45 protein-coding genes and 1 pseudogene are annotated in these 48,545 nt (G+C 33.6%); 35 read left to right on the plus strand and 11 right to left on the minus strand.

What is annotated here, in order from left to right; translation table 11 throughout:
• Positions 1 to 158: 158 nt before the first annotated feature.
• The 4 genes from rocF to glmM all read left to right on the plus strand — a co-directional run bounded on the left by rocF (position 159) and on the right by glmM (position 4,323).
• Positions 159 to 1,067, plus strand: a complete 909-nt coding sequence (rocF, locus tag HMPREF3264_RS05610; protein WP_070872366.1) for an arginase — start codon at positions 159 to 161, stop codon at positions 1,065 to 1,067.
• 131 nt (positions 1,068 to 1,198) lie between these two features.
• Positions 1,199 to 2,005, plus strand: coding sequence for a diadenylate cyclase CdaA (gene cdaA, locus HMPREF3264_RS05615; protein WP_002445639.1), 807 nt, complete (start codon positions 1,199 to 1,201; stop codon positions 2,003 to 2,005).
• A 1-nt stretch (position 2,006) separates the two neighbouring features.
• Complete coding sequence (locus tag HMPREF3264_RS05620) at positions 2,007 to 2,939, plus strand: CdaR family protein (protein WP_070829981.1); 933 nt, start codon at positions 2,007 to 2,009, stop codon at positions 2,937 to 2,939.
• Positions 2,940 to 2,967: 28 nt separating this feature from the next.
• Positions 2,968 to 4,323: a phosphoglucosamine mutase gene (glmM, locus tag HMPREF3264_RS05625; protein WP_002445637.1), complete on the plus strand. Its 1,356-nt coding sequence runs from the start codon at positions 2,968 to 2,970 to the stop codon at positions 4,321 to 4,323.
• 125 nt (positions 4,324 to 4,448) lie between these two features.
• On the opposite strand, the gene HMPREF3264_RS05630 is transcribed toward glmM, so the two are convergent.
• Genes HMPREF3264_RS05630 through HMPREF3264_RS05645 form a run of 4 tightly spaced genes read right to left on the minus strand, consistent with a single transcriptional unit; the run spans position 4,449 to position 9,619 of the window.
• Positions 4,449 to 5,552 carry a mannitol-1-phosphate 5-dehydrogenase gene (locus HMPREF3264_RS05630; protein ID WP_002445636.1) on the minus strand — a complete coding sequence of 368 codons (1,104 nt, stop codon included), beginning with the start codon at positions 5,550 to 5,552 and terminating at the stop codon, positions 4,449 to 4,451.
• Positions 5,552 to 5,986 (minus strand): PTS mannitol transporter subunit IIA, encoded by a 435-nt coding sequence (locus HMPREF3264_RS05635; RefSeq protein WP_002445634.1) that lies wholly within the window; start codon positions 5,984 to 5,986, stop codon positions 5,552 to 5,554. The genes HMPREF3264_RS05630 and HMPREF3264_RS05635 overlap by 1 nt, the downstream gene beginning before the upstream one ends.
• Positions 5,987 to 5,998: 12 nt before the next feature.
• Positions 5,999 to 8,026, minus strand: coding sequence for a BglG family transcription antiterminator (locus tag HMPREF3264_RS05640; protein ID WP_070872368.1), 2,028 nt, complete (start codon positions 8,024 to 8,026; stop codon positions 5,999 to 6,001).
• Positions 8,027 to 8,056: 30 nt separating this feature from the next.
• Positions 8,057 to 9,619, minus strand: a complete 1,563-nt coding sequence (locus HMPREF3264_RS05645) for a PTS mannitol transporter subunit IIBC (protein WP_070872371.1) — start codon at positions 9,617 to 9,619, stop codon at positions 8,057 to 8,059.
• 667 nt (positions 9,620 to 10,286) lie between these two features.
• Between HMPREF3264_RS05645 and glmS the strand changes: the two genes are divergently transcribed.
• Together glmS and HMPREF3264_RS05655 are read left to right on the plus strand one after the other, a co-directional pair.
• Positions 10,287 to 12,092, plus strand: coding sequence for a glutamine--fructose-6-phosphate transaminase (isomerizing) (gene glmS / locus HMPREF3264_RS05650; protein WP_070872374.1), 1,806 nt, complete (start codon positions 10,287 to 10,289; stop codon positions 12,090 to 12,092).
• Between the two features lie 249 nt (positions 12,093 to 12,341).
• Positions 12,342 to 13,199, plus strand: a complete 858-nt coding sequence (locus HMPREF3264_RS05655) for an HAD family hydrolase (RefSeq protein ID WP_070872376.1) — start codon at positions 12,342 to 12,344, stop codon at positions 13,197 to 13,199.
• An 86-nt stretch (positions 13,200 to 13,285) separates the two neighbouring features.
• Here HMPREF3264_RS05655 and HMPREF3264_RS05660 read toward each other — a convergent pair whose 3' ends face one another.
• Complete coding sequence (locus HMPREF3264_RS05660; RefSeq protein ID WP_070872378.1) at positions 13,286 to 14,485, minus strand: YtxH domain-containing protein; 1,200 nt, start codon at positions 14,483 to 14,485, stop codon at positions 13,286 to 13,288.
• Positions 14,486 to 14,617: 132 nt separating this feature from the next.
• Between HMPREF3264_RS05660 and HMPREF3264_RS05665 the strand changes: the two genes are divergently transcribed.
• Positions 14,618 to 15,349 (plus strand): metallophosphoesterase family protein, encoded by a 732-nt coding sequence (locus tag HMPREF3264_RS05665; RefSeq protein WP_070872380.1) that lies wholly within the window; start codon positions 14,618 to 14,620, stop codon positions 15,347 to 15,349.
• Positions 15,350 to 15,456: 107 nt separating this feature from the next.
• Here HMPREF3264_RS05665 and czrB read toward each other — a convergent pair whose 3' ends face one another.
• Positions 15,457 to 16,437 carry a CDF family zinc efflux transporter CzrB gene (gene czrB / locus HMPREF3264_RS05670; RefSeq protein WP_070872382.1) on the minus strand — a complete coding sequence of 327 codons (981 nt, stop codon included), beginning with the start codon at positions 16,435 to 16,437 and terminating at the stop codon, positions 15,457 to 15,459.
• Entirely contained in the window at positions 16,438 to 16,764 is a 327-nt protein-coding gene (locus HMPREF3264_RS05675; protein WP_070872450.1) for an ArsR/SmtB family transcription factor, read from the minus strand. It abuts the gene before it with no gap.
• A 144-nt stretch (positions 16,765 to 16,908) separates the two neighbouring features.
• Here HMPREF3264_RS05675 and HMPREF3264_RS05680 point away from each other — a divergent pair, with 144 nt between their 5' ends.
• The 6 genes from HMPREF3264_RS05680 to HMPREF3264_RS05705 all read left to right on the plus strand — a co-directional run bounded on the left by HMPREF3264_RS05680 (position 16,909) and on the right by HMPREF3264_RS05705 (position 22,410).
• Positions 16,909 to 17,562 (plus strand): SDR family oxidoreductase, encoded by a 654-nt coding sequence (locus tag HMPREF3264_RS05680; protein ID WP_070872384.1) that lies wholly within the window; start codon positions 16,909 to 16,911, stop codon positions 17,560 to 17,562.
• A 474-nt stretch (positions 17,563 to 18,036) separates the two neighbouring features.
• The gene (locus HMPREF3264_RS05685) at positions 18,037 to 18,975 is read left to right on the plus strand and encodes a type I phosphomannose isomerase catalytic subunit (protein ID WP_070872386.1); all 939 of its coding nucleotides are present in this window, start codon (positions 18,037 to 18,039) and stop codon (positions 18,973 to 18,975) included.
• Between the two features lie 55 nt (positions 18,976 to 19,030).
• Positions 19,031 to 19,261 (plus strand): hypothetical protein, encoded by a 231-nt coding sequence (locus tag HMPREF3264_RS05690; RefSeq protein WP_002445619.1) that lies wholly within the window; start codon positions 19,031 to 19,033, stop codon positions 19,259 to 19,261.
• 194 nt (positions 19,262 to 19,455) lie between these two features.
• Positions 19,456 to 20,829, plus strand: coding sequence for an EVE domain-containing protein (locus HMPREF3264_RS05695; protein WP_002445618.1), 1,374 nt, complete (start codon positions 19,456 to 19,458; stop codon positions 20,827 to 20,829).
• A gap of 476 nt (positions 20,830 to 21,305) precedes the next feature.
• Entirely contained in the window at positions 21,306 to 21,716 is a 411-nt protein-coding gene (locus tag HMPREF3264_RS05700) for a thiol-disulfide oxidoreductase DCC family protein (protein ID WP_002445617.1), read from the plus strand.
• Positions 21,717 to 21,963: 247 nt separating this feature from the next.
• On the plus strand, positions 21,964 to 22,410 hold the full coding sequence (locus HMPREF3264_RS05705; protein ID WP_002445616.1) for a Dps family protein: 447 nt from the start codon (positions 21,964 to 21,966) through the stop codon (positions 22,408 to 22,410).
• Between the two features lie 101 nt (positions 22,411 to 22,511).
• Here HMPREF3264_RS05705 and deoD read toward each other — a convergent pair.
• Positions 22,512 to 23,221 (minus strand): annotated as a pseudogene (gene deoD / locus HMPREF3264_RS05710) (purine-nucleoside phosphorylase).
• A gap of 213 nt (positions 23,222 to 23,434) precedes the next feature.
• Here deoD and deoC point away from each other — a divergent pair.
• Genes deoC through HMPREF3264_RS05730 form a run of 4 tightly spaced genes read left to right on the plus strand, consistent with a single transcriptional unit; the run spans position 23,435 to position 26,975 of the window.
• Positions 23,435 to 24,097 (plus strand): deoxyribose-phosphate aldolase, encoded by a 663-nt coding sequence (gene deoC / locus HMPREF3264_RS05715; protein WP_037541869.1) that lies wholly within the window; start codon positions 23,435 to 23,437, stop codon positions 24,095 to 24,097.
• 26 nt (positions 24,098 to 24,123) lie between these two features.
• The gene (locus HMPREF3264_RS05720) at positions 24,124 to 25,425 is read left to right on the plus strand and encodes a pyrimidine-nucleoside phosphorylase (protein WP_070872388.1); all 1,302 of its coding nucleotides are present in this window, start codon (positions 24,124 to 24,126) and stop codon (positions 25,423 to 25,425) included.
• Between the two features lie 12 nt (positions 25,426 to 25,437).
• Positions 25,438 to 26,628, plus strand: a complete 1,191-nt coding sequence (deoB, locus tag HMPREF3264_RS05725) for a phosphopentomutase (RefSeq protein WP_002445609.1) — start codon at positions 25,438 to 25,440, stop codon at positions 26,626 to 26,628.
• Positions 26,625 to 26,975: a DoxX family protein gene (locus HMPREF3264_RS05730; RefSeq protein WP_002445608.1), complete on the plus strand. Its 351-nt coding sequence runs from the start codon at positions 26,625 to 26,627 to the stop codon at positions 26,973 to 26,975. The genes deoB and HMPREF3264_RS05730 overlap by 4 nt, the downstream gene beginning before the upstream one ends.
• Before the next feature lie 219 nt (positions 26,976 to 27,194).
• On the opposite strand, the gene HMPREF3264_RS05735 is transcribed toward HMPREF3264_RS05730, so the two are convergent.
• On the minus strand, positions 27,195 to 27,665 hold the full coding sequence (locus tag HMPREF3264_RS05735; protein WP_037541867.1) for an S-ribosylhomocysteine lyase: 471 nt from the start codon (positions 27,663 to 27,665) through the stop codon (positions 27,195 to 27,197).
• 350 nt (positions 27,666 to 28,015) lie between these two features.
• On the opposite strand from HMPREF3264_RS05735, the gene HMPREF3264_RS05740 reads away from it, so the two are divergent.
• The 3 genes from HMPREF3264_RS05740 to HMPREF3264_RS05750 all read left to right on the plus strand — a co-directional run bounded on the left by HMPREF3264_RS05740 (position 28,016) and on the right by HMPREF3264_RS05750 (position 31,228).
• Positions 28,016 to 29,200: a M20 family metallopeptidase gene (locus HMPREF3264_RS05740; RefSeq protein WP_037541866.1), complete on the plus strand. Its 1,185-nt coding sequence runs from the start codon at positions 28,016 to 28,018 to the stop codon at positions 29,198 to 29,200.
• Positions 29,200 to 30,390 carry an L-aspartate--L-methionine ligase LdmS gene (locus tag HMPREF3264_RS05745; RefSeq protein WP_070872452.1) on the plus strand — a complete coding sequence of 397 codons (1,191 nt, stop codon included), beginning with the start codon at positions 29,200 to 29,202 and terminating at the stop codon, positions 30,388 to 30,390. Before HMPREF3264_RS05740 ends, HMPREF3264_RS05745 begins: the two co-directional genes overlap by 1 nt.
• Positions 30,391 to 30,562: 172 nt before the next feature.
• Complete coding sequence (locus tag HMPREF3264_RS05750) at positions 30,563 to 31,228, plus strand: DUF2750 domain-containing protein (protein WP_002445604.1); 666 nt, start codon at positions 30,563 to 30,565, stop codon at positions 31,226 to 31,228.
• 90 nt (positions 31,229 to 31,318) lie between these two features.
• Here HMPREF3264_RS05750 and coaW read toward each other — a convergent pair whose 3' ends face one another.
• Positions 31,319 to 32,116 carry a type II pantothenate kinase gene (coaW, locus tag HMPREF3264_RS05755; RefSeq protein WP_070872391.1) on the minus strand — a complete coding sequence of 266 codons (798 nt, stop codon included), beginning with the start codon at positions 32,114 to 32,116 and terminating at the stop codon, positions 31,319 to 31,321.
• Positions 32,117 to 32,377: 261 nt separating this feature from the next.
• Here coaW and HMPREF3264_RS05760 point away from each other — a divergent pair, with 261 nt between their 5' ends.
• From HMPREF3264_RS05760 to HMPREF3264_RS05770, 3 genes are all read left to right on the plus strand, one after another.
• Complete coding sequence (locus HMPREF3264_RS05760; RefSeq protein ID WP_002445602.1) at positions 32,378 to 33,238, plus strand: GNAT family N-acetyltransferase; 861 nt, start codon at positions 32,378 to 32,380, stop codon at positions 33,236 to 33,238.
• Between the two features lie 110 nt (positions 33,239 to 33,348).
• Positions 33,349 to 33,885, plus strand: coding sequence for a DNA-directed RNA polymerase subunit delta (gene rpoE, locus HMPREF3264_RS05765; protein ID WP_037541864.1), 537 nt, complete (start codon positions 33,349 to 33,351; stop codon positions 33,883 to 33,885).
• Positions 33,886 to 34,341: 456 nt separating this feature from the next.
• Positions 34,342 to 35,949 (plus strand): CTP synthase, encoded by a 1,608-nt coding sequence (locus HMPREF3264_RS05770; RefSeq protein WP_037541863.1) that lies wholly within the window; start codon positions 34,342 to 34,344, stop codon positions 35,947 to 35,949.
• A 90-nt stretch (positions 35,950 to 36,039) separates the two neighbouring features.
• On the opposite strand, the gene HMPREF3264_RS05775 is transcribed toward HMPREF3264_RS05770, so the two are convergent.
• Positions 36,040 to 36,561 (minus strand): DUF2529 family protein, encoded by a 522-nt coding sequence (locus HMPREF3264_RS05775; protein ID WP_070872393.1) that lies wholly within the window; start codon positions 36,559 to 36,561, stop codon positions 36,040 to 36,042.
• 220 nt (positions 36,562 to 36,781) lie between these two features.
• On the opposite strand from HMPREF3264_RS05775, the gene fdaB reads away from it, so the two are divergent.
• The 12 genes from fdaB (at position 36,782) to HMPREF3264_RS05835 (ending at position 48,521) form a co-directional block, all read left to right on the plus strand.
• Positions 36,782 to 37,642: a class IIb fructose-bisphosphate aldolase FdaB gene (gene fdaB, locus HMPREF3264_RS05780; protein WP_037541862.1), complete on the plus strand. Its 861-nt coding sequence runs from the start codon at positions 36,782 to 36,784 to the stop codon at positions 37,640 to 37,642.
• A 559-nt stretch (positions 37,643 to 38,201) separates the two neighbouring features.
• Positions 38,202 to 39,461 carry a UDP-N-acetylglucosamine 1-carboxyvinyltransferase gene (locus tag HMPREF3264_RS05785; RefSeq protein ID WP_070872395.1) on the plus strand — a complete coding sequence of 420 codons (1,260 nt, stop codon included), beginning with the start codon at positions 38,202 to 38,204 and terminating at the stop codon, positions 39,459 to 39,461.
• Between the two features lie 89 nt (positions 39,462 to 39,550).
• Entirely contained in the window at positions 39,551 to 39,883 is a 333-nt protein-coding gene (locus HMPREF3264_RS05790) for a winged helix-turn-helix transcriptional regulator (protein WP_002445593.1), read from the plus strand.
• A gap of 203 nt (positions 39,884 to 40,086) precedes the next feature.
• On the plus strand, positions 40,087 to 41,514 hold the full coding sequence (locus HMPREF3264_RS05795; RefSeq protein WP_002445591.1) for an aldehyde dehydrogenase family protein: 1,428 nt from the start codon (positions 40,087 to 40,089) through the stop codon (positions 41,512 to 41,514).
• A 308-nt stretch (positions 41,515 to 41,822) separates the two neighbouring features.
• Positions 41,823 to 43,139 carry a transcription termination factor Rho gene (gene rho / locus HMPREF3264_RS05800; RefSeq protein WP_002445589.1) on the plus strand — a complete coding sequence of 439 codons (1,317 nt, stop codon included), beginning with the start codon at positions 41,823 to 41,825 and terminating at the stop codon, positions 43,137 to 43,139.
• 117 nt (positions 43,140 to 43,256) lie between these two features.
• Positions 43,257 to 43,514 carry a type B 50S ribosomal protein L31 gene (locus tag HMPREF3264_RS05805; protein WP_002435494.1) on the plus strand — a complete coding sequence of 86 codons (258 nt, stop codon included), beginning with the start codon at positions 43,257 to 43,259 and terminating at the stop codon, positions 43,512 to 43,514.
• Between the two features lie 227 nt (positions 43,515 to 43,741).
• The gene (locus HMPREF3264_RS05810) at positions 43,742 to 44,341 is read left to right on the plus strand and encodes a thymidine kinase (protein ID WP_002445587.1); all 600 of its coding nucleotides are present in this window, start codon (positions 43,742 to 43,744) and stop codon (positions 44,339 to 44,341) included.
• Complete coding sequence (prfA, locus tag HMPREF3264_RS05815) at positions 44,341 to 45,417, plus strand: peptide chain release factor 1 (RefSeq protein ID WP_070872397.1); 1,077 nt, start codon at positions 44,341 to 44,343, stop codon at positions 45,415 to 45,417. The genes HMPREF3264_RS05810 and prfA overlap by 1 nt, the downstream gene beginning before the upstream one ends.
• Positions 45,404 to 46,240: a peptide chain release factor N(5)-glutamine methyltransferase gene (gene prmC, locus HMPREF3264_RS05820; RefSeq protein WP_070872399.1), complete on the plus strand. Its 837-nt coding sequence runs from the start codon at positions 45,404 to 45,406 to the stop codon at positions 46,238 to 46,240. Before prfA ends, prmC begins: the two co-directional genes overlap by 14 nt.
• Positions 46,241 to 46,433: 193 nt before the next feature.
• Positions 46,434 to 47,477 carry an L-threonylcarbamoyladenylate synthase gene (locus tag HMPREF3264_RS05825; RefSeq protein WP_070872402.1) on the plus strand — a complete coding sequence of 348 codons (1,044 nt, stop codon included), beginning with the start codon at positions 46,434 to 46,436 and terminating at the stop codon, positions 47,475 to 47,477.
• A complete protein-coding gene (locus HMPREF3264_RS05830; RefSeq protein ID WP_002445583.1) occupies positions 47,474 to 47,893 on the plus strand; it encodes a low molecular weight protein arginine phosphatase in 420 nt (139 codons plus the stop codon). Before HMPREF3264_RS05825 ends, HMPREF3264_RS05830 begins: the two co-directional genes overlap by 4 nt.
• Positions 47,894 to 47,996: 103 nt before the next feature.
• Complete coding sequence (locus tag HMPREF3264_RS05835; protein WP_070872404.1) at positions 47,997 to 48,521, plus strand: TIGR01440 family protein; 525 nt, start codon at positions 47,997 to 47,999, stop codon at positions 48,519 to 48,521.
• Positions 48,522 to 48,545 lie beyond the last annotated feature (24 nt).

A 48,545-nucleotide genomic window follows, 5' to 3' on the forward strand; every position in this document is an offset into this window, starting at 1 on the left:
GGTCAGAGGTTCGAATCCTCTATGGCTCACTCTTTAAAGCACCTTCATTATTGGAGGTGCTTTTTTATTGTTAAATTTACAACTTCATGTCGTTAAATCTTGAAAATTGCAAGCGTATACATTAATCTGAATCTATGTCAATGAAAGGAGAATATATCATGAATCAACGTATTGAAATAATTGGAGCACCTTCTACATTTGGTCAGAAAAAATTAGGTGTCAATTTAGGACCAGATGCAATTCGTTATGCTGGATTATTAGCGCGTCTTAAAAGAATGGGACATGATGTTATAGATAAAGGAAATATTGAAGTTCCAAATTTAGATGTTGAAAAGTTTCATTCTAATCAGGAAGGTTTAAGAAATTACAACGAAATCATAACTGTTTCTGAAAATCTTAGCAAAGCTGTATCTGAAACAGTTAAAAACGGAAACTTTCCACTAACATTAGGTGGAGATCATTCAATTGCTGTTGGTTCTATTTCAGGTATCAGTCAATACTACAATAATCTAGGTGTCATTTGGTATGACGCACATGGTGATTTAAATGTACCTGAAGAATCTCCTTCTGGTAATGTACATGGAATGCCTTTACGTATTTTAGCTGGTGATGGTCCAGAGGAATTAGTTCATTTAAATGGATTCACTCCTAAAGTCAAACCTGAAAATATCGTATTAATTGGTATGAGAGATTTAGACAAAGGTGAGAAGGAATACATAAAAGATAAAAATATTAAAACATTCACTATGGCTGACATAGATCGTTTCGGAATACAAGAAGTCATTGAAAGATCTCTGGAATACTTAAAATCAAGAAATATTGATGGGTTGCATTTTTCTCTAGATGTTGATGCGCTAGATCCTTCTGAAACACCAGGAACGGGTACTAGAGTATTAGGAGGCTTGAGTTATAGAGAAAGTCACTTTGCCTTAGAATTATTAAGTGAATCAAAACTGGTGACGTCAATGGATTTAGTTGAAGTTAATCCACTTATCGATCATTTAAATAGTACTGCTGAACAAGCGGTAGCATTATTAGGAACATTCTTTGGCGAAACATTATTATAGAAAGTAGATTAAAGCTTACATGATTTATAATTATGTAAGTTTTTTTCTATTTTAGTTATTGTTCATATGACACTATAAACAATGATTGGTATAATATTTAATATGGAAAAATATTACCCGGAGGAGATGTTATGGATTTTTCCAACTTTTTTCAAAATCTAAGTACATTAAAAATTATTACAAGTGTACTTGATTTACTGATCGTTTGGTACGTACTTTATCTTCTCATTACTGTATTTAAGGGAACTAAAGCGATTCAATTACTTAAAGGTATCGTAGTAATTGTTATCGGCCAACAAGTCAGTAAAATGCTTAATTTAACAGCAACCTCCAAATTGTTCGATATCGTTATTCAATGGGGAGTACTCGCATTAATAGTTATTTTCCAACCTGAAATTAGACGAGCATTGGAGCAATTAGGTAGAGGTAGCTTCTTAAAACGTTATACCAATACTTATAGTCGAGATGAAGAAAAATTAATTCAGGCTGTTTCTAAAGCCGTTCAATATATGGCCAAAAGGCGTATAGGTGCACTTATCGTTTTCGAAAAGGAAACAGGGCTTCAAGACTACATAGAAACTGGTATTCCTATGAATTCAGATATTTCTCAAGAATTATTGACTAATGTTTTTATTCCGAATACACCTTTACACGATGGTGCAATGATTATTCAAGGAACTAAAATTGCAGTCGCAGCAAGTTATTTACCTTTATCAGATAGTGTTAAAATTTCAAAAAGTTTGGGAACAAGACACAGAGCAGCAGTAGGGATTTCAGAAGTTTCTGATGCTTTTACAGTTGTTGTTTCAGAAGAAACAGGTGATGTATCGGTAACTTTTGATGGTAAATTACGTAGAGATATATCTAATGAAGTGTTTGAAGAATTACTTGCTGAACACTGGTTCGGTGCACACTTTCAAAAGAAAGGTGTGAATTAGTATGTTAGAAAGTAAGTGGGGATTAAGATTTGTAGCCTTAATTCTAGCCGTATTTTTCTTTTTATCAGTAAATAATGTATTTGGAAATGTATTTAATACTGATGACATATCCCAGAAATCTACTAAAACGATTCAAGATGTACCTGTAGATGTTATTTACAATAATAAAGATTTGCATGTTACAAAAGCACCTGATAGTGTAGATGTTAATTTATCGGGTCCTCAATCAAAGTTAATAAAAATTGAAAACCCTGAGGACCTCAAAGTTACAGTTGATTTATCAGATAAAAAAGCAGGAAGCTATCATAAAAAGTATCAGGTTAAAGGTATAGGTAATGATGTTAGTTATAGTGTGAAACCTAAAACAGCAAACGTTAACTTAGAGAAAAAAGTAACGAAAGAAATGCATGTACAACCTGATGTTAGCCAAAGTGATATCGATGATAATTATAAAGTCAGTAAGCAAAAGATTTCTCCTGAAACTGTCAAAGTTACTGGAGGGGAACAACAACTTAAGAAAATTGCTTATTTAAAAGCTACTTTTAAAAATTCTAGTAAAATCACTAAAGATACAAATGATGTAGCAGAAGTTAATGCTTTTGATAAGGAATTGAATAAGCTTAATGTTTCAATTAATCCAAATGAGGTTAATTTAAAAGTCTCAGTCGCTCCTTTTAGTAAAAAGGTAAAAGTACATACTAAAACGACTGGGAAGTTAGATAATGATAAAGAATTAGACAATGTTAAATTGAATGATAAAGAAGTTCAAATTTATGGTAGTAGAGATGATTTACAAAGCATCAATGAAATAACTGCTGAAGTTGATTTGGATGGCATTTCAGACTCAACTGAGAAAACAGTGAAATTTGATTTACCTAAGAATGTTACGAAAGTAGATCCTAAAGAAACGAAAGCTTATATTAATGTCAAATAATTGATAGATACAAAAGGAGAGTTTAAGAATGGGAAAATATTTTGGTACTGATGGCGTTCGAGGAATTGCCAACCAAGAGCTTACTCCAGAGTTAGCATTTAAGTTGGGAAGATATGGTGGCTATGTTTTAGCACATAATAAAGGAGAGAAACATCCTAAAGTCCTTGTAGGTAGAGATACACGTGTTTCTGGTGAAATGCTTGAATCTGCTTTAATTGCGGGCCTTATCTCAATAGGAGCTGAAGTCATGCGTTTAGGTATTATTTCTACACCTGGTGTGGCTTATCTCACTAAAGAAATGGAAGCAGCTTTAGGTGTGATGATTTCTGCTTCTCATAATCCTGTAGCTGATAATGGTATTAAATTCTTTGGTTCAGATGGTTTCAAATTATCTGATGATCAAGAAAACGAAATTGAAACTCTACTTGACCAAGATAATCCTGAATTACCTCGTCCTGTAGGTGAAGATATAGTACATTATTCTGATTATTTTGAAGGTGCTCAAAAATATCTAAGTTACTTAAAATCAACAGTTGATGTTAACTTTGAAGGGCTAAAAATTGCATTAGACGGTGCTAATGGATCAACGTCATCACTTGCACCATTTTTATTTGGCGATTTAGAAGCTGATACAGAAACAATTGGCTGTAGCCCAGATGGATATAATATTAATGAGCAATGTGGTTCTACGCATCCTGAGAAATTAGCTGAAAAGGTACTAGAAACAGAAAGTGACTTTGGTTTAGCATTTGATGGCGATGGCGATAGAATCATTGCTGTTGATGAAAAGGGTCAAATCGTCGATGGAGATCAAATTATGTTCATCATTGGTCAAGAGATGCATAAAAATCATGAATTAAATAACGATATGATTGTTTCAACAGTTATGAGTAATCTTGGTTTTTATAAAGCCTTGGAAAATGAAGGCATTCAATCCAATAAAACAAAAGTTGGAGATCGCTATGTTGTAGAAGAAATGAGAAGAGGTAACTACAATCTTGGCGGTGAACAGTCTGGTCATATTGTTTTAATGGATTATAATACAACTGGTGATGGTTTATTAACCGGTGTACAATTAGCTTCTGTTATTAAAATGAGCGGAAAATCACTAAGTGAATTAGCAGCTCAAATGAAGAAATATCCACAATCTCTCATTAATGTTAGAGTAACGGATAAATATCGCGTTGAAGAAAATATCCATGTTCAAGAAGTTATGACAAAAGTTGAAACAGCAATGAATGGTGAAGGAAGAATTTTAGTTCGACCTTCCGGTACAGAACCATTAGTAAGAGTCATGGTGGAGGCAGCTACAGATGAAGATGCCCAACGCTATGCTCAAGAAATCGCTGATGTCGTTAAAGAAAAAATGGGTTTAGATGAATAAAAGTTACCGATAAACTTTAAATCAAACATTACAAAACACCTCCGAAAGGTATTTCGATACATCTTTCGGAGGTGTTTATTGTGGATGAAGTAGAGTATAAATTGTATATTTTTAAACTCAAATTTTTATAAAGCTTCTAAAGCTTTAACAATTTCATCAGCAAGTTGATCATCAACTTTGGCGTAAGCTTTTAAGAATGCTTTAGCACCGTGTTCTTTAATATAAGTATTCTTCTCAACTGTCTCTTGATCAGCTTTATCATCATAAGCGAGAAGTAGTGCTGCTGTATTAACTAAGCCATCGCGTTCTAATCCTTTTTCATATAGGTATGTTAAAGGTTTAATAATACGATCTTTAGGGCCAATTTTACGTATCGTTCCTCGACCTACACGTGTCACTTCATCTGATAAATTTGGATTTTTAAAACGTTCGATAATTTTTTCTACATACTGTGCTTGTTCACTTTCAGAGAAATCAAATTGGTCTGTGATATATTGACTTGTTTCACTTAAAACTTGACGCAATCCAGCATTAATTTGATCATCTTCAACAGCATCTAAAACCGTAGCTTTATCACCATAATAGCCTGCATATGCTAAATATGCGTGTCCAGTATTAACAGTTAATAATTTTCTTTCAATGTAAGGTGTTAAGTCATCTACGTATTTGATGTGGTTTAATTCTTCTCCATACCATGCATCTTTTTCGATGACCCATTCGAAGAAAGGTTCTACCATAACATCTAATATATTGTCGTTCTTTTGTAATGGTACGATTCTGTCTACAGCTGAATTGGCGAAGTGAATGTTATCACTTAATGGGCCTGTAATGTCTAAAATCGCTTTTTTCAAAGTATCTGTCGCCATAATTGCATTTTCACAAGCTACAATGTTCACGTGATTTTTCTTTTCTTTTAAATAAGGTGCAAATGATTTAGCGATAATAGGTAAAATGTTGACGCCGACAGCTGTTGTAATTAAATCTGCTTCAAGAATCGCTTCTTTAAGTTCATCAGAAGGTTGGGCTGAATTAATTGCATCGACATTATTAACACGTGTCGTTGTTTTGGATTCATCAGCTAGGATAACATCATATTGATGCTCTTTATCTAAAGCATTAATGATTTCCTCGTTTACATCTGCGAAAGTCACTTTTACATTATTATCCGCTAAAATATATCCGATAAATCCCCGGCCGATATTTCCGGCTCCAAAATGGACTGCTTTCATTATGCGTCAGCCTCCTCGAAAACTTGTTTAATTTCTTCTGCTGATTTCGCGTTCACAATTCTATCGACATTTTCCTCTTCACTAAAAGTGATAGCAATTTTGGATAGTAAATCTAAATGTTCACCATCTTTACCTGCAATACCAACAACCACTTTAACTTCTTCGCCGTTCCAATCTACGCCTTCAGGAATTTGTAATAAGCTTAATCCTGAACGAATTACGTTACCTTTTGCTTCTTCTGTACCATGAGGGATTGCTAAGCCATTACCCATAAACGTAGATACTACATCTTCACGGTCTTTCATAGCTTGAATATAGTTCTGTGTCACTGCACCGCTGTCTACAAGTGCTTGTCCTGCTTTTTCAATTGCATCGTTTTGACTTGATGCAGATACATTTAAAAAGATATTTTCGTTACTAAATAATTCACTCATTTTTATACACTCCTATAATAATTGACTTTTAATATGATTTAATAAATTTCTTTTTAGTATAGTTTTAAATTCCTGTGGTTTTTGCATATATTCATCAATATCCTCTAAATGTGAACTTAGCTCCTCAGATAGGGCGCTAACAAATCGAGCTATTTTTTGATTATCAGGAATAAACATACTAATCATATAGTGAATTGAGCTTTCATCATTTTGATTGTGTTGAAATTGAATTGGCTTTTCCAAAATAGTAATGAGTATCATAGGTTTCTTAAACATATCATCTCTTAAATGTGGAATTGCCACTGGATACGGATTAAGTATCCAATTAGGATGCTGTTCATATTTCAATTGCAACAAATCAGCGAATGATTGATTCCGCTCAATAACATTTTCATTGAGTAAATAGTCTTCTAAATATTGTTTCCAATTATCTACTAATTTATAATCTATTTTCACTGAATCTAACACTTCTAAACCTACACGCATGTCTTCAATAATAGTATCGGGATTAACGAAGGAATGTGTGTCAGTATCTTCAGAAGTATGCGTTTCATTCGATTTTGTACTTAAAAAGGAAGAAACATAAGCGACTTCATGCTCAGGTAATAATGGGTTTACAACGAGAAACGGTACGTCGATATCTAAATTAACAGTTGAAATAATTCCATCGTAAGCAGTTAAATCTAAAAGATTTAAATCACTCACAGAAGCTTGAGTAATTCTTTCAATTTCATTAAAAGCTTGTTCTAAACGGGTTGATAACAAACGACTTGTGCCTATACCACTACTACATACGACCAAGATGTTTAAGAAGCGATTGCCTTGATTCTTAATCGAACCACCAAAGTGAAGTACAATAAAGGCGATTTCGCTTTCAGGGAAGATTAAGTCTGGCCAAACCATGTGCAAGGCTTTATGAATATTTTCAAAAAGTCGAGGATATTTAAATTTAATCATTTCAGTTAAAGGATTATACGTTTCGATGTTTGATTTTAAACGATTAATTGCAGGATTAATATGCAGACTCAATCCCTCAACTAAATTGTCTTCATCATCAAAATGTTGTCCTGAAATGTGTTCTACCGTTTTTACAAATTGAAGAATCTTAGAATCATTACTTTCATCCTCTGAAGAGGCGTCTTTCGATACCTTTCGCTTTGCCCCACGCAAGTGAATCGTAATGAATGTGATTTCAGCTTGATTGAATGTGATATCATACATCTCTTCAAGTCGTTGAGCGATTTCTGTTGCAACTTTATGTTCAAGTGTATGTTTCACTGTTTCATAAATATCTTCATTAAGAGAAACATATTCGCCATTTTTCATGCGAGTGATACTTAAGACAATATGCACTGTTAGTGTTAAATAACTAGATTCAGTTAATGAATAGGGGAGTTCACCCAAATAATCCATGAGTATACGTTCGATCTTAAATATTCTGTCTAAATCTACTAAAGATTGTTGAGAATGATTTAATGACTGATATACGAAATGATTTTCAATCACTGAGTAGACGCTTGTACTATTCAAGTTATTTACCATGAGTTGGCTTAAGAACTCTCTTTTCTTCGATTCTGGACCGTTAAGATAAACACCTTCGCCACGCTTTCTAGATAGAGAAAGTTGATAAGAAGATAATTCAATTTCTAAATCATCCAATAATTTGGTTAACGTTTGAATAGAAACGCCTATTTCATGTGCCAAACTAAATTGTTTGATTGCGTGTTTGGACTGAATTAATGCATATAAGATGATAACTTTCTGCTCTTCAACTGATAAATCTAAAGTTTGTTGCTTTTTAACTTCTTCTTTTAAACCTTTAATATTAGCTTCTGTTCCTGCTAAGCGAATACCTTTTTTATTTGCACGTTCTAATTCAATAGAAAATGAATTGAGATATTTCTCGACATGTTTTAATTCTCTGTGAATTGTACGAGAGGACACCGCTAGTTGTTGAGCGATGTCGTATATAGTGACATATTGACCGTGATACTTGATTAATATATCAATAATATCTTTTTCACGTGTACTCAATAACATGGCGGTGTCCTCCATTTTCTTATATTTAAATTAGTCTTCTTTTTTCAAATTATTTAAAAGTTCTTCATATCTAGGTGAATTTAAGAAATTATCTACTGAAATATGAATGGCGTTAGGTACTTGTTTGATGGCACGGTCTGTCAATGTCTTTTGAGTAATAACAAGTTGTGCATCGTTAGGTAATTGGTTAATAGCTGTATTAGTTACATTTACATCTGTAATGCCAGCTTTCTTAAATTTATTACGTAACATACTTGCACCCATTGCACTTGAACCCATACCCGCATCGCATGCGAATATAACATGATTCACACCACTGTAGTCATGGGCATCTACATCCTCAGTATTATAGTTATCTAATAACTGTTCTGAGTCGTCTTCGCTTTCACTTGAGCTTGCTTGACTAGCTGTAGCGGCTGTTGCTCCTGTAGCACCAGCAGTTTGTTTAGATGTTTCAGTGCTTTCTTTGTCTGAAGCGGTTAATTTAGAAGACACATTCGATTTTTTACCTTTAGTAGCTTCCATTTGAGCAGTTGCAGCTTCTAAATCTTGTTTAGGTTCTTTCGTAAATTTCATGATTAATGCTGCGACTATAAATGATACGAGCGTTGCAAGAAATACACCAAGTAACATGTGTAGGAATTCGCCTTTAGGTGCGTTTAAACAATACACAATAAATGATCCTGGTGACGCTGGACTTCTAAAACCGAATCCAGTAGCTTGGTATGTTGCAACACCAGTCATGCCACCTAAGATAACGGCTAAGAATAGTAAAGGACGCATTAATACATATGGGAAGTAAATTTCATGAATCCCACCTAAGAAGTGGATAATACCTGCACCATATGACGTTGCTTTTGCAGTTCCTTTTCCGAAAATCATATACGCTAATAAAATACCTAAACCTGGTCCAGGGTTTGATTCAATCGTGAATAAAATAGATTGACCTGCGTGCGCTGCTTGGTCAGAACCAAGTGGTGTAAATACACCGTGGTTAATAGCGTTATTTAAGAATAATATTTTAGCGGGTTCAACAATAATACTTACGATTGGTAACATATGAAGGTGAACTAAGAATTCAACTGCAACTGATAGAATATGCATGATGAATTTCATAATTGGCGCTAAAATTTCAAAGCCAAGTATTGTCATGATGAAACCTAAAATACCAGCTGAGAAGTTATTAAATAACATTTCAAAACCTTGTGGCGTTCTAGGTTGAACAAACTGGTCGACTTTTTTCATTAACCAACCTACGAGAGGTCCCATAATCATAGCACCAAGTAACATTGGCGTATCTGGTAATGCTACAATGACCCCCATCGTCGCTGTAGCTGCAATAATACCACCACGTAAACCGTGGATTAAACGTCCACCACTAAATGCAATAAGTAGTGGAATTAAATACGTAATCATTGGCCCTGCTAATTGAGCTAAGTCTTTATTAGGGAACCAACCATTTTTTATAAAGATTGCGGCGATAAAGCCCCATGCAATAAATGCACCAATATTTGGCATAATCATACTACTTAAGAATGATCCAAATGCTTGAACTTTTCGTCCTAATCCTTTTTTCTCTTGAGTTTGTGACATCTCTACACCTCTTTTTAATTAGTATGTGTCTAAATTTAGTTTAAAGCCTTGGGTTACATTCACTCAATATAAACAAAATTTAAGTTTGTCATGTCATTTGTGACATATTAAATCTAACTATTGAAGATATTTAAAAGATGAATTAGTTTTTGTTTTAATTTCATTTCAATGGTTAAAAGAATAACTTTTTTAAATTGTTTCGAGAAACATTGTGAAATCATTTGCAAAATAAAACAACGACAGTGTACAATAATGATTAATGGAAAGGAGGAAAGAAAGGTAATAAATAATTATAGCGCCTGTGCAAAATGACTAAGTGATCATCGACGATTAAAAGTTAATTAGGAGAACTTTTATAGAGGATGATTTAGCTTTTGTAGACGAGGAGGATAGTGATCGAATAGATCGGCGGATGCTATCCCGGATGTGGCTCATTCGTTAGCTTATTAAGTAAAACACCAGGGTAACTTGGTGGACAAAGTTAATAAGATCGCCAAATATAATAAATACTTAGGGGAGCGTAGAGTAGCGTGTTTAAATTTGAATATCACACGCTTATTTCTTGATGTATTCAACACGACATCGTATATGATAGAAGATTATCAATCTAAATTAAGATAATGAATCATATTGCTCACGTTATCCCTCATTTTGGAGGAAATAAATTATGTGTGGAATTGTTGGTTACATTGGTTACGATAATGCCAAGGAATTACTATTAAAAGGTTTAGAAAAATTAGAATATCGTGGTTACGATTCAGCTGGTATTGCTGTAGTCAATGATCAAGGTACGAAAGTATTTAAAGAAAAAGGTAGAATTGCTGAATTACGTAAAGTTGCAGATAGCAGTGAAGAAGACGGAACAGTAGGTATTGGTCACACACGTTGGGCGACACATGGCGTACCTAACTATGAGAATTCTCACCCTCATCAATCTACTTCAGGTCGATTCACACTCGTACATAATGGTGTAATTGAAAATTATGAAGAGTTAAAAGCTGAATACTTATCAGATGTAACATTTTTATCTGAAACAGACACGGAAGTCATTGTTCAACTTATTGAGCGCTTTTCAAATGAAGGACTTTCAACAGAAGAAGCATTTACTAAAGTAGTGAAATTATTACATGGTTCATATGCTTTAGGCTTATTAGATGAAGAAGATAAAGACACTATTTATGTAGCTAAGAATAAATCACCATTGTTAATTGGTGTCGGTGAAGGTTTCAACGTTATTGCTTCAGATGCTTTAGCGATGTTACAAGCAACAAATCAATATAAAGAAATTCATGACCATGAAATTGTTATTGTTAAACGTGATGATGTCATCATTAAAGATATCGATGGTCAAGTACAAGATCGTGAATCTTACACTGCTGAAATCGATGCTTCAGATGCTGAAAAGGGTGTATACGATCACTACATGTTAAAAGAAATTCATGAGCAACCTGCAGTAATGCGTCGAATCATTCAAGAATATCAAGATGAAGAAGGTAACTTGAAAATTGATCAAGACATCATTAAAAATGTTGCCGATGCTGACAGAATCTATATTATCGCAGCAGGTACAAGCTATCATGCTGGTTTAGTTGGTAAAGAATTCCTAGAAAAGTGGGCTGGCGTGCCAACTGAAGTACATGTAGCATCAGAATTTGTGTACAATATGCCTTTATTATCTGAAAAGCCTTTATTCATCTATATTTCACAATCAGGTGAAACAGCAGATAGTCGTGCCGTATTAGTTGAAACTAAAAAATTAGGTCATAAATCATTAACAATTACAAATGTTGCTGGCTCAACATTATCTCGTGAAGCGGACCATACATTATTACTACATGCAGGTCCTGAAATTGCGGTTGCATCAACAAAGGCTTATACAGCACAAATTGCAGTTTTATCAATTCTTTCACAAATCGTTGCTAAAAATCACGGACGTGAAGCGGATATTGACTTATTAAGAGAATTAGCTAAAGTCACAACTGCTATCGAAACAGTTGTTGATGATGCACCTATTATGGAAGAAATTGCTACTGATTTCTTAGAAACAACACGCAATGCGTTCTTTATCGGACGTACAATTGACTACAATGTAAGTCAAGAGGGTGCGCTTAAACTTAAAGAGATTTCATACATTCAAGCTGAAGGCTTTGCCGGTGGTGAATTGAAGCACGGTACAATCGCACTTATTGAAAATGGTACACCAGTCATCGGCTTGGCAACTCAAGAGAACGTTAACTTATCTATTCGAGGAAATATTAAAGAAGTAGTCGCACGTGGTGCACATCCATGTATTATTTCTATGGAAGGCTTAGATAAAGATGGAGATACGTATGTTATCCCTCACGTTCATGAATTATTGACACCATTAGTTTCTGTAGTAACAATGCAATTAATCTCATATTATGCGGCGTTACACAGAGATTTAGACGTAGACAAACCACGTAACCTAGCTAAATCAGTTACAGTTGAGTAAGCGTAGCTATCGCTATAGTAAATGCCGACAAAGAGTATTCTTTGTCGGTATTTTTTGTTTGAGTCTTATAATAGAACTTTTGAAAATATAAAAAATATCTTACAATATTTCTATTTTAAAGTGATGAAGAACAATTTTTACTCCTGTGGTTGAAATAAATAGGTATTTTCTAAAAACTAAGTCGTTGCACTTTATCTTAAACAGTGCCACAATTTATTCAAGTAGAAATTGTAACGAGTGAAGGAACATATGAAAAACGTTAAAGCAATATTCTTAGACATGGATGGAACAATCCTACATGAGAACAACAAAGCATCTAATTATACTAAAGAGGTCATCGACGAATTACGAGATAAAGGGTATAAAGTCTTTTTAGCGACTGGACGTTCATATTCAGAAATTCATCAATTAGTACCCGAAGGATTTAAAGTTGATGGAATTATTAGTTCTAATGGTACGACAGGTGAAATTGACAATCGTAATTTATTTAAACATAGCATGTCTTTAGAACAAGTTAAAAATATAGTTGAATTAGCTGAGCAACAAAATATTTATTATGAAGTATTTCCTTTTGGGGCACAGCGTATTGTTCTAAATAGAGATGAACAGTGGATGCGTGAAATGATTTCTAGTGAGGCGCCACCGAATCATGTAAGTCAAAGTGAGTGGTCATCTAGACGAGATGCCATGAGAGATAAGATAGATTGGCGCGACGAATTGCCTAATTTAGATTATTCTAAGATTTACTTATTCAATCCTAATTTAGATAAAATAACTATATTTAGAGACGAATTGATTCAAAATAAAGTGAAACTAAGTATTAGTGTATCTAATTCATCTCGTTATAATGCAGAAACAATGGCTTATAATACAGATAAAGGTACTGGCATTAAAGAAATGATAGAGCACTTTGGGATTAAACAAGAAGAAACGCTAGTTATCGGCGATAGTGATAATGATAGAGCAATGTTTGAATTCGGTCATTACACAGTGGCTATGAAAAATGCAAGACAAGAAATTAAAGACATCACAGATGATGTCACTGTAGAAACAAACGAGGAAGATGGCGCAGCCAAATATTTAAAAACGCATTTATTAGATAAATAATTGAAACTTAGATCATTTAAAATATATGAAAAGCTCGCAAGTAACCATAATTGGCGTTACTTGCGAGCTTCTTCATATTGATTTAATTATTTGTTATCGAAAGTATCTTTTGCTTTATCACTGATGTTATCTTTAACGTCATTCGCTTTATGAGATGCATTATCTTTTAAATCTTGACCTTGATCAGAAATGCTATCTTTTTTATCGTTGATTTGACTTTCAGCTTTATCTTTGAAGTTATCATCAGTTGATTGATGATTATTAACTTTATCTTGTGCTTTTTCTTTCGCATCTGATGTTTGATGATTAACATCATCTTTAGTATCCGCTAAAGTATTTTTATTTTTCTTCTTATCTTTACGTGCTTTTTTATCAGGTTTATCAATCTTTTCACCACGAGTGATGAAGTAGTATACAATACCCATGATGATAACGGTATATATTAAGATTCTTATAAGAATGATAAGAATATATACTACATATACAAAAATTTGGGCAACAGATTGTGACATATTACCTGTTAAGAAACTAAATAAGGTAATAAGTGGTTGACCAGTAAGAAGTACAATAAGATTTAATAATAGCACACCAATAAAGAATTTAAACCAAGTTTTATGACCGTTTTTAATACCTTTGAATCCTTCTTTAACATTGCTGAATGCACGTCGTGTTGGATCTTCAGCAAATGCAACCGTGTAATTAATAATGAAAATAAAGAAGAACCAGTAAATAATAGAATTAATAAATCCTATTATTAAAACAATAATAATTTGAGTAATAAGTAAAATACCCATCCCCTCACCTATACCAGCGATGATGGGTTGAATCACTGCAAACAATTGTGACAGTGCGAAATTATATAATAAGTTTAATAAGTACGCGATGACAGATAAAATAATAAATACAATTACTGTAACCAACGCAAGTAATAAAGATTTTGAATAATACCCTTTATTAGTGAATGCAAAGAATAAATCGCTAAATTTTACTTTTTCATTTTTCATAGCTTTTTGGAAAACATTTAATGCCCCAGCAATTAATTGATATCCTACGAAAATGAATAATATTGCTAAAATCAAATAAATTATTGCAAGCGATATAACCAATGAAGTGGTCGTTTGACCGAATTGTTGTAACATTTGCATTTGTCTGTTTACTTTTGTAATAAATATAGTTGTAAATACATATACAATGAAACAAGCTGCAAAACTAAATAAAGCAAATAATAAAGCTTTGAGTATTTGCGGTTTAGCATTTTTAAATGCTGATTTATAATATCTAAACAAATTATAAGCACTCCTTTACCGTAATATAAATACAATATCAAAAATCCTAATTTTTTTAAATTAATATCTAACATAATTAGGTGTTGAGTGTTAAAATATGCTAATGAATTTATATTGAAAGGAGATATCATCATGAAATTTGCAGTTATTACTGATATCCATGGTAATTATGATGCATTAGAAAAGGTATTGGATGATATTGATAGTAGGGAAGATATCGATAAAATTTACAATCTTGGCGACAATATAGGTATTGGACATGAGACAAATAAAGTTTTAGATACTGTTTTTGATCGTGATGATATGGAAATGATTGCAGGAAACCACGATGAGGCAATTATGACACTTGTGAATGGTACAGAATATCCAGAAGACCTTAAAGGTAAATTTTATGAACATCACCAATGGATAGAAAGCCATCTCGACGAATCTTATTATGAGGAACTTAATCATTTACCACGTTATATAGAAACAACAATTAAAGGTAAAAAGGTTCTATTTATTCATTATGAAATTCCTAACGAGAAATTAGACGTGGGTATTGAGGGACAACCGTTTGCTCCGATAGCAGGAGACGATGAACAAGAAATCGCTAAACTTTTTGAAGATAAAGAAGCTGATTTAATCTTATTTGGACACAATCATAGATTACACATGTTTGATGATAAATCTACCATTTATTTTAATCCTGGTGCAGTAGGTTTAAACAATGGAGCACACACAGTTTATGGTATTGTCACTATAAATGAACAAGGAATCTCAATCGAACGCGTTAAATTAGCGTATGACGATGAAGAATTTATAGAAGGCTTCGCTGAGAAGAAAGTTCCTGCTCGTGATTTTATATTTGAAAACTTTATGTAAATAATACACATTACGAATAACAAAAGGGCCTGTCTAGAGTGAATTTAAGGTTAATTCATTTTAGACAGGCCCTTTTTAATGTATACAATTTTAAACTCGAACCATTTTTAATGACTATGGGCGTGTTGATGTGTATGAGAATGTTCATGAACGCCAGAGCATAATGTTGATTCGTCATGTTTATGTTTTGGTGTTTCTAATTGTATCGTCATATGTTGAACATTTTGATGTAATAAATCATGTTCGATTGTTTCCAAGAGTGATTCACATTCTTCAACTGTTAAGTGCTCAGGTACAACTGCATGACAACTTAATGCATTCATGTCGTTAGAAATTGTCCACACATGATAATCATGAACATTTTGGATACGCTTATCTTTAGTAATCGTTCTTATAACGGCCTCTAAATCAACATCGCTTGGTGTCCCTTCCATTAAAATATTGAGCGAAGATTTTGCTATGCCATAAGCACTTTTCAAGATAATAAGTGACACTAAAATACTAGCGATAGGATCGGCAACTGTGAAGTTGAATCCCCAAATTAATAATGCTGCTACGATGGCGCCAATAGATCCGAATAAATCGCCTAAAACGTGTAAGAAAGCGCCACGCATATTTAGATTATGGGAAGTGTCGCCGCCTCTAAACATAAGTACTGCAACGATGACATTCACGATGAGACCCACCATACTAATGATAAACATTTCTTGTGATTGTACCTCTGGTGGTGCAAAGAATCTACGTACCGCTTCAATAATAATCATGATGCTAATGATAAATAGCGTTACACCATTAAATAGAGCAGCTAATACTTCAAAACGTTTATATCCATATGTTTTAGTTTGTGTAGCATTCTTTTCAGCATAAATAAAGGCTACAAGTGCGACACCGAGTGAAATCGTATCGCTTAGCATGTGAAACCCATCTGAGAGTAATGCCAAACTATTAGCGACAAATCCACCGATAATTTCAACTATCATAAATAAACCGATAATAATAAATGAAATAAGAAGTACCTTTTTATTATTTGTGTGTACGTGACCGTGTGCATGATTGTGACCGTGATGTTGATGATTATGAGTTGTCATTTAATTTCCACCTTCATTAGGGTGACTTGCATGATGAATGGCTTGTTTAAGTAAAGTAGAGACATGTATTTCTTTTTTTGCGTTATTCATAGATTGACCTTGGCGTTTAGATTTTACTAGATGAATACTTTTTAATAACTTAAGCTGATGAGATACGTTGGATTGAGACATGTTCAAAGTGTGAGAAATATGTCCAACACTCGCTTCACCATATTCAAGTAATTCCATAATTCGCAACCGATTTAAATCACTCAGAGCTTTAAATATTTCTGTGACTCTCGTTAAAGTCTCAATATGAGAATCTACGTCATGTTCAAATTCATTCATCATGCTACACCTCTTTATATGAATATTTGTTCATATATTAATATAATCCACTGGCCACCTTATGTCAATGTGAATTGAATGAGGTTTATCTATGGAAAATAGTGGTAAATATCTTATACGATTTTTATAAGGAGGACGTTGATAATGAGTATTTTATTAATAGGTGCAAACGGTGGCGTAGGTTCAAAATTAGTGCAACAACTCAAAAATGATTATGTAGAATTTACTGCAGGTGTACGTAAAGAAGAACAAGTAAAAGATTTAGAAAATGAAGGCGTAAAAGCCACACTCGTTGATGTAGAGAAAGATAATATTGATGACTTAACTCAAACATTTAAAGAGTTCGATAAAGTGATATTCTCAGTAGGCTCTGGTGGTAGTACAGGTGCGGATAAAACAATTATTGTTGATTTAGATGGCGCAGTTAAAACAATGGAAGCAAGTAAAAAAGCAGGTATCAAACACTATGTGATGGTTTCAACATACGATTCTAGAAGAGAAGCATTTGATCCAAGCGGAGATTTAAAACCATATACGATTGCTAAACATTATTCAGACGATTATTTAAGAAATTCTGGTTTAAATTATACAATTGTTCACCCTGGATTACTCACAGATGAAGCGGGTTCAGGAAAAATTGAAGCAGCACTATACTTTGAGGATAAAGGTTCAATCCCACGAGAAGATGTTGCCTCAGTACTTAAAGAAGTTGTAACGTCTGATAAATATGCTAATCAAGAGTTTCAAATTCTAAGTGGTGAAAAAGATATTAAAGACGCACTTCAAAAATACGACTAAAATTTGTATATGTAGCGAATTAATCTTTCTTCAAAGAAGTCGAGTTGTTCAAAAATAACTCGGCTTCTTGCTTTATTTTACATAGATAAAGAGTAAAAGTGATGCTATTCAATTTTTAGCGCCATTGATATAATAATGAGTAACTTCATTTCAACTTTATAGAATATTGTTGAATTTAAATTTAATTAATGACGATTTGTTCTATTTGATTTTAAATAATTATCTTTATTTAAAAAATTCGATACTTCGCTAGAATTTGAAATATGGTACAATCATTAATAGTGATAATGGGGAAGAAATAAAAGTACATAGATACAGGGGTCTATACATAAAAAATCATTTAAAACTATATTTTTTAAATGATTTATATTACGAAGTAAAAGATATTAAAGTATCTGATGGGATGTAAGGATACTAAAGTTAACTTGAAAAACGATAGATTAAGTTAACATGTGAGATAATGGAGGTGTAATTATGCCGTTATTTTTAAAGCCAATTTTTCATGAAAAAGTTTGGGGAGGTAGCAAACTTGAACAATTTGGATACAACCTTCCCAATGCCCATATAGGTGAGTGTTGGGGAATTTCAGCACATCCAAATGGTAAAAGCGAGATTATCAACGGACCATATGCTGGGCAAACGTTAGATCAAGTTTGGAATGATCATAGAGAACTATTTGGCGAATTTCCAAGTAAAGACTTTCCTTTAATGGCCAAAATTGTAGATGCTGAAGCACCTCTATCAATACATGTCCATCCTGATGATTCTTATGCATATGAAAATGAAGAAGGACAATACGGTAAGTCTGAATGTTGGTATATTATTGAAGCAGAGGAAAATTCCGAAATTACAATTGGAACTCATGCCACATCTCGTGAAGCGTTTGAAATGCAATTAAATGAAGGTACATTTGAAGAAAACTTGAGAAAAATTAAAGTTAACCCAGGTGACTTTTACTTTATTCCGGCAGGTACAATTCATTCTATTGGAGCTGGAATTATGGCATACGAAACGATGCAATCATCAGATATTTCTTATAGAGTCTATGATTATGATCGAAAAGTAGAAAATGGGGAGCCAAGATCTTTAAATATAGCTAAAGCGTTAGATGTGATGGACTATTCTAGTGAGTTACCAACCATTGTTCCTCAAAACGAAGTGATAGAAAGTCATAATTGTACTCATATTGTATCGAATGATTTCTTCACCATAGTAAAATGGGAAATTTCTGGCACTTTAAATTATATGAAGCCACGTGAATTCTGTCTGATTTCTGTACTAGAAGGCGACGGTAAAATTATCATTGATGGTGAAATTTTCGAAATTCATAAAGGAACTAACTTTGTCTTGACTTCAGAAGATTTAGATAGTGTTTTTGAAGGTGATTTCACACTAATTATCAGCTATATATAACATTTGGTTAGAAGATATATTGCGGTAGAGATTAATGATATAAGGAGCGTTAACGTTGAAACAATTTTTATATATTTCTCTCGTTTGTGGAATTATTGCGGGAGCAGGGATATTCTTACATATGCCACATTATCCATCGCTGATCATACCTAGATGTGTGGCCATATTAGGTATAATAAGTGCTTTAATTACTATTAAAGATAAAGAAATTAATATCATGCTTAAATTAGGAGGAGTAATGATTAATTTACTTCCTCTTTTAGGTAGCCTTATCACTCCTCGTTAAATAATGATTTATAGGTGCAAGTGTCTTCAATAGATACTTGCACTTTTTTACTGAAAATAATTAAAAAAATCAAATAGTTAGTGAATAATGAATATGTATGATAAAAATTATGATAAAATGAATTTAAAATTTGTGAGGAATAGCTCGAATTACGTAAATATATTTATATTATAGGAGAGGTAAGGAGTATCATAATGACTGAGGAAATCAATTATTTTTGGCTAAACTGTGGTTATAATAGATGGAATCACAATGAACCTCTAGTAGGACAAACTACTTTATTTGAATCAGGAGCCCATTTCAATCCTTCTCAAGGCTTTCGTGCCTTTAAAAAAGCTAAGGCTGGAGACAAAGTCATCTTTTATCAAGTACAAACAGACTCTGGCTTATTAGGTATGGGCGAAATTATAAGTGTTCAATCGGGAGCTCAAAATAAAATTAGAGTGGAATTTAAGTTCACCGAAGAATTAAAATCATTAACTACGGATTATTTAAAACGTAGTGAAGCTTTAGATTTTCGTATGAATAATATGAAAGAAACATTATTCAATCAGATTAAGGCATCAGAATTTGATTTAATTGTAAGTTTAGGTAAAGGTGAAACTAAAATTCCTAGGTACTTTTTATTATCAGAAACTGAGGATTTCGAACCTGGCAAAAATTATACAATTTATACACATACTTACAATGGAATTAAAAGAAATGGCTATCATTTCTACACACAACTAGAAGTTGGAGACAATATCATTATTTATAATAAGAAGAAAGAACAATCAGTTGTAGGCTTAGGAGAAGTATCACGTCATATACATGAAAAGCCACCAATTCCAGGTAGAACCAATAGTACAGCTATAGAAATATTATATAACGAAGATATTACACCTATTTCACTTGGACACTTAAATAAGCATCCTAAGTTAAAAAACTTATATTTCTTACAGGAAAATGCCAAACAAGCTATTGCAAGTATGTCGCAAGCACAATATGATGCAATATTAGACATGAGTGCGAATAATGGAATTAAAAATCCATTTGAAACCGTTCAAAAATCTGAGATAACTGAGCATCAGAATGATGACGCACTTAAGCCTTTTATTTTATTAGTTGTTGAGAAAAAAGAAGAAGGTTTAAAAGCAGCGAACGACTTGTTACAAAAGACGAATGCGAATCCAGTAATTACAAGTGGTCATCCTGATTTTACAGAGGATATGCTATATGGTAAATATTTACCAAACGAGACGGGTGCCTTGTATTATCGAGAAGGATTTATTACTCAACTTATGCCAAATAAAGATAAAAATTATCTTGTGATTGATAATTTCAATCGTATAGATCCTGATATTTTCCAAACATATATTAATGTACTTGAAGGTTATGAAGTCACTTTACCAAGATATAATAAGGATGGAAGTATGATTAAGTGGTCTAAGAATAAAGATTCGTTCTATCATTTTAATCCCAATTGGCACATTATAGGTGTGACTTACGATTCTATTGATGAAATTAAGGAAAAATATTCACAACAATTCCTTAAATACACACGTATCGTCCGCGTAAAAAATGATTAGGGAGCGGGACAGAATATAATTTAGTGAAATTATTTTCGTTGTCCCTCACCCAACTTGCATTGTTTGTAGAATTTCTTTTTAAGAAATTCTCTATGTTGGGGCCCCGCCGGGTGTTGGGGCCTCGCCGGCAAGGATGGCTAGGATTGAAAGAAGCTTGATATAATTGCACTTTCAATTCAGACATCTACTGCTAATACGTTGAATTAAACTGTAATATTAAATTTTGTGCCACTCTCTCATGCAATAGACAAAGTCTATTGTAAACCTTTAAAGAAGTACTGGTTTCTTTGAAAGCTAGTACTTCATATTTAAACCTAGAACTTCAAATCAATATCTATATTTACTCCCTTTAAAATTGTCATTAACAGTGATGATAATTTTAAAGGGAGTTTTTCTATTGAGACATGGGTGTTTAATTTTATTTTAAAAAAGGAAATATATTTATATATAGATGACAATAAGGAGGGTATTTAATTATGCCTATTATTTATTATGACGGTAATTGTGTATATTGTTATAATTACGCAATTTGGTTAATTCAAAACGGTCTTTCTCATAGATATGAATTTGCAACAATAAAAGGCAAATATGGAGAACACTTTTTCAAACAATACCCTGAAGCTGAAAATAGAAATAGTGTGATATTGCAAGAGGGCAATCATTTAGAGTACAAATCAAATGCAATTGCAACGCTCATCACTTCATTGCCTAATAACCATAAATGGCTCGGTATAGGTTTAAGAGTAGTGCCTAAACCATTACGTGATCTAGGTTATAACTTATTTGCGAATAATAGAGATAAAATGTGGAAAACACATTGGCATAAGCCAACAGAATATGAAAAATCTTTCTTTTTAGATGATAATGCAAAAATTAAGTTAACTTAATTGATAATAATAAGGCCTAATTGATAATATAGTATTATAATGGAAAAAGCTGAGCTGTGAAGTACAAGCTTTAGAATAAGAGCGTTTTAAAGAAAGAATAGTATTTCATTCCGTAGACTTCTGTCACAATCTAGATGTTTATTTATAATTACTATAAATAAAAGTGTGATTTTGCTTTACAGATTATAATTATTATAATATAATAGTCGTTGTAATTAAGGAGGAAACATTTAAGGAGTGTATTTAGATGAGTAATCAACAAGATGTAGTAAAAGAATTAAATCAACAAGTAGCAAACTGGACAGTAGCATATACGAAATTACACAATTTCCATTGGTACGTTAAAGGACCTAATTTCTTCTCATTACACACTAAATTTGAAGAACTTTATGATGAAGCAAGTCAATATGTAGATGATTTAGCAGAAAGAATTTTAGCAATTGGTGGTAATCCAATTGGAACGCTAACAGAAAGCTTAGATAAATCAATTGTAAAAGAAGCTGGAAAAAATTATGCAGCTGAACAAATGGTAGAAGAACTTTCTAAAGATTTCACTAATATTTCTAAACAATTAGAAAATGCAATTGAAGTCGCAGGTAATGCAGGTGACGATGTATCAGAAGATATGTTTATTGGCATGCAAACTTCAGTAGATAAACACAACTGGATGTTACAATCATATTTAGGTAAATAATTGAATAGTTAAAGCAAACACTTTGTTAAGTGTAAGTGATATAAATAAAGAGGGAACAAGTCTTCAAGTAGACTTGCTCCCTCTTCTTATTTTGTATCTGATTATTCTGCGATTTCTAGAGCGATTTCCATCATTTGTGTAAATGAATTTTGTCTTTCTTCAGCACTTGTTGCTTCATCACGTAAAATGTGGTCACTTACTGTGAAAACGCCAAGCGCTTTTTTACCAGAGTGAATCGCGTTTAAGTATAAGCCTGCGGATTCCATTTCGATACCTAAGATACCCATTTTTTCCATGCGTCATTAAATGTAGTATCAGCGTTGTAGAAAGTATCAGAAGATAACACGTTTCCTACATGAGAGATCGCACCAATTTCATCTGCTGCTTTTTTCGCCTTAGTGACTAAATCAAAGTCGGCAATAGGTGCAAAGTGTCCAGGAATATTAAATTGATCTACGTAATTTGAGTTTGTAGAAGCGGCTTGAGCAATGATGACATCATATAAGTTGACGTCCTCCTGAAGCGCACCACATGAGCCAACTCGAATAATTGTATCTACATCAAAGAAATTGTATAACTCATATGAATAAATTCCGATACTAGGAATACCCATTCCTGACCCCATTACAGAAACTTCTTTACCTTTATATGTACCTGTATAACCGAACATATTTCGAACTTCATTGAATTGTTCCACATTCTCTAAAAAATGATCTGCAATATATTTAGCACGCAAGGGATCTCCTGGCATTAATACTGTTTTAGCAATTTTCACACCATTTGGTTGAATATGTGGTGTACCGTTTGTCATTTGTCATCTTCTCCTTATTTTAAAACGATTAATATGGTTAAAAACCTCTCTATTACAATAATAAGATAACATTTGTTTATCTTTTTTGCGAATTTTTGTACTATATAATTGTAGGCAAATATTATGTGATTATTAACTAAGTATTAATGTTATATTTAATATTTATAACTGAGGAATATATTGCATTTTATTTTGGAAAATGGAGGAATGGAAATGAATAAAGCAAAATATATAGACCACACATTATTAAAGCCAGATTCAACACGTGAGCAAATTGATACGATCATTGAAGAGGCCAAAACATATCAATTTAAGTCTGTATGTATAAACCCGAGCCATGTGGCATATGCTGCTCAAAAATTAAAAGAAACGGATGTACTTGTATGTACAGTCATCGGTTTCCCGTTAGGTGCTACTACGACAAATGCGAAAATTTTTGAAACAGAAGAAGCAATCAAGAATGGCGCTTCAGAAATTGATATGGTGATTAATATCGGCGCATTAAAAGATAAACGCTACGATGATGTACAAAAAGATATAGAAGGCGTTGTAGGCGCAGCTAATGGTAAAACAGTCAAAGTCATTATTGAAACTGTGTTATTAACGGATGAAGAAAAGGTTAAAGCTTGTGAATTAGCTGAAAAAGCTGGTGCTGATTTTGTTAAGACGTCTACAGGATTTGCAGGTGGGGGCGCCACACCTGAAGATGTTAAATTAATGAAAGATACAGTAGGTGATCGTTTAGAAGTTAAAGCCTCTGGAGGCGTTAGAAATCTTGAAGACTTTAACAAAATGATTGAAGCTGGAGCGACTAGAATTGGGGCGAGTGCAGGAGTACAAATCATTAAGGGACTTGAATCAGACTCAGATTATTAAACAATTCATTTAAGGGAATGATTTTTATGAGAATGGTCGATATTATCGAAAAGAAACGTGACGGACATGCTTTAAGTAAAGAAGAAATTGAATTCTTTATTAAGGGTTATACAAAAGGTGACATACCTGATTATCAAGCTTCAAGTTTAGCTATGGCTATCTTTTTCCAAGATATGAACGAAGAAGAACGAGCGGCAATGACAATGGCGATGGTCAATTCAGGTGATCGAATCGATTTATCGCAAATTCATGGTACTAAAGTAGATAAACATTCTACGGGTGGTGTAGGAGATACAACAACGCTTGTACTTGCGCCTTTAGTTGCATCAGTAGGTGTACCTGTGGCCAAAATGAGTGGTCGTGGATTAGGTCATACAGGCGGAACAATTGATAAGTTAGAGTCAGTTAAAGGTTTTAATGTTGAAATCAGTGAAGAAGATTTTATTAAATTGGTCAATGACAATCAAGTAGCTGTCATAGGGCAATCTGGCAACTTAACACCTGCTGACAAAAAACTTTATGCATTACGTGATGTAACAGGGACAGTTAATTCAATACCACTCATTGCTTCATCTATTATGAGTAAGAAAATAGCCGCTGGGGCAGACGCTATTGTTTTAGATGTGAAGACAGGTAGCGGTGCTTTTATGAAAACATTAGAAGATGCAGAAGCATTAGCACACGCAATGGTAAGTATAGGTAATAATGTAGGTAGAAATACTATGGCAATTATTTCAGATATGAGTCAACCATTGGGACGTGCAATTGGAAATGCATTAGAGTTGCAAGAAGCAATTGATACATTAAAAGGTCAAGGGCCTGATGATTTAACAGAACTCGTATTAACGTTAGGTTCTCAAATGGTTGTGTTAGCAAGTAAAGCAAGTACGCTAGATGAGGCGAGACAGCTTCTTGAAAGTGCAATCCACACAGGACAAGCATTAGAAAAGTTTAAAACATTTATTAGTAATCAAGGCGGCGATGCGTCTATCGTTGATCACCCTGAACAATTGCCACGTGCGCGCTATCAAATTCATTTTCAAGCACAGAAAGATGGCATGATTACTGAAATGATTGCGAATGAAATTGGCGTAGCTTCAATGATGCTTGGAGCAGGTCGTCAAACCAAAGAAGATGTCATCGACCTTGGCGTAGGTATTGTTCTGAATAAAAAGGTCGGCGATCGTGTTACTAAAGGTGATAGTATTCTTACTATTCATAGTAATAAAGAAAATGTTGACGAAATATTAGACAAATTACAAGAGAGTATTACAATTGAGGAAAAAGGTGAAGTTCCAACCTTAATTCATAAAATAATAACTGAGTAGGAGATGTAAAGAATGACTACAGCGTTTAATCGAATTCATCTTATCGTCATGGATTCAGTGGGTATTGGTGAAGGTCCAGATGCAGTTGCCTTCAATGATGAAGGTTCACATACGTTAAAGCATACACTAGAAGGATTTAACCAAGATCTTCCTAATCTTCAAAGATTAGGTTTAGGGAATATCGATACTTTACCAGTAATTTCAAAGGTTGATAAACCTGGCGCATTTTATACTAAATTGAGCGAAGCTTCAGTTGGTAAAGATACGATGACTGGACATTGGGAAATTATGGGTCTAAATATTATGCAACCATTTAAAGTTTATCCTGATGGCTTTCCAGATGAATTAGTTAAAGAAATTGAAGCAATGACGGGACGTAAAGTTGTAGCAAACCGTCCAGCTTCAGGCACACAAATTATTGATGAGTGGGGCAAGCATCAAATGGAGACAGGGGATTTAATCGTCTATACAAGTGCAGACCCTGTGTTACAGATAGCTGCCCATGAAGATATCATCCCATTAGAAGAATTGTATGATATTTGCGAAAAGGTCCGCGAGTTAACGAAAGACCCTAAATATTTAATTGGTCGTATTATCGCAAGACCATATGTGGGTGAACCAGGGAATTTCACTCGTACATCTAATCGCCATGATTATGCGTTAAAACCTTTTGGAAAAACAGTCATGAATTCATTGAAAGATAATCATTACGATGTCATTGCTATTGGTAAAATTAATGACATTTACGATGGCGAAGGTGTGACAGAGGCGATTCGTACTAAAAATAATATGGATGGCATGGATCAACTTATCGAAGTGGTTAAAAAAGACTTTACTGGTATCAGTTTCTTGAATTTAGTCGATTTCGATGCGCTATATGGTCATCGTCGAGATAAAGAAGGGTACGCACAAGCGATCAAAGATTTTGATAATCGTTTACCTGAATTAATTGATCATTTACAAGAGGATGATTTAGTGATTATTACAGCGGACCACGGTAATGATCCAATCGCTGATGGTACAGACCATACACGTGAATATATCCCAGTATTAATGTTTAGTCCGAAAATTAATGAATATCACGAACTATCACAAGACACGACATTCAGTTCAATTGGTGCTACAATTGCAGATAACTTCAACGTAGAACTACCAGAATACGGTAAAAGTTATTTAAAAGAAATGGGAGTTGAACACGAATGAAATTGTTAAGATTTCTATTAGGCTTAGGATTTGGAACAGCAGGCGTTCTTCACTTTACAAATGAACGTCAATTTAGAAATATTGTTCCAGATTACTTACCATTACAAAAGACAGCTGTACTTGTGACAGGTGTTTTCGAAATCTTCTTTGGTGTGATGTTAGTGCTTAAAAGACCAGCGAATTGGTTGAAAAAAGGTATTAATTTATTCTTATTAGCAGTATTTCCAGCAAATATTTACATGGCTCGAAAAGAATTGCCATTAGGTGACAAAGAGGTCCCTAAATGGGCGCTTTATTTAAGATTGCCATTACAATTTGTATTGATGGGTATTGTTAAAAAATTATAATTAAGCCACTCGGTAAATATACTAAGATGAGCTATGTGGAGATCTATGACGATAGATTTCTTCATAGCTATTTTTTATTTATTAAGGGAAGTTTGATTTAAGCGTACTATAAATCCAGTCATCTTCTGCCAATATGTTTGATATTTACAAATAAAAAGCCTCTAGATTAACCTTGTAATAAAAGTTAGTCTAGAGGTTTATTTAAGTTGATTGAATTAATTATTTTCCTTCGCCGTAAATATCATTCCATTGTTCACGTTTGTCTAAAAAAGCTTGAGCGATTTCTTTTGCACCTTCTAATGAATGACTTGCAGCCCAACCGCATTGTACTTCATTACATGCTGGAACTTCAGTCGCATTTAAGACATCGTTTAAAGTTTTTTCAACAATATTTAAAACATCTTCATAATCATCATGATTAATAAATGATACATAGAAGCCTGTTTGACAACCCATAGGACTTAAATCTACTACTTTGTCTGTATGATTTCTAATATTTTCAGCCATTAAATGTTCTAATGAATGTAAACCAGGCATTTCCATATGTTCTTTGTTAGGTTGTTTGAAACGAATATCATATTTATGAATGACATCCCCGTTTAAACCTTCCATCGTACCAGCCAAACGAATGAATGGGGCAACGACTTTTGTATGATCCAAATTAAAACTTTCAACGTTCATTTTAGGCATTTCATAATCCTCCTTATTGCGAATACGCAACATATTGTTCAATTCAATAGTTAGATTGTAACAATCCTTTTCATGATTTACAATTTTGAAAAATATCGAGACAAAGTTGGAAATTGAATTGTAAGAAAATTGTGTAAATATAATTAAAAGTAATGACAACGCTAATTTAATCCGATAGAATAAGTAATAATTAAATTGAAGTCACAATGGCAAAGCCATAAATCTTCACAATAAGGTTTATCTAAAATGTATATCGTTTAATTATATAAGAAATCTATCAATGCTTTTCATCTTAATCAATGTGAAGCAAAAATGATGAGATGGCAATGTTTCAAAGGGAGTTAGATACAATGAGTGCTAAACAAGAGATTTTAGATTTTATTGAAAATAAAAAATATGATTATGTCGAAATCAGTCATCGTATTCATGAACGCCCTGAATTAGGAAATGAAGAAATTTTTGCTTCAAGAACATTAATCGACATTTTAAGAGCTTATGAGTTTGAAATTGAAACAGATATCGCTGGTCATGCGACAGGTTTTATCGCTTCTTATGATTCCAATAAGCCGGGGCCTACAATCGGCTTTTTAGCAGAATATGATGCTTTACCGGGTCTCGGGCATGCATGTGGTCATAATATTATAGGTACTGCAAGTGTGTTAGGAGGTACAGCTTTAAAACAAGTCATCGATGATATAGGTGGCAAAGTTGTGGTGTTAGGTTGTCCAGCGGAAGAGGGTGGCGAGAACGGTTCGGCGAAAGCCTCTTATGTGAAAGCAGGTATCATTGATGATATAGATGTTGCGCTTATGGTGCATCCTGGTAATGAAACATATCGTACAATCAATACGCTTGCTGTAGATGTATTGGATGTTAAATTTTATGGACGCAGTGCCCATGCTTCTGAAAATGCAGACGAAGCACTGAATGCTTTAGATGCTATGATTTCCTATTTTAATGGTGTGGCGCAACTAAGACAGCATATTAAAAAGAGCCAACGCGTGCATGGTGTTATTTTAGATGGTGGTAAAGCTGCAAATATTATTCCTGACTTTACACATGCTCGTTTTTACACGAGAGCCACGACGCGTAAAGAATTAGATATTTTAACTGAAAAGGTTAATCAAATTGCACGAGGTGCAGCAATTCAAACGGGTTGCGATTATGAATTTGGCCCAATTCAAAATGGGGTGAATGAGTTTATTAAGTCACCAAAGCTCGATGATTTATTTGAAAAATTTGCAATTGAAATGGGCGAAGATGTCATCGATGACGATTTTGGTTATGGTTCGACAGATACGGGTAATGTAAGTCACATCGTGCCTACGATTCATCCGCACATTAAAATAGGTTCTGGAAATTTAGTGGGCCATACGCATCGCTTTAGAGAAGCGGCAGCAAGTGTACATGGGGATCAGGCATTGATAAGAGGGGCTAAAATCTTAGCTTTAATGGGCTTAGAATTAATTGAAAATGAGCAGTTGTTCAATGAAATAGTTGAAGAACATACTCATAAAAAGGGGCATGTTAAATGATGAATGAAAAAGTGAAAGGACCTATGTTAACACTGAGTGATCTATACAATGACGATGTAGTATATACATCCAGGCCTTCATATATTTCCAATCCGTGGTTAAAACCTGATGAACATCAATCAAACTTTTTAACGGGAAGAGAATTGCTTATCGCAAATCAGTTCCCAGTTATTGTGCATGAGGCAAGTGTTACTGAGAAATTAGAACAATTATTTAAATTGGTTGGGAAACAAATACCTGAACATATATATAAATTTAAGAATAAAGAAACGTATGAAGCATTAATTAAACAACTCGCACATGAAAAAGGGAAAAAGATTTATTTTCAATATATTCATGATGAAGATATCTTAGAGAAAGAGTTTTACGCATTAGACAAGGATATCTTTGTAGCTCTAAATAATAAATCTCGAATTCCTGAATGGACTAATTATAAATATGTACCTAAAAGAGACATTGTACCTATAGAAGAATTTGAAACGCGTATCCAATCATGGTTATATCCATTTGTAATTAAACCCGGTGATGATTTACCTACAGCCGGTGGGTATGGCGTGATGATTTGTTATAACGATGAAGATTTAGAAAAGGCGAAAACACGTATTAAAGAAGCTACTGAAGCCACAGAACAATTAATTATTGAACAAAAGATTGAAGCAGTAAATAATTATTGCGTTCAATATGCTTACTCGGATGAGCTAGGGTTACAATATTTAGGAACAGCACAACAACTGACCAATGATTATGGCTTTTATAACGGCAACGAAAATGTGACTGATGTTCCGCAACATGTGATTGACGCTGGCAGAGAAATCATGGAAATAGGCGTAAGTAAAGGCTTCTTTGGTGTTGCTGGTTTTGATTTACTTGTAGATAAAAATGACGATGTTTTTGCGATTGATTTGAATTTTAGGCAAAATGGTTCGACAAGTATGCTATTACTTGCTAATGACTTAACTGATGGATATCACAAATTTTATAGTTATTTTTCAAAAGGAGATAACACACATTTCTTTAACACGATTCTTAAATATGTTGAAAAAGGTGTATTATATCCTTTATCTTATTATGATGGCGATTGGTATGGTAAAGATGAAGTGAATTCTCGATTCGGATGTATATGGCATGGCGCGAATAGGTCAGATATTATAAAGCATGAAAAAGCGTTTATCAAAGAACTAGGTTTATAGAAAATAGTATGATGCTTGATTTAAAATGATTATCTTTCGATTTATTATTTTCTTAATATTCAGATATTAAATTCTTGAAATGTTTATATTTTGCATAATTGACTAACAATTCTAAGTCATTTAAGATTTTGATTGTAAACGATACGAATAACTAATGAATTGAGGGTTAAGCATGTCATATAAACATGAAGCATTTTTCAAAGATATTTTAATCAACGAATATATTTATTTTGCTTCAAAAAATAAGAAATTAGTAAGATTAAATCAAAATAATCAATCCTATATTGCGATGTGGACGGACGAATCTGTAGCAGAGTCTTATTTATCTCAAAATTCTGTTGAGTTTGACAAAATTGTCCGTGCGGATATCGACCGTTTTGTCACATATGAAATGGATGATTTGTTTGATAACGGGGATGAAATTCTAGTAAATATTACTGAAGAAGAACAAGGTCATTTAGTGGATGTTGTCAAAATGACTGACGAATTAATGTCAGAACTCGATGAAATTAGAATGAAAGAATTTGTAAAAGATGTAGCTAAATATGATGAAGTATATGGTTTAACTAATAAAGGCGAGAAAAACTTTATTATGATTAGTGATGATGACCATCATAAACCTCATATTATGCCGGTATGGAGCATTAAAAATCGTGCACGTAAAGTGCGAGACGAAGATTTTGAAGAATGCGAAATTATCGAAATTGAAGGTAAAGTATTTGGTGAATGGTTAGATAAGTTACGTGATGATGATAAAGCAGTAGCTGTAGATTTAAAACCTGGGGTTGTAGGTACTGTATTATCAGCACAGAAACTTTCTAATGAAATTACTTTTTAAAATATGATAAGTATAAAAAATAGGAGCAAGGTAGAAATCTAATTTTTAGTAAGATGATTTCTATACCTTGCTCTTTTTTATGAATATGAGTTAGAGGTAGATTGCACCTAATGCGCCTGAAAACGCGCCATGTTCAATATAATAAGGTTTAAATCCTCTTAAAACAGTGTAATCTTCAATGACTTCTCGTAATAAATGATTATTATTAAAAGATGAGCCGATGTAGACTACATTCTCAGTGTGATATTCACGAGCTAATGTAATAGCCATCGTTGTAATTACTTCACCGACGACACCAATAACAGAAGCAAGTTTATCCGCTGAAGAAAAATTCTCATCTAGATGATGTAGGACATTTCCAAAGTTTGCAGCAGTTAAATCGCCAGAAATCGGTGGTTCAGTATCTTTATAAATATGTTTGACCTTCAAATCAATCGAATCTCGACAGCCACCTTGTGCTAAATTAGTTAATTCAGTGTAATCAGTTAAGTTTGATAACAGGTAACCTAGCCCTTGTATCATACCGCCTCCAGTTCCGACGCCACCTACACGTTGTTGATCTTTACCATCAAAGTAATGCAGTGAAGTCCCTGTACCAACATTTGCAAATATATAATTTTCAAGATGATGTCCTTGCTCTTTCAAAAGAATACCTAGCCCTTTTGAGGAAGCGTCAAATTCCACAAAAGTTTGAGCTGGAATCGTAATACTTTCTGCAATAACACCAGCATTACCACCAGTTAAATGAAGTGAGTCGATTGTTTCATGATTTAACCAATCAATCACTTTCTCTATATTTGTAGTTAATTCTGTTCTGTATGAACGTTTATCATTTTGTTCTTGAACAATCTTTATTAAAGTGCCCCCGGCATCAATACCGACCTTCATATGATTATCACTCCACATCAAAAATACGTCACTCATAATAGTATATTAAAATTTTTGAAAAACAAGTGCAATTTAATTAAAAATCACTTTATGGTTGTTAATTTACTTTAATAGGGTATGGACATTGTAAGAATCTTTTTTGTAAAAGGGTAAAGTAAATCAATCCTTGTCAAATCAGTAAATTTCTACAATCTTAAATAGTAATCGATATTTAATTCATATATAATTAATAGTGTAACTAATGAATAGGGGATTAATCATATGTTTATCAAAAAAGAGTTTGAAGATATTATAGTTCAAGTCTTCGAGGAAAAGTATCGCGAAGCAGTACAAGAGTTTGAGTTAAGTGAAAGACAACAAATTTATTCTTCACTACCGAAAGATGTTTTAGATGACGCTTTAAATGATGACAATAGAGTAGCTAATATCGCTATGAATCAACATGGGGAAGTCGTGGGATTCTTTGTTTTGCATCAATTTTATCAACATGAAGGTTATGATACACCAGAAAATGTCGTATATGTTCGTTCATTGTCAGTGAATGAGAAATTTCAAGGTCATGGTTATGGCACAAAGATGATGATGTTTTTACCACAGTATGTGCAAGAATTGTTCCCAGATTTTAATCATTTGTATCTTGTCGTAGATGCGGAAAATAAAGGAGCATGGAATGTTTATGAGCGTGCTGGTTTCATGCATACGGCAACCAAAGAGGAAGGACCAATCGGTAAAGAGCGTCTTTACTACTTAGATTTAGATTCTAAACATGTGTCTTCACTTCGATTAGTTGAAAGTGAAACATCAGAAGAAGCAAATATTCATGTAATTAACTTACTTAAAGATAAAGAAAAAGTTGGATTTATCGCTGTAGAGCAAATCGAAAATAGAATGAGAATTTCTGCAATTGAAGTCAATAAAGAACACAGAAATGAAGGTATTGCTGAAAGTGCACTTCGCCAACTGCCAACGTATATTCGTAAAAACTTTGATAGTATTAAAGTTTTGGCAATCACTTTATATGGTGAACATAATGAATTGAAACCTTTATGTGTAAATAGTAATTTTGTAGTCATTGAAGAAGCTGAAGATTATGTACTATTTGAAAAATACATAAACTATTAGTTGTGATTGCGAAATCACATGTTGTCATTTATAATTTATTTTTGTTAATATTAGTTAATGAAAATTTGACGTTAATAAGAGAAAAATCCTTTGAAAGGAAGTATTTTTTAATGAAAATTCAAGATTACACGAAAGAAATGGTAGATGAGAAGTCATTTATCGATATGGCTTACACTTTATTAAATGATAAACAAACAACAATGAACTTATACGATATCATTGATGAATTTAAATCTTTAGGTGGATATGAATACGAAGACATTGAAACACGTGTTGTTCAATTCTACACTGACCTTAATACTGATGGACGTTTCTTAAACGTTGGAGAGAATCAATGGGGACTTCGTGACTGGTATTCAGTTGATGATATTGAAGAGAAAATCGCACCTACGATTCAAAAATTTGATATTCTTGATGACGATGATGAAGAAGATAAAAATCTTAAATTATTAGGTGAGGATGACATCGATGATGACGATGATATTCCTGCTGAAACTGACGATCAAGAAACATTAAATGATCCTGAAGATGAGGATGTAGAAGAAGAAATCAACGATTCTGACATCGTTATTGAAGAAGATGAAGACGATGACATGGCAGAAGAGGAAGAAGAAGAGTTCGAAGACGAAGAAGACTTCAACGACTAATTCACATTCTTTGATTTAATTATTAGTAAATGAGTTAGACACAAAGTGGAGTACGAACACATATGATTTATGCATGTGTCATAAGAAAGCTGGTACAAAAAGATTTATTCTTAATTTTAATACGGAGTATTGATAATCTAGCTTAATTTTAAAAGGTATCTCTACAGTCTAGATTAAAAAATGGGACTTTTATTTTTAGTTAAAAGATGATAGAATTTTATTCGGGCTCCTTTAATTAGGACACGTGTATTAAGTAGATACGCTCCCCCTTACAATTGTTGTGAGAGGGAGCGTTTTTTTGTTTTTTCAAATAACTCAATATTAAAAGTGAACAGAATTGTAGAGTAACTTTAAAACATTTATATGTTTTACATAAAAGGATGTCATGTTACTCACAGTTTTAAATATTATTTCAACTACGAGGTAGCAACCCTAAATTTTACAGGAGGTCAGACAATGACAAAATTTATTTTTGTAACAGGCGGAGTAGTCTCATCATTAGGAAAAGGAATCACAGCCGCTTCTCTCGGTAGATTGCTCAAAGATAGAGGGCTTAAAGTTACAATTCAAAAATTTGATCCATATTTAAATGTGGACCCAGGTACAATGAGTCCATATCAACATGGTGAAGTATTTGTTACAGATGATGGAGCAGAAACAGACTTAGACTTGGGTCACTATGAGCGATTTATTGATATTAATTTAAATAAATATTCAAACGTAACTGCTGGGAAAGTATATTCTCATGTATTAAAGAAAGAGCGTAGAGGCGACTATTTAGGTGGAACAGTACAAGTTATTCCACATATAACAAATGAAATTAAAGAAAGATTATTATTAGCAGGAGAAAGCACAAATGCAGATGTCGTTATTACTGAAATTGGTGGTACGACAGGTGACATAGAATCACTACCTTTCTTAGAAGCAATCCGTCAAATTAGAAGTGATTTAGGCCGTGAAAATGTCATGTACGTGCATTGTACATTATTACCTTATATTAAAGCAGCTGGAGAAATGAAGACTAAGCCTACACAACACAGTGTTAAGGAATTACGTGGTTTAGGTATTCAACCAGATTTAATTGTAGTAAGAACAGAATATGAAATGACTCAAGACTTGAAAGATAAAATTGCATTATTCTGCGATATCAATAAAGAAAGTGTTATTGAATGTCGTGACGCAGATTCTCTTTATGAGATTCCGTTACAACTTAGCAAACAAGATATGGACGATATTGTTATTCAACGTCTTCAGTTAAATGCGAAGTATGAAACACAACTAGATGAATGGGAACATCTTTTAAATACAGTGAATAATCTTGACGGTAAAATTACAATCGGTTTAGTAGGTAAATACGTAAGTTTACAAGATGCATACTTATCAGTAGTCGAATCACTTAAACATGCGGGTTATCCACTTAAGAAAGATGTAGTAGTAAAATGGATTGATTCTAGTGAAGTTACTGATGATAATGTTGAAAGTTACTTATCAGATGTTGATGGTATCTTAGTACCTGGTGGTTTCGGTTTCCGTGCTAGTGAAGGTAAAATTTCTGCAATTAAATATGCTCGTGAGAACAATGTTCCATTCTTTGGTATCTGTTTAGGTATGCAATTAGCAACGGTAGAGTATGCACGTAACGTATTAGGTTTAGAAGGCGCACATTCAGCCGAACTAGACCCAAGCACACCTTATCCAATTATCGATTTATTACCTGAACAGAAAGATATCGAAGATTTAGGTGGTACACTTCGTCTTGGTTTATATCCATGTCATATTAAAGAAGGCACACTTGCCGAATCAATTTACTCTGAAAATGATATCGAAGAACGTCATCGTCATCGTTATGAATTTAACAATGAATTTAGAGAACAAATAGAAGAAAATGGTATGGTCTTCTCAGGTACAAGCCCAGATGGACGACTTGTAGAAATTGTTGAAATTCCTGAAAATGATTTCTTCATCGCATGTCAATTCCACCCAGAATTCTTATCAAGACCTAACCGTCCACAACCAATATTCAAATCATTTATTGAAGCTTCATTTAAATACCAACAACAATAAATATTTGTAAAACATATAAAAACGGAGATCGCTATTCTGATGTCATAGCAATCTCCGTTTTCTTTGCCTATTTAAGTTTTAAATTGCAATTTATAATTCTAAATCTCGTGTCATTTCTATCATTTGCGTATAGATTTCATAATATATGTAATTGAATGCCATTGGATGAGGTTGAACAATTTTATCGTAATCTTCAGTATAAACAATAGGTCTAGGTGTAGATAAATTCACATAATGCATCAGATGCTTCGGAAAATCATCACGCTTAGGATTGTTACATACCAATACGAAATCAACATCTAAGTCAATTAAACGTTGAACATCTTTTTCCACTTCTTCAGTATAAAATGGCGCAAATAAGAATACCCGATCAGTCGAATCTATCTCTTCATATGAATTTAAGCGTTCAAGAGAACGACTTGAATCAAGCTTTTCCTCACTATCTAACACAAATGCTTCATAAAATTTTAAATCGCCATATCCTTTTATGTATACATAGCCTTCGCCTCCGATAGCTTGCATTAAACATTGTGCTGCCATTTGAATATCTAATGCTTGTTTTTCGAGTCTATTAAATATGCCTGTCAATTGTGTATTAAGAATTTTTGACATGTTGTTCCTCCATTCTTTTCATTAAAATATTGTAAATAATACGAGTAGGTTATGCAATATGTGAGTAATTGTAATCTTGTATGCGTTTGCAATTGTTGAAAAGTTAAGGATTGTGAAAATTATTAATTTTAAATAAAGTATTCGCATGCATTCACTATGTATTTTTGATATAATGATGTTGAAAAAATACGTGCACAGATGCACTCAAGGAGGAACTTTCATGCCTTTAGTTTCAATGAAAGAAATGTTAATTGATGCGAAAGAAAATGGTTATGCAGTTGGTCAATACAACTTAAATAACCTTGAGTTTACACAAGCTATTTTAGAAGCGTCACAAGAAGAAAATGCACCAGTAATCTTAGGTGTTTCTGAAGGTGCTGCTCGTTATATGAGTGGTTTCTATACAGTAGTTAAAATGGTTGAGGGATTAATTCATGATTTAAATATTACTGTTCCAGTGGCGATTCATTTAGACCATGGTTCAAGTTTCGAAAAATGTAAAGAAGCAATTGACGCTGGATTCACTTCAGTTATGATTGATGCTTCTCATAGCCCATTTGAAGAAAATGTTGAAATCACATCTAAAGTAGTTGAATACGCACATGAAAGAGGCGTTTCTGTAGAAGCTGAATTAGGTACAGTTGGGGGACAAGAAGATGACGTTGTTGCTGACGGCGTAATCTATGCAGATCCTAAAGAATGTCAAGAATTAGTTGAAAAAACTGGTATCGATACTTTAGCACCTGCATTAGGTTCAGTTCATGGACCATATAAAGGTGAACCTAAATTAGGCTTTAAAGAAATGGAAGAAATTGGTGCTTCTACTGGATTACCATTAGTATTACACGGTGGTACAGGTATCCCAACTAAAGACATTCAAAAAGCAATTCCTTACGGTACTGCGAAAATTAATGTAAACACTGAAAACCAAATTGCTTCAGCTAAAGCTGTTCGTGATGTATTAAATAACGATAAAGATGTTTACGATCCACGTAAATATTTAGGACCAGCACGTGAAGCAATTAAAGAAACTGTAAAAGGTAAAATTAAAGAATTCGGTACATCTAACCGCGCTAAATAATTTTATATCATATCGCTCTAAGACCATTGAAACGATGCTTTCAATGGGCTTAGTTTCTCAAACAAAGTAAAATTAATTAAGCAGACTGATAGAAAACTCTTGCCAATCAAGGAGTCGAAATGCATAACGACGGGATTTTACTACTAGTAAATGAGCTAGGCATGCATAAGACGACGATGAGTGAAAGGGTTTGCCTACAGTGTGAGACCATTGAAACGATGCTTTCAATGGTCTTTTTTATGCTATACTAAAATCAGAAATTCAATTATAAATATACACTTCAAACGTTTAAACAGATATTAATTAAAATGAAACAATATTTATTTCATACATATACACAATTTTAACGATTAAATTATTGTAGAAGAGGTAATAATTTAATATCGATGTAAACTTGAATTAAGTAGAACACGAATTAATGACGTTAAGTATAATAATTTTTCAAATAAATCATTTTCTGTAGCTAAGAATTGAAGTATTTTACAAACAAAGTAAAATTATTTTATAATGCTAATAATGTGAAATTTTAAAAAAGAAGGAAACAAAGGAGACAAATCGTATGGTTCAAGAGGTAATAAAAATAAGAGGTGGACAAACACTAAAAGGAGAAGTAGAAATTAGTGGTGCGAAAAATAGCGCTGTTGCTATTATCCCCGCAACTTTATTAGCTCAAGGACATGTAAAGTTGGATGGTCTTCCTCAAATCTCTGATGTCAAAACTTTAGTGAGTTTGTTAGAAGATTTGAATATTAAAACGAAATTAAATGGTAAAGAATTAGAAGTAGATACTACTGAAATAGAAAATGCACCTTTACCTAACAATAAAGTTGAGTCGCTTCGTGCTTCATACTATATGATGGGCGCAATGCTTGGACGCTTCAAAAAGTGTGTAATTGGTTTACCAGGAGGATGTCCATTAGGGCCTCGTCCAATAGACCAACATATTAAAGGGTTTAAAGCATTAGGCGCAGAAATAGATGAATCGAGTGACACATCTATGAAGATAGAAGCTAAAGAATTAAAGGGAGCTAATATTTTCTTAGATATGGTCAGTGTAGGTGCTACGATTAATATTATGCTTGCAGCAGTTCATGCTAAAGGTCAAACTATCATTGAAAATGCCGCTAAAGAACCTGAAGTTGTAGATGTTGCAAATTTCTTAATGAGTATGGGTGCTAATATTAAAGGTGCAGGTACTACTACAATAAAAATTACAGGCGTTGAAACATTGAATGGTACAGAATACCAAATCATCCCTGATAGAATTGAAGCGGGTTCATATATGTGTATGGCTGCTGCAATGGGTGAAGAAGTGACATTAAATAACATCGTACCTAAGCATGTAGAAGCTTTAACGGTAAAATTAAGAGAACTTGGTGTCGACATCCAAATTGAAGACGAGAAAGCAATTATTCGTAAACAAGCGCCATATAAGAATGTAGATATTAAAACTTTAGTTTATCCAGGTTTTGCTACGGATCTTCAACAACCAATTACACCTCTATTATTTATGACGAACGGTCCTTCTTTTGTAACGGATACGATTTATCCAGCAAGATTTAAACATGTGGAAGAACTCAAACATATGGGAGCTAATATTTATTCTGATGAAGGCACTGCAACAATTAAACCATCTCACTTAAAGGGTGCAGAAGTTTATGCAAGTGACCTTCGTGCAGGCGCATGCTTGATTACGGCTGGTTTAATTGCTGAAGGTGTAACTACTATTTTCAACGTAAAACATATTTATAGAGGGTATACTAATATCGTTGAACACTTGAAATCACTCGGTGCAGATATTTGGACTGAAGAAATTTAAGATTTTGTGATATACTATTTATACTAATAATTGGGAGACAAAAGATACATGCCTACAATTATGAGCATATTTAATATGAGGTGAGGCAAATGGAAATCTGTCCATATCTTGAAGAAACCTTCAAAATTGTCGGTCGCAGTTGGAATGGACTTATTATTAACTATTTATCTAGATGTGAAAGTCATTCTGCTCACTTTTCCGATATGAAAAGAGATTTAAAAACAATTACTCCTAGAGCTTTAAGTTTAAAATTAACTGACTTAGGAGAATGGAATCTTGTTGAAAAGAAAATTATTTCTTCAAGTCCTATAGAAATTGTGTATGAATTGACTGATAAAGGACATGCATTAGCAGAAGCATTGAAGCCTATGGAAGAATGGGCACAAAAATATGTCGAATTAGAAACAAATGCTTCAAAATAAATCTAAGTAAATATTTAGTCAGAAATTGCTTACAGAGTTCAACTTTGTAGGCAATTTTTTTGTGCAATAAAGGGCATTTCGTTTATAGTTACTAAACGGAAAATAAATAACGCTCAATTTATTTCCAATTATATTGATGTTTAAAGTAGGCTTTCAAAGGATATTTAATATATATAACTATTTCGAAGGAGTGAATATTGAATATGAGAAATTTCACTAAACAATATATTAACGGCGAATGGGTTGATAGTGCGAGTGGCGAAACAATAGACGTAATCAATCCTGCAACTGAAGAAGTGATGGGTTCTGTAGCAAAAGGTAATGCAGATGACGTCAATAAAGCAGTAGAAGCTGCTGATAGCGTTTATGTACAATTCCGTCATAGCTCTGTTGAAGAGAGAAGAGATTTACTAGATAGAATTGTAAAAGAGTATGAAAATAGAAAAGAAGATATCATTGAAGCAATTACTGATGAACTTGGTTCACCATTATCCGTTTCTGAAAATGTACATTACCAAATGGGATTAGATCATTTTACAGCTGCAAGAGATGCGCTAGATAACTTTGAATTTGAAGAACAACGTGGTGATGACTTAGTAGTTAAAGAAGCAATCGGGGTAGCTGGATTAGTAACACCATGGAACTTCCCAACTAACCAAACATCATTGAAATTAGCTGCAGCATTTGCGGCAGGTAGTCCAGTCGTGTTAAAACCTTCTGAAGAAACACCATTTGCGGCAATTATCTTAGCTGAAATCTTCGACAAAGTTGGTGTGCCTAAAGGTGTATTCAACTTAGTAAATGGTGATGGTGAAGGTGTAGGTAATCCATTAAGTGAACATCCTAAAGTAAGAATGATGTCATTTACTGGTTCTGGCCCTACAGGTTCTAAAATTATGGAAAAAGCAGCAAAAGATTTCAAAAAAGTATCTCTTGAATTAGGTGGTAAATCACCTTACATCGTATTAGATGATGTTGATATTCAAGAAGCTGCTAAAGCGACAACTGGCAAGGTTGTCAACAATACTGGACAAGTTTGTACTGCAGGTACACGTGTACTAGTTCCTGAAAGCATTAAAGAAGATTTCTTAACTGCAGTGAAAGAACAATTTAGTCAAGTTAAAGTTGGTAATCCTAGAGAAGAAGGCACACAAGTTGGTCCAATTATTAGTAAAAAACAATTCGACCAAGTTCAAGATTATATTGATAAAGGTGTTAACGAAGGTGCTGAACTCTTCTACGGTGGTCCTGGCAAACCAGAAGGATTAGATCAAGGTTACTTCGCTCGTCCAACTATTTTCATCAATGTGGACAATCAAATGACTATTGCTCAAGAAGAAATCTTTGGCCCTGTAATGTCTGTAATCACTTATAACGATTTAGATGAAGCCATTGAAATTGCGAATGATACTAAATATGGTTTAGCCGGATATGTTATCGGTAAAGATCAAGACACATTACGCAAAGTAGCACGTTCAGTAGAAGCAGGTACAATTGAAATCAATGAAGCTGGCAGAAAACCAGACCTACCATTTGGTGGCTATAAACAATCAGGTTTAGGTCGCGAATGGGGCGATTATGGTATTGAAGAATTCTTAGAAGTTAAATCAATTGCTGGATATTTTAAATAATTGAATAAATAGATTAAATCTTGCAATTAAACGATGCACGGAACTATTTTAGTTCCGTGTTTTGTTTTTATTGTTATATTTTCTAAATTCATTTTGTAATTAAAATGAAAATTTGCTATAGTTATTCTAGTATTTAGAAGGTTAAGACACATATGAACGTGAAAAAGTAGTTAACTTTGCTTTGTTTTTATAAAAGTTAAAAATGTTTTCGCAAGGTTAAATTTTGAAACTTTTCATCAAAACCTACTAAAAACGTTTAATATGTCAGAGCCTCGCAACATAAAAAATAACGAAATGGGTGCAAGTCTATGCCTGAAAGAGAACGAACGTCTCCTCAGTATGAATCTTTCCACGAACTTTACAAGAACAATACTACTAAAGAGCTCACTCAAAAAGCCAAATCTTTAAAATTGACGAATTATAGTAAATTAAATAAAAAAGAATTAGTTTTAGCCATCATGGAAGCTCAAATGGAGAAAGATGGCAATTACTACATGGAAGGTATCTTGGATGATATACAACAAGATGGATATGGTTTCCTTAGAACAGTCAACTATTCTAAAGGTGAGAAAGATATTTATATTTCTGCCAGCCAAATTCGACGTTTTGAAATTAAACGTGGCGATAAAGTAACTGGTAAAGTCCGTAAGCCTAAAGATAATGAGAAATATTATGGATTACTCCAAGTTGACTTTGTTAATGATCAGAATGCAGAAGAAGTAAAAAAACGTCCTCACTTCCAAGCGTTAACACCTCTATATCCTGAAGAAAGAATCTTATTAGAAACAGCTCCAACTAATTATTCTACTCGTATTATGGATTTAGTGACGCCGATTGGTTTAGGTCAACGTGGGTTAATCGTAGCTCCGCCTAAAGCTGGTAAAACAAGTTTATTAAAAGAAATTGCAAATGCGATTGCAGCGAATAAACCAGAAGCAAAACTCTTTATTTTACTTGTAGGTGAGCGTCCAGAAGAAGTGACAGATATTGAAAGATCTGTTGAATCTGCGGAAGTTGTACATTCTACATTCGATGAGCCGCCAGAACATCACGTTAAGGTAGCTGAATTATTACTAGAGCGTGCCAAGCGTTTGGTTGAAATTGGTGAAGATGTCATCATCTTAATGGATTCAATTACACGCCTAGCTCGTGCATACAACCTTGTTATTCCACCAAGTGGTCGAACATTATCTGGTGGTTTAGATCCAGCATCTCTTCATAAACCGAAAGCCTTTTTCGGTGCAGCGAGAAATATTGAAGCAGGGGGAAGCTTAACTATTTTAGCTACAGCACTTGTTGAAACTGGATCAAGAATGGATGATATGATTTACGAAGAATTCAAAGGTACAGGAAACATGGAACTTCATCTTGATCGTAAATTATCAGAACGTAGAATATTCCCAGCCATTGATATTGGTAGAAGTTCTACGCGTAAAGAAGAATTACTTATTTCGAAAGCCGAACTCGATTCATTATGGCAATTACGTAATTTATTTACAGACTCTACTGATTTTACAGAACGCTTCATCCGAAAATTAAAACGCTCGAAAAATAATAAAGAATTTTTCACTCAATTACAAAAATCAGCCGAAGAAAGCACGAAAACAGGTAAACCAATTATCTAACGAATATTGATAAAGGGTTGCGTTTTAAATTGATTCCTATTATAATTACACAGTATTGGGTAAAAAACTCACAAATAACTCTGTTCCAGATGGTTCAGGGCAAAGGAGCTGAAAGAAATGAAACAAGGAATTCATCCTGAATACCACAAAGTTATCTTTTTAGATACAACTACAAACTTTAAATTCTTAAGTGGTTCTACTAAAACATCTTCAGAAACTATGGAATGGGAAGATGGAAATGAATACCCAGTTATTCGTTTAGACGTATCTTCTGATTCACATCCATTCTATACTGGCCGTCAAAAATTCGCTGCTGCGGATGGTCGTGTGGAACGCTTCAACAAAAAGTTTGGTTTCAAATCAAACAACAACTAATTTTGAATTTCAACTGTCTACGTATCCATTATTATGGGATTGTAGACAGTTTTTTATTTTGGATATTTTCGTTACAATAAATGAGGGTTGAGAGTTAAGTTCCTAAATTGTTTGTAATAAGTGAGTATCATTGCTTAATTTAGAATAATACTTTGAAAATGCATTTAACTACATAAAAAATATGATATAATTAAGCGATTATGTTTTGAAAAAAGGTGGAACTCTCAATGTATGAAACGTACCATTCCGGATGGATTGAAACTATTACTGGAAGTATGTTTAGTGGTAAATCCGAGGAGTTAATACGTCGATTAAGACGTGGGATTTATGCGAAACAGAAAGTAGTCGTGTTCAAACCGGCAATTGATGATCGTTACCATAAAGAAAAGGTCGTCTCCCATGATGGTAATGAGATTGAAGCGATAAATATTTCTACGGCTAGAGAAATTTTAAATCAAGATTTACACAATGTAGATATTATCGGTATAGATGAAGTGCAATTCTTTGATGATGAGATTGTCAATATAGCAGAACAACTTGCTGAAAATGGTCATAGAGTTGTTGTAGCAGGTCTTGATATGGATTTTAGGGGAGAACCATTTGAACCTATGCCAAAGTTATTAGCGGTAAGTGAACAGGTAACTAAACTGCAAGCGGTATGTGCCGTTTGTGGCTCACCATCAAGCCGTACGCAACGATTAATCAATGGTGAACCAGCTAAAATTGATGATCCAATTATATTAGTTGGGGCGAATGAAAGTTACGAACCACGTTGTAGAGCGCATCATATTGTGGCTCCAAGTGAAAATGAGAAGGAGGAAATGTAGTGTTTGATCAATTAGATATAGTTGAAGAGCGATATGAGCAATTAAATGAAATGTTAAGTGACCCTGATGTTGTCAATGATTCAGATAAATTAAGAAAGTATTCTAAAGAACAAGCAGATTTACAGAAAACGGTAGATGTTTATCGTAGTTATAAATCGAAAAAAGAAGAATTAGAAGATATCGAAGAAATGTTAAGAGAAACTTCTGATAAAGAAGAAGTAGAGATGCTTAAAGAAGAAAGTGCTGCATTAAAAAATGAATTACCAGAAATGGAAGAAGAACTGAAAATTTTATTAATACCTAAAGATCCAAATGATGAAAAAGACGTTATCGTTGAGATTCGTGCTGCTGCTGGAGGAGATGAGGCAGCTATTTTTGCCGGAGATTTAATGAGAATGTACTCTAAATATGCCGAAGCAAATGGCTTTAAGACTGAAATAGTCGAAGCATCAGAAAGTGATCATGGTGGTTATAAAGAAATCAGTTTTTCAGTATCTGGTAGTGGCGCATATAGTAAATTGAAATTTGAAAATGGGGCACATCGTGTGCAACGTGTACCAGAAACAGAATCAGGCGGTCGTATTCATACATCTACTGCTACAGTAGCAGTTCTACCTGAAGTAGAGGATGTTGAAATTGAAATACGCAATGAAGACTTGAAAATTGATACGTATCGTTCAAGTGGTGCGGGTGGTCAGCACGTAAATACAACTGACTCAGCTGTCCGTATTACTCACTTACCAACGGGTGTAATTGCGACATCTTCTGAGAAATCTCAAATTCAAAACCGTGAAAAAGCAATGAAAGTGTTGAAAGCACGTTTATATGATATGAAATTACAAGAAGAGCAACAAAAATATGCATCTCAAAGAAAGTCGGCAGTAGGGACAGGGGACCGTTCTGAACGTATTAGAACTTATAATTACCCACAAAGTCGTGTGACTGACCACCGTATTGGTTTAACACTGCAAAAGCTCGGCCAAATCATGGAAGGACATTTAGATGAGATTATCGACGCGCTCACACTTTCTGAACAAACTGAGAAATTGAAAGAATTAAATAATGGTGAATTATAGAGAAAAGCTTGAAGAAGCTATCCAACTCACTTTAGATAAAGGATATGAACAAAGTAGAGCAGAATGGTTATTCTTAGATGTTTTTCAATGGTCTAGGACAGATTATCTTATTCATAGTCAAGAATTAATGTCACAGGATGATATTTCGAAATTTGATTTAGCGCTACATAGAATGTTGAAAGGAGAACCGATTCAATATATTGTAGGTTTTCAATCATTTTATGGATATAAGTTTAAAGTTGATGCTAACTGTCTTATCCCACGTCCGGAAACAGAAGAAGTGATGCTTCATTTTCTTAAATTATGTCGTAATAAAGATGGTGTAGTAGATATAGGAACAGGTAGTGGAGCAATTGCAATCACTCTGAAATTGCTTCGCCCCGATTTAGATGTCTATGCTACAGATTTATATGAAGATACTTTAAATGTGGCTAGAAACAATGCGGATACCCATCAACAAGATATTCACTTTCTTCAAGGAAATGCGTTAAAGCCATTAATTGAGAAGGGGATTAAAGTGGATGGCTTAGTTTCGAATCCTCCTTATATTGATGAAGCGGAATCTAAAGACATGGATGATACGGTACTTCAATTTGAACCTCACCATGCACTTTTTGCTGAAAATAAAGGCTATGCTATTTACGAGGACATCTTAAAAGATTTACCACAAGTAATGAATGAAAATGGACATGTTGTTTTTGAAATTGGTTATAATCAAGGTGAAAAATTGAAGTCGATCGTGACAACAATGTATCCAAACAAAAACGTAGAAGTGATACGAGACATTAATGGGCATCAGCGTATCGTATCTATTAAATGGTAATTCAACTTTCAATTGTTAAGTGTATATTTAATCGTGGTTTCAATAAATAAAAAATGTTTAACCATATGTTGTGTTACTAATATAATGATTATAAATATAAGATGGGTGGGACTTTAAATTCAACAAACGACTAACTGAATTAAGTTCCACTCTTTTTTCCGTACATGATATAAATTAGAAAGAGGTGAAGAAAATGGAAACTCACATTTGGGATGTTCGGGCCTTTAAAGATAACTTACATCAATATCCATATATAAATGATATCAAAGATACCGTGATTAAAGGTGGATTAGTAGCAATTCCAACGGAGACGGTATATGGGTTAGGTGCAAATGCAAAAGATGAAGAAGCAGTTAAAAAGATTTATGAAGCTAAGGGTCGACCTTCTGACAATCCTTTAATTGTTCATGTACATCATAGAAAGCAACTGGATAATTTTGTTGAACATGTTGATGAACGTGTTTCAAAACTAATGGATGCATTTTGGCCTGGGCCTATTTCCTTTATTTTACCGCTAAAATCAGGTTATTTATGTGAAACAGTAACGGGGGGATTGAATTCCATTGCTGTTCGTATGCCTAGTCATAAAATAGGAAGAGCGTTACTTCAAGTTATAGATGAACCCATTGCTGCACCAAGTGCTAACTTAAGTGGTCGCCCATCACCTACGACATTTGACCATGTGTTTCATGACTTAAATCATAAAATTGACGGTATTGTAAACGGTGATCAAAGTGAAGAAGGACTCGAAAGTACAGTTCTTGATTGCACGCAGTTTCCATTTCGCATTGCACGTCCAGGCTCAGTAACGAAAGAGATGATTGAGAAAGTCTTACCAGAAAGTGTGCAAGATATTCATTTTACTGAAAATGAAAAGCCTATTGCGCCAGGTATGAAATATAAACATTATTCGCCAGATACTCCTCTTACAATTATTGAAAATTTAAATCATAAAATTGATAATAATGAGAAATGGAAAGATACTGCTTTTATTTTTCCTGAAAGTATGAAATCTTTACTACCGGAAAGTGCACAGTTCATTTCTTTATGTAAGAATGCTCAAGATATTAAAACTGCTAACCACAATTTATATAGCATCTTGCATTCAATAGATCGATCTAGTGACATTCAACGTGCTTTTATTTTCGGATTTGAAAAAAAGGATCAATCTGAGGCAATTATGAATAGAATGCTCAAAGCAGCAGGTAATGAAATAATTAAAGGTGATACGCTATGAAAATCATATTTGTATGTACAGGAAATACATGTCGTAGTCCATTGGCAGAAAGTATTGCTAAAAAGTTATTGCCAAATGATGATATTCAATCACGTGGATTATTTGCGATGGATGGACAAGCTATTTCAGAAGCATCGTTACAACTTATTCATGATCATCATTTGCCTGAACCTACGAATGCCCAACAGTTAGGCATAGATGATTTAGAAGCGGATTTAATTTTAACGATGTCTAAATCTCATAAAGAATTGATTATGGCACAATATGGTCAGCATTCAAATGTTTATACACTCAATGAATACGTCAATGTTAATGGTGAAATTGCAGATCCTTATGGAGCTCCTGCCGAAGTTTATGAACAAACGTATCACAAGATTTACGATTTAGTTAAGAAAATGAAAACCACTCGGGATTAAATTATATATAATTAGTATATGTTAGGCTTTAAATAAGTTATAATTAGGGAGTATAGCAAGTTTGCTATGTTCCTTTTTATTTTATACAAAGGGGTGGGTTCAAATGCGTGATTTACAAAAACTGCTTGACGAACTAAAAGATATGTCGTTCTTTAAGAAAGGCGAATTGTGTATCATTGGATGTTCAACTTCAGAAGTGATTGGTGAAAGAATTGGTTCAGTGGGATCAATGGATATTGCTAAAGAAATTTTTGAAGCATTGAAACAAATTGAAAAGGATACAGGCGTGTCGTTTGTCTTTCAAGGATGTGAACATATCAATAGGGCGATTACAATGGAAAGCACAAATTTCAACCCACTGACTATGGAAGAAGTTACTGTTGTTCCAGATGTACATGCAGGTGGAAGTTTATCCACTTATGCTTATCAACATATGAAAGATCCAATCGTAGTAGAACATATTACTGTTCCAAAAGGTATAGATATTGGTCAAACATTAATTGGTATGCATATTAAACATGTTTGTGTTCCAGTTAGAACAAGTGTTAAACAAGTTGGAGAAGCTATCGTTACCATAGCAACATCAAGACCTAAGAAAATTGGTGGCGAACGTGCTAAATATCATTAATATCAAGGAAGAAGGGGATTTTTT

The sequence above is a fragment of the Staphylococcus sp. HMSC62A08 genome (assembly GCF_001839105.1).
Taxonomy (GTDB): Bacteria; Bacillota; Bacilli; order Staphylococcales; family Staphylococcaceae; genus Staphylococcus; species Staphylococcus caprae.

Coding starts and splice junctions, on each gene's coding strand:
- rocF (WP_070872366.1), top strand. CDS start 159: ATGAATCAACGTATTGAAATAATTGGAGCACCTTCTACATTTGGTCAG.
- cdaA (WP_002445639.1), top strand. CDS start 1,199: ATGGATTTTTCCAACTTTTTTCAAAATCTAAGTACATTAAAAATTATT.
- HMPREF3264_RS05620 (WP_070829981.1), top strand. CDS start 2,007: ATGTTAGAAAGTAAGTGGGGATTAAGATTTGTAGCCTTAATTCTAGCC.
- glmM (WP_002445637.1), top strand. CDS start 2,968: ATGGGAAAATATTTTGGTACTGATGGCGTTCGAGGAATTGCCAACCAA.
- HMPREF3264_RS05630 (WP_002445636.1), bottom strand. CDS start 5,552: ATGAAAGCAGTCCATTTTGGAGCCGGAAATATCGGCCGGGGATTTATC.
- HMPREF3264_RS05635 (WP_002445634.1), bottom strand. CDS start 5,986: ATGAGTGAATTATTTAGTAACGAAAATATCTTTTTAAATGTATCTGCA.
- HMPREF3264_RS05640 (WP_070872368.1), bottom strand. CDS start 8,026: ATGTTATTGAGTACACGTGAAAAAGATATTATTGATATATTAATCAAG.
- HMPREF3264_RS05645 (WP_070872371.1), bottom strand. CDS start 9,619: ATGTCACAAACTCAAGAGAAAAAAGGATTAGGACGAAAAGTTCAAGCA.
- glmS (WP_070872374.1), top strand. CDS start 10,287: ATGTGTGGAATTGTTGGTTACATTGGTTACGATAATGCCAAGGAATTA.
- HMPREF3264_RS05655 (WP_070872376.1), top strand. CDS start 12,342: ATGAAAAACGTTAAAGCAATATTCTTAGACATGGATGGAACAATCCTA.
- HMPREF3264_RS05665 (WP_070872380.1), top strand. CDS start 14,618: ATGAAATTTGCAGTTATTACTGATATCCATGGTAATTATGATGCATTA.
- czrB (WP_070872382.1), bottom strand. CDS start 16,437: ATGACAACTCATAATCATCAACATCACGGTCACAATCATGCACACGGT.
- HMPREF3264_RS05675 (WP_070872450.1), bottom strand. CDS start 16,764: ATGAATGAATTTGAACATGACGTAGATTCTCATATTGAGACTTTAACG.
- HMPREF3264_RS05680 (WP_070872384.1), top strand. CDS start 16,909: ATGAGTATTTTATTAATAGGTGCAAACGGTGGCGTAGGTTCAAAATTA.
- HMPREF3264_RS05685 (WP_070872386.1), top strand. CDS start 18,037: ATGCCGTTATTTTTAAAGCCAATTTTTCATGAAAAAGTTTGGGGAGGT.
- HMPREF3264_RS05695 (WP_002445618.1), top strand. CDS start 19,456: ATGACTGAGGAAATCAATTATTTTTGGCTAAACTGTGGTTATAATAGA.
- HMPREF3264_RS05700 (WP_002445617.1), top strand. CDS start 21,306: ATGCCTATTATTTATTATGACGGTAATTGTGTATATTGTTATAATTAC.
- HMPREF3264_RS05705 (WP_002445616.1), top strand. CDS start 21,964: ATGAGTAATCAACAAGATGTAGTAAAAGAATTAAATCAACAAGTAGCA.
- deoC (WP_037541869.1), top strand. CDS start 23,435: ATGAATAAAGCAAAATATATAGACCACACATTATTAAAGCCAGATTCA.
- HMPREF3264_RS05720 (WP_070872388.1), top strand. CDS start 24,124: ATGAGAATGGTCGATATTATCGAAAAGAAACGTGACGGACATGCTTTA.
- deoB (WP_002445609.1), top strand. CDS start 25,438: ATGACTACAGCGTTTAATCGAATTCATCTTATCGTCATGGATTCAGTG.
- HMPREF3264_RS05730 (WP_002445608.1), top strand. CDS start 26,625: ATGAAATTGTTAAGATTTCTATTAGGCTTAGGATTTGGAACAGCAGGC.
- HMPREF3264_RS05735 (WP_037541867.1), bottom strand. CDS start 27,665: ATGCCTAAAATGAACGTTGAAAGTTTTAATTTGGATCATACAAAAGTC.
- HMPREF3264_RS05740 (WP_037541866.1), top strand. CDS start 28,016: ATGAGTGCTAAACAAGAGATTTTAGATTTTATTGAAAATAAAAAATAT.
- HMPREF3264_RS05745 (WP_070872452.1), top strand. CDS start 29,200: ATGAATGAAAAAGTGAAAGGACCTATGTTAACACTGAGTGATCTATAC.
- HMPREF3264_RS05750 (WP_002445604.1), top strand. CDS start 30,563: ATGTCATATAAACATGAAGCATTTTTCAAAGATATTTTAATCAACGAA.
- coaW (WP_070872391.1), bottom strand. CDS start 32,116: ATGAAGGTCGGTATTGATGCCGGGGGCACTTTAATAAAGATTGTTCAA.
- HMPREF3264_RS05760 (WP_002445602.1), top strand. CDS start 32,378: ATGTTTATCAAAAAAGAGTTTGAAGATATTATAGTTCAAGTCTTCGAG.
- rpoE (WP_037541864.1), top strand. CDS start 33,349: ATGAAAATTCAAGATTACACGAAAGAAATGGTAGATGAGAAGTCATTT.
- HMPREF3264_RS05770 (WP_037541863.1), top strand. CDS start 34,342: ATGACAAAATTTATTTTTGTAACAGGCGGAGTAGTCTCATCATTAGGA.
- HMPREF3264_RS05775 (WP_070872393.1), bottom strand. CDS start 36,561: ATGTCAAAAATTCTTAATACACAATTGACAGGCATATTTAATAGACTC.
- fdaB (WP_037541862.1), top strand. CDS start 36,782: ATGCCTTTAGTTTCAATGAAAGAAATGTTAATTGATGCGAAAGAAAAT.
- HMPREF3264_RS05785 (WP_070872395.1), top strand. CDS start 38,202: ATGGTTCAAGAGGTAATAAAAATAAGAGGTGGACAAACACTAAAAGGA.
- HMPREF3264_RS05790 (WP_002445593.1), top strand. CDS start 39,551: ATGGAAATCTGTCCATATCTTGAAGAAACCTTCAAAATTGTCGGTCGC.
- HMPREF3264_RS05795 (WP_002445591.1), top strand. CDS start 40,087: ATGAGAAATTTCACTAAACAATATATTAACGGCGAATGGGTTGATAGT.
- rho (WP_002445589.1), top strand. CDS start 41,823: ATGCCTGAAAGAGAACGAACGTCTCCTCAGTATGAATCTTTCCACGAA.
- HMPREF3264_RS05805 (WP_002435494.1), top strand. CDS start 43,257: ATGAAACAAGGAATTCATCCTGAATACCACAAAGTTATCTTTTTAGAT.
- HMPREF3264_RS05810 (WP_002445587.1), top strand. CDS start 43,742: ATGTATGAAACGTACCATTCCGGATGGATTGAAACTATTACTGGAAGT.
- prmC (WP_070872399.1), top strand. CDS start 45,404: ATGGTGAATTATAGAGAAAAGCTTGAAGAAGCTATCCAACTCACTTTA.
- HMPREF3264_RS05825 (WP_070872402.1), top strand. CDS start 46,434: ATGGAAACTCACATTTGGGATGTTCGGGCCTTTAAAGATAACTTACAT.
- HMPREF3264_RS05830 (WP_002445583.1), top strand. CDS start 47,474: ATGAAAATCATATTTGTATGTACAGGAAATACATGTCGTAGTCCATTG.
- HMPREF3264_RS05835 (WP_070872404.1), top strand. CDS start 47,997: ATGCGTGATTTACAAAAACTGCTTGACGAACTAAAAGATATGTCGTTC.